The sequence below is a fragment of the Labilithrix sp. genome (assembly GCA_019637155.1).
GTDB lineage: Bacteria > Myxococcota_A > Polyangia > Polyangiales > Polyangiaceae > Labilithrix.
The window spans coordinates 173,015-230,685 of the sequence record JAHBWE010000013.1 but is presented as its reverse complement, the minus strand read 5'-3'; the positions used below and the strand labels follow the sequence as shown (position 1 = coordinate 230,685).

General features: G+C 71.1%; 51 protein-coding genes (2 of these 51 running past the window's edge). 19 read left to right on the top strand and 32 right to left on the bottom strand.

All coding sequences use genetic code 11. The annotated features are described in order from the left end of the window. From KF837_27295 to KF837_27275, 5 genes are all read right to left on the bottom strand, one after another. Positions 1-496 carry the 5' portion of a PilZ domain-containing protein gene (locus tag KF837_27295; protein MBX3231057.1) on the bottom strand. The gene continues 92 nt to the left of window position 1, outside the view, so the window shows 496 of its 588 coding nt (coding positions 1-496); its start codon is at positions 494-496; the stop codon falls past the left edge of the window. Next, positions 493-852, bottom strand: coding sequence for a PilZ domain-containing protein (locus KF837_27290; GenBank protein ID MBX3231056.1), 360 nt, complete (start codon positions 850-852; stop codon positions 493-495). The genes KF837_27295 and KF837_27290 overlap by 4 nt, the downstream gene beginning before the upstream one ends. A 192-nt stretch (positions 853-1,044) precedes the next feature. Further along, positions 1,045-1,503 (bottom strand): hypothetical protein, encoded by a 459-nt coding sequence (locus KF837_27285; protein ID MBX3231055.1) that lies wholly within the window; start codon positions 1,501-1,503, stop codon positions 1,045-1,047. Positions 1,504-1,664: 161 nt separating this feature from the next. After that, positions 1,665-2,000: a hypothetical protein gene (locus KF837_27280; GenBank protein MBX3231054.1), complete on the bottom strand. Its 336-nt coding sequence runs from the start codon at positions 1,998-2,000 to the stop codon at positions 1,665-1,667. Between the two features lie 110 nt (positions 2,001-2,110). After that, complete coding sequence (locus tag KF837_27275) at positions 2,111-3,001, bottom strand: SUMF1/EgtB/PvdO family nonheme iron enzyme (protein MBX3231053.1); 891 nt, start codon at positions 2,999-3,001, stop codon at positions 2,111-2,113. A gap of 433 nt (positions 3,002-3,434) precedes the next feature. On the opposite strand from KF837_27275, the gene KF837_27270 reads away from it, so the two are divergent. Then, a complete protein-coding gene (locus tag KF837_27270; GenBank protein ID MBX3231052.1) occupies positions 3,435-4,133 on the top strand; it encodes a hypothetical protein in 699 nt (232 codons plus the stop codon). Positions 4,134-4,384: 251 nt separating this feature from the next. Then, positions 4,385-4,894 carry a hypothetical protein gene (locus tag KF837_27265; GenBank protein ID MBX3231051.1) on the top strand — a complete coding sequence of 170 codons (510 nt, stop codon included), beginning with the start codon at positions 4,385-4,387 and terminating at the stop codon, positions 4,892-4,894. Here KF837_27265 and KF837_27260 read toward each other — a convergent pair. Together KF837_27260 and KF837_27255 are read right to left on the bottom strand one after the other, a co-directional pair. Next, positions 4,891-5,376 (bottom strand): hypothetical protein, encoded by a 486-nt coding sequence (locus tag KF837_27260; protein ID MBX3231050.1) that lies wholly within the window; start codon positions 5,374-5,376, stop codon positions 4,891-4,893. The two genes, KF837_27265 and KF837_27260, sit on opposite strands and share 4 nt — an antisense overlap. A gap of 170 nt (positions 5,377-5,546) precedes the next feature. After that, complete coding sequence (locus KF837_27255; protein ID MBX3231049.1) at positions 5,547-9,089, bottom strand: protein kinase; 3,543 nt, start codon at positions 9,087-9,089, stop codon at positions 5,547-5,549. 247 nt (positions 9,090-9,336) lie between these two features. Here KF837_27255 and KF837_27250 point away from each other — a divergent pair, with 247 nt between their 5' ends. Then, positions 9,337-9,531 carry a hypothetical protein gene (locus KF837_27250; protein ID MBX3231048.1) on the top strand — a complete coding sequence of 65 codons (195 nt, stop codon included), beginning with the start codon at positions 9,337-9,339 and terminating at the stop codon, positions 9,529-9,531. A 201-nt stretch (positions 9,532-9,732) separates the two neighbouring features. Here KF837_27250 and KF837_27245 read toward each other — a convergent pair whose 3' ends face one another. Beyond that, positions 9,733-10,341: a sterol desaturase family protein gene (locus tag KF837_27245; protein MBX3231047.1), complete on the bottom strand. Its 609-nt coding sequence runs from the start codon at positions 10,339-10,341 to the stop codon at positions 9,733-9,735. 398 nt (positions 10,342-10,739) lie between these two features. On the opposite strand from KF837_27245, the gene KF837_27240 reads away from it, so the two are divergent. Continuing rightward, positions 10,740-11,075, top strand: coding sequence for a MarR family transcriptional regulator (locus KF837_27240; protein MBX3231046.1), 336 nt, complete (start codon positions 10,740-10,742; stop codon positions 11,073-11,075). A gap of 23 nt (positions 11,076-11,098) precedes the next feature. Here the strand turns inward: KF837_27240 and KF837_27235 are convergent, their stop codons facing one another. The 5 genes from KF837_27235 to KF837_27215 all read right to left on the bottom strand — a co-directional run bounded on the left by KF837_27235 (position 11,099) and on the right by KF837_27215 (position 17,227). Then, on the bottom strand, positions 11,099-15,454 hold the full coding sequence (locus KF837_27235) for a FecR domain-containing protein (protein ID MBX3231045.1): 4,356 nt from the start codon (positions 15,452-15,454) through the stop codon (positions 11,099-11,101). Further along, a complete protein-coding gene (locus KF837_27230) occupies positions 15,451-15,855 on the bottom strand; it encodes a hypothetical protein (GenBank protein ID MBX3231044.1) in 405 nt (134 codons plus the stop codon). The genes KF837_27235 and KF837_27230 overlap by 4 nt, the downstream gene beginning before the upstream one ends. A 138-nt stretch (positions 15,856-15,993) precedes the next feature. Then, positions 15,994-16,323 carry a DUF433 domain-containing protein gene (locus tag KF837_27225; GenBank protein ID MBX3231043.1) on the bottom strand — a complete coding sequence of 110 codons (330 nt, stop codon included), beginning with the start codon at positions 16,321-16,323 and terminating at the stop codon, positions 15,994-15,996. Between the two features lie 117 nt (positions 16,324-16,440). Further along, positions 16,441-16,662 (bottom strand): hypothetical protein, encoded by a 222-nt coding sequence (locus tag KF837_27220; GenBank protein MBX3231042.1) that lies wholly within the window; start codon positions 16,660-16,662, stop codon positions 16,441-16,443. A 298-nt stretch (positions 16,663-16,960) separates the two neighbouring features. Then, complete coding sequence (locus KF837_27215) at positions 16,961-17,227, bottom strand: hypothetical protein (protein ID MBX3231041.1); 267 nt, start codon at positions 17,225-17,227, stop codon at positions 16,961-16,963. Between the two features lie 189 nt (positions 17,228-17,416). On the opposite strand from KF837_27215, the gene gnd reads away from it, so the two are divergent. Genes gnd through pgl form a run of 4 tightly spaced genes read left to right on the top strand, consistent with a single transcriptional unit; the run spans position 17,417 to position 21,743 of the window. Beyond that, positions 17,417-18,313, top strand: a complete 897-nt coding sequence (gnd, locus tag KF837_27210) for a decarboxylating 6-phosphogluconate dehydrogenase (GenBank protein MBX3231040.1) — start codon at positions 17,417-17,419, stop codon at positions 18,311-18,313. Between the two features lie 9 nt (positions 18,314-18,322). Further along, on the top strand, positions 18,323-19,867 hold the full coding sequence (zwf, locus tag KF837_27205; protein MBX3231039.1) for a glucose-6-phosphate dehydrogenase: 1,545 nt from the start codon (positions 18,323-18,325) through the stop codon (positions 19,865-19,867). Further along, positions 19,864-21,000, top strand: coding sequence for a glucose-6-phosphate dehydrogenase assembly protein OpcA (locus tag KF837_27200; GenBank protein ID MBX3231038.1), 1,137 nt, complete (start codon positions 19,864-19,866; stop codon positions 20,998-21,000). Before zwf ends, KF837_27200 begins: the two co-directional genes overlap by 4 nt. Continuing rightward, entirely contained in the window at positions 21,000-21,743 is a 744-nt protein-coding gene (gene pgl / locus KF837_27195) for a 6-phosphogluconolactonase (protein ID MBX3231037.1), read from the top strand. The genes KF837_27200 and pgl overlap by 1 nt, the downstream gene beginning before the upstream one ends. A 6-nt stretch (positions 21,744-21,749) precedes the next feature. Here the strand turns inward: pgl and KF837_27190 are convergent, their stop codons facing one another. From KF837_27190 to ruvX, 12 genes are all read right to left on the bottom strand, one after another. Further along, positions 21,750-23,318 carry a hypothetical protein gene (locus KF837_27190; GenBank protein MBX3231036.1) on the bottom strand — a complete coding sequence of 523 codons (1,569 nt, stop codon included), beginning with the start codon at positions 23,316-23,318 and terminating at the stop codon, positions 21,750-21,752. Positions 23,319-23,355: 37 nt separating this feature from the next. Next, positions 23,356-24,579 (bottom strand): hypothetical protein, encoded by a 1,224-nt coding sequence (locus KF837_27185; protein MBX3231035.1) that lies wholly within the window; start codon positions 24,577-24,579, stop codon positions 23,356-23,358. Between the two features lie 7 nt (positions 24,580-24,586). Beyond that, positions 24,587-25,090: a hypothetical protein gene (locus KF837_27180; protein MBX3231034.1), complete on the bottom strand. Its 504-nt coding sequence runs from the start codon at positions 25,088-25,090 to the stop codon at positions 24,587-24,589. Continuing rightward, on the bottom strand, positions 25,087-25,578 hold the full coding sequence (locus KF837_27175; GenBank protein ID MBX3231033.1) for a hypothetical protein: 492 nt from the start codon (positions 25,576-25,578) through the stop codon (positions 25,087-25,089). The genes KF837_27180 and KF837_27175 overlap by 4 nt, the downstream gene beginning before the upstream one ends. A 168-nt stretch (positions 25,579-25,746) precedes the next feature. Next, a complete protein-coding gene (locus KF837_27170; GenBank protein MBX3231032.1) occupies positions 25,747-27,153 on the bottom strand; it encodes a hypothetical protein in 1,407 nt (468 codons plus the stop codon). Continuing rightward, positions 27,150-27,866 carry a hypothetical protein gene (locus KF837_27165; protein ID MBX3231031.1) on the bottom strand — a complete coding sequence of 239 codons (717 nt, stop codon included), beginning with the start codon at positions 27,864-27,866 and terminating at the stop codon, positions 27,150-27,152. The genes KF837_27170 and KF837_27165 overlap by 4 nt, the downstream gene beginning before the upstream one ends. Continuing rightward, complete coding sequence (tkt, locus tag KF837_27160; protein ID MBX3231030.1) at positions 27,863-29,860, bottom strand: transketolase; 1,998 nt, start codon at positions 29,858-29,860, stop codon at positions 27,863-27,865. Before tkt ends, KF837_27165 begins: the two co-directional genes overlap by 4 nt. Positions 29,861-29,943: 83 nt before the next feature. Then, positions 29,944-31,002 carry a glucokinase gene (gene glk, locus KF837_27155; GenBank protein ID MBX3231029.1) on the bottom strand — a complete coding sequence of 353 codons (1,059 nt, stop codon included), beginning with the start codon at positions 31,000-31,002 and terminating at the stop codon, positions 29,944-29,946. Continuing rightward, positions 30,999-31,388 (bottom strand): hypothetical protein, encoded by a 390-nt coding sequence (locus KF837_27150; GenBank protein MBX3231028.1) that lies wholly within the window; start codon positions 31,386-31,388, stop codon positions 30,999-31,001. The genes glk and KF837_27150 overlap by 4 nt, the downstream gene beginning before the upstream one ends. Before the next feature lie 45 nt (positions 31,389-31,433). Next, entirely contained in the window at positions 31,434-31,973 is a 540-nt protein-coding gene (locus KF837_27145; protein MBX3231027.1) for a chalcone isomerase family protein, read from the bottom strand. Positions 31,974-32,016: 43 nt separating this feature from the next. Continuing rightward, positions 32,017-33,225 (bottom strand): endolytic transglycosylase MltG, encoded by a 1,209-nt coding sequence (gene mltG / locus KF837_27140; protein ID MBX3231026.1) that lies wholly within the window; start codon positions 33,223-33,225, stop codon positions 32,017-32,019. Beyond that, positions 33,180-33,608 carry a Holliday junction resolvase RuvX gene (gene ruvX, locus KF837_27135; GenBank protein ID MBX3231025.1) on the bottom strand — a complete coding sequence of 143 codons (429 nt, stop codon included), beginning with the start codon at positions 33,606-33,608 and terminating at the stop codon, positions 33,180-33,182. The genes mltG and ruvX overlap by 46 nt, the downstream gene beginning before the upstream one ends. 159 nt (positions 33,609-33,767) lie before the next feature. On the opposite strand from ruvX, the gene hisS reads away from it, so the two are divergent. From hisS to KF837_27120, 3 genes are all read left to right on the top strand, one after another. Further along, positions 33,768-35,006, top strand: coding sequence for a histidine--tRNA ligase (gene hisS, locus KF837_27130; protein MBX3231024.1), 1,239 nt, complete (start codon positions 33,768-33,770; stop codon positions 35,004-35,006). A gap of 2 nt (positions 35,007-35,008) precedes the next feature. Beyond that, complete coding sequence (locus tag KF837_27125; protein MBX3231023.1) at positions 35,009-36,760, top strand: hypothetical protein; 1,752 nt, start codon at positions 35,009-35,011, stop codon at positions 36,758-36,760. A 317-nt stretch (positions 36,761-37,077) separates the two neighbouring features. After that, positions 37,078-37,530 carry a hypothetical protein gene (locus tag KF837_27120; GenBank protein MBX3231022.1) on the top strand — a complete coding sequence of 151 codons (453 nt, stop codon included), beginning with the start codon at positions 37,078-37,080 and terminating at the stop codon, positions 37,528-37,530. 233 nt (positions 37,531-37,763) lie between these two features. Here KF837_27120 and KF837_27115 read toward each other — a convergent pair whose 3' ends face one another. Then, entirely contained in the window at positions 37,764-38,861 is a 1,098-nt protein-coding gene (locus tag KF837_27115) for a cysteine desulfurase (protein ID MBX3231021.1), read from the bottom strand. Positions 38,862-38,868: 7 nt separating this feature from the next. After that, positions 38,869-40,095: a hybrid sensor histidine kinase/response regulator gene (locus tag KF837_27110; GenBank protein MBX3231020.1), complete on the bottom strand. Its 1,227-nt coding sequence runs from the start codon at positions 40,093-40,095 to the stop codon at positions 38,869-38,871. A 39-nt stretch (positions 40,096-40,134) separates the two neighbouring features. Here KF837_27110 and KF837_27105 point away from each other — a divergent pair, with 39 nt between their 5' ends. From KF837_27105 to KF837_27085, 5 genes are all read left to right on the top strand, one after another. After that, positions 40,135-40,674, top strand: a complete 540-nt coding sequence (locus tag KF837_27105) for an FKBP-type peptidyl-prolyl cis-trans isomerase (protein MBX3231019.1) — start codon at positions 40,135-40,137, stop codon at positions 40,672-40,674. 14 nt (positions 40,675-40,688) lie between these two features. Next, positions 40,689-41,330, top strand: coding sequence for a peptidyl-prolyl cis-trans isomerase (locus KF837_27100; GenBank protein ID MBX3231018.1), 642 nt, complete (start codon positions 40,689-40,691; stop codon positions 41,328-41,330). Positions 41,331-41,390: 60 nt separating this feature from the next. Continuing rightward, positions 41,391-43,151, top strand: coding sequence for an apolipoprotein N-acyltransferase (gene lnt / locus KF837_27095; GenBank protein ID MBX3231017.1), 1,761 nt, complete (start codon positions 41,391-41,393; stop codon positions 43,149-43,151). Positions 43,152-43,455: 304 nt separating this feature from the next. Then, positions 43,456-44,166 (top strand): hypothetical protein, encoded by a 711-nt coding sequence (locus tag KF837_27090; protein ID MBX3231016.1) that lies wholly within the window; start codon positions 43,456-43,458, stop codon positions 44,164-44,166. Positions 44,167-44,213: 47 nt separating this feature from the next. After that, positions 44,214-44,732, top strand: coding sequence for a hypothetical protein (locus KF837_27085; GenBank protein MBX3231015.1), 519 nt, complete (start codon positions 44,214-44,216; stop codon positions 44,730-44,732). 76 nt (positions 44,733-44,808) lie between these two features. Here KF837_27085 and KF837_27080 read toward each other — a convergent pair whose 3' ends face one another. Then, positions 44,809-45,480, bottom strand: coding sequence for a DUF72 domain-containing protein (locus KF837_27080; GenBank protein ID MBX3231014.1), 672 nt, complete (start codon positions 45,478-45,480; stop codon positions 44,809-44,811). Between the two features lie 81 nt (positions 45,481-45,561). On the opposite strand from KF837_27080, the gene KF837_27075 reads away from it, so the two are divergent. Genes KF837_27075 through KF837_27065 form a run of 3 tightly spaced genes read left to right on the top strand, consistent with a single transcriptional unit; the run spans position 45,562 to position 52,204 of the window. Beyond that, positions 45,562-50,253: a hypothetical protein gene (locus KF837_27075; protein MBX3231013.1), complete on the top strand. Its 4,692-nt coding sequence runs from the start codon at positions 45,562-45,564 to the stop codon at positions 50,251-50,253. Beyond that, positions 50,235-51,377 carry a TIGR02996 domain-containing protein gene (locus KF837_27070; protein ID MBX3231012.1) on the top strand — a complete coding sequence of 381 codons (1,143 nt, stop codon included), beginning with the start codon at positions 50,235-50,237 and terminating at the stop codon, positions 51,375-51,377. Before KF837_27075 ends, KF837_27070 begins: the two co-directional genes overlap by 19 nt. Further along, positions 51,374-52,204, top strand: a complete 831-nt coding sequence (locus KF837_27065; GenBank protein ID MBX3231011.1) for a TIGR02996 domain-containing protein — start codon at positions 51,374-51,376, stop codon at positions 52,202-52,204. The genes KF837_27070 and KF837_27065 overlap by 4 nt, the downstream gene beginning before the upstream one ends. A 3-nt stretch (positions 52,205-52,207) precedes the next feature. On the opposite strand, the gene KF837_27060 is transcribed toward KF837_27065, so the two are convergent. The 4 genes from KF837_27060 to KF837_27045 form a co-directional block, all read right to left on the bottom strand. Next, positions 52,208-53,563 (bottom strand): ferritin-like domain-containing protein, encoded by a 1,356-nt coding sequence (locus KF837_27060; protein MBX3231010.1) that lies wholly within the window; start codon positions 53,561-53,563, stop codon positions 52,208-52,210. Positions 53,564-53,581: 18 nt separating this feature from the next. Beyond that, complete coding sequence (locus KF837_27055; protein MBX3231009.1) at positions 53,582-54,532, bottom strand: ferritin-like domain-containing protein; 951 nt, start codon at positions 54,530-54,532, stop codon at positions 53,582-53,584. 963 nt (positions 54,533-55,495) lie between these two features. Beyond that, the gene (locus KF837_27050) at positions 55,496-56,851 is read right to left on the bottom strand and encodes a hypothetical protein (GenBank protein ID MBX3231008.1); all 1,356 of its coding nucleotides are present in this window, start codon (positions 56,849-56,851) and stop codon (positions 55,496-55,498) included. Further along, positions 56,848-57,671 carry the 3' portion of an AAA family ATPase gene (locus KF837_27045; protein MBX3231007.1) on the bottom strand. The gene runs 190 nt beyond the window's last position, so only the last 824 of its 1,014 coding nucleotides appear in the window; its start codon lies beyond the right edge, outside the window — the gene reads right to left on this strand; the stop codon is at positions 56,848-56,850. The genes KF837_27050 and KF837_27045 overlap by 4 nt, the downstream gene beginning before the upstream one ends.

Sequence of the window (57,671 nt, the reverse complement as noted above, 5' to 3'; positions counted from 1 at the left end):
CGTCGATGTCGTCGTCGGCGAGGACGTCGGCCTCGTCGGCGAGGACGTCGGCGGGCACGAGGAGCGGCGCGTTCATGATCGCTTCGTCGGCGAGGCGCGGCGCCTCGGCGCCTCGCCTCAGCGCCGCGCGCGGTCCGCGGCGCGGGAGCGGCTCGCGACGGCCGTGGAGATAGCCGGCGAGCGCAGAGCGCGCCGACGGGGAGAGCGGGTCGAAGACGAGGCCGGCTGCGATGCCGTCGTCGCCGGGGCGGCGGCCGTGGACGATGCGCGCGACGGTCGCCTCCGCGTCGATCCACATCCCGCCGATCGAGAACGACACGATGATCGGCTCGCCGGTCAGCACCTGCCGCCGAAGTGGGACGAGCATGCCGTCGGTCGAGAGGTCGAGCATCCGATCGGCGATGAGCTTAAAGTCGTGCTCGCGCACGGCCTGACAGGGCAGGAGGACCTCGCGCCGCGTGACGTTGCGGCGGGCGTAGTCGAAGAGCGCCTTCACGACTCGAGCCCGATCACGGTGGCGGACCAGTCGATGCGCTGGGTGCGGCGCGGCACCGGCGGCGGAACGCGTCGCAGGTGATTGCGAAGGATGAGCCGCTTCACCCGCGACATCGTCGAGAAGGTGATCCCGACTCCCCTTCCCTTGTCGCCCGGCCGCCGCCCACGGATCACGCGCGCGACCTTCGCTTCGCTGTCGAACCAGATCCCGAGCTCGGTCGCACGGAACGAGACGAACACGTTCTCGCCGGGCTCGAGGTCCATCTCGGTCGCGAGGAGCATCCCATCCGGCGAGACGTCGAGCGCCGTCTCGGCGACGAGCCGAAAATCCTTCTCCCGAACGATCTGACAGGGCATCGAAATCGAGCGCCGAACCTCACGCCGGTCATTCTTACGAACGAGATGAGCCATGTGCGCAACTGTAGGCAGCCCCCATCCGCATCGTCAAAAAAGCGGCGTGCTCAGAGCCGCACGAAGCCGGGAATGCACGTATGGAGGATGCGTTCCGGCCGACGGATGCCTCGCGCGGCGAGCTTGATGAGCACGTTTTCAATGATATCCATGTCTCCGCGAAGACGCGCGAGGTGTGTCCGAGCAGCGAGCGCGTACTCTCGTCGTCCCGTGCGCTTCGAGCGTCGTTGCCGCCGACTCCAGGCAAACGAGCGCGCGCGCGCGGCCGCCGGCGACGAGCGCCGCGCCCGCCTCCAGCGCATCCGCGAGCCCGCGGAAGCCGACGACTCCCGACTTCCGGATCACCTTCGCGCCCTCGAGCACGCGTCGACCGAGCTTCGTCCTCGTGGTCGCCTCCGCAGTCATGTCCGCCGCTCCGAGGGCGGCGAGCCCGCGTGACAGGTGAAGGAGACATCGGAAGAAGCCCGTGAGGTCCTGCGGCGCGGACGGATCGATCGAGCGCGCGCTCGGCGCGAGCCGGTCGGTCGCCTTCGCCGAGAGGATCGTGTGGAGCTCGTTCCCGAACGGGAGCCGCCCCGTCAGCGCTTCGAACAGCATCGTTCCCACCGCGTACCCACGCCCCGTGCGCGCGCAGCTGCTCCGACGCCATGTAGCCGGGCGTACCCGCGATGCCGTCGCGTGTCCGCTATGCCGGGAGCGCCGACTGGCCGAAATCGAATAGGGTATTACGATATTTAAGATTGTATCGATTAATACGTTTAATTGATCAGATCGAGGTGCATCTTGCCCGCGTCGTGGATCGCGCGGACGCCTCCACGAGCTGGGCGAACGCACGCCGAACGGTGTGCTCTCGCTCCGGCGACCACGGTCGGAGACACCGCTTCGTCCGCGAGCGCGTCGGGTGCGCCGCGAACGTGCGCGCTGAACGGCACGCCGTGGACGCGCGCCATCGTGAAGAACCAGCGCCCGTGCAAACGAACCAGCCGCGGGTGAACGAGATCGACGAGCGCGCGGAACTCCTTCTTGAGGTCGTAGACGGCGATCGTCTTCAGCGCGACGACCTCGCCACGCTGTTCGTCGCGGGCCTCGTACACGAGACGCCTTCGCCGAAGCCGCTCGACGACGAAGCGATCCGCGAGTCGACGGCCAGGCGCCCCCTGACCGTGCAGGGACGCGGAAGCGCGCAGCGCGAGGTTGGCTCGACTCAGCGCTTCTTCTTCTTGATCTTCTTCTTCGGCTTCGCGCGCGCGGGGGTGGGCTCGCTCTTCGGCGGGTCGGAGGCGGGGGAGACGGTGACGGAGGACTCGCCGCCGGGGAAGTCGGCGCAGCAGCGGAAGCCCGTCGAGTAGTCGTGATAGCTCTGGTTGTGCGCGGTCGTCTTGTAGCTGCAGCCCTCGCCGTGGCCCGTGCTCGCCACGTCCTGGTAGTAGCCGCCGTAGAAGCTGCCGTGCGGGTCCGCGACCCACTCGTGCAGGTTGCCGACCATGTCGTGGACGCCGTAGCCGTTCACGCAGCCCGGCTTCTCGCCCGTCTTCGAGAGCGTCCCATCCATCTGGTTGAGCTCGGGCTTGTTCATCGTCGTCGCGTCGTAGCGCGGGCCGTAATACGTCATCACGGGGTTCTTCCCGTTGTCGTTGCAGCGCCCGACCTCGCGGTTGTCGCCGTAGCCCCACTGCTTCTTCTCCGGGCCGCGACACGCCTTCTGCCACTCCGCGACATCGCAGAGACGCTTGCCCGACGCCATGCACGCCTTCTCGGCCTGGTTCCGGCTGATGTAGCCCTGCGGCACGACGTGCGCGAAGCTCACCGCCCGCACGTGCTGCGCGTCGCTCACGACCGCGTACGGCGAGAACGGCTTCTCCTCTCCGTTCACGATCTCGAGGAGCGCCGCCTCGTACTTGTCGATGCAGAACTTGTCGTCGATCGAGACCATGCCCGGACGGCACCTGCCCTGCGCCTCCTCCGCTGCGTGCGCGCCGAGCGCCGCCGCGACGAAGCCCACGCTCGACGCCGACTCGTCCGGCCTCATCTCCGAGCGCGCGTTCTTCGGCTCGGCCTTGCCCCGCATGTCGCCGAGCGCGCTCTTCGGCTGCAAGCTCCCGCCGTCCCGCGGTTCGGCGGAAGACGCACCACACCCCACGAGGACGCACGCCACAAGAAGCGCGCTCGTCGAGGCGATGCTGGGTGCACGCAAGGCGCCCTATTCCGTGCAACGTTCGAGCCCGGCTGGAAGCGCCTGGAGGGCCACAATTCGCCGCTAATTTCAGGGGTTGGCGCCGCGCGGCTGCCCTGCTGGAGCAACGACTGGTGGAAGGATTATCCATCACCCCATTGACGGCACGCTCGCCGACCGCGACGCTTTACGTCGACGATGCGGGCACCTGCCGATCGAGCACGAGCCGCGGCGCGAATGGCGCGTCGATTGCGTTCTTGGGGGGTCGATGTCCCGCCTCGTCCGTGAGGTGCGCGCGCCACGACCGCAAGCCGATGACGCGAAGTACGCGGCACCGGACGGCAGTGTCTTGAGCGTGCCCAAGGACTTTGCGTTCGCGGACACGGTCGTCGCCCTCGACGAAGAGATCCCCACGGCGCCGCTCTCACGACCGCCGCCGTCGCAACGGCCGCGCGAAGAGCGCCGGACCGGCCCGCCTCCGCCGCGCCTTCACAACCTCGCCGATCCGCCGACGCTCCCCGTCCCCGTTCATCCGAACGATCCGCACGCGATGGCGATGCAGGCCGACCCGCACGCGATGGCGATGCAGGCCGACCCGCACGCGATGCACGCGATGCCGATGGATGATCCGCACGCGATGCCGGTCGACGCGTACGGTCAACCGATCGATCCCTACGGCCAGCCCGTCGACGCGTACGGTCAGCCGATCGATCCCTACGGCCACGCGCTGCCGATGATCGCGGCGGCGCCGGACCCGATGCACGATCCCGGGCTCGTCACGCGCAGCCGCAGCGCGTTCGAGCGCGCGCGCAACAACGTCGCGACGGCGCGCCACGAGATGAAAGAGCTCTGGGGCGCCACCTACGACGAGACCCGCGACGCGCGTCTGGCCAACGAGGAAGACCCCTTCGTTCGCCTCGCGGGCAAGCTCCGCCGCCTCCGCAGCATGTGGGCGTTCTTCGAGTGGGACCAGGACGACAAGATGAAGGCGCTCGGCATCGGCATCGTCGTCTTCGCGATCGTCGCGCTCGCGTTCTTCCTCACGCGCCCCTGAGCGAAGCGCCCCGAGCGGCGCACCGGAGCGCCCCGAGCGGCGCACCGGAGCGCCCCGAGCGGCGCGCGCACACCTGCGCAGAGTTGGACAGTCAGCACCTGGGGGTGCGCAGCAACAATTGGCGCCACGAGGATCCACCCCGACGTCACGGATCGCCGTCGCGAGATCCCGAAAAACCGCCTTGTTTTCCCGCATGTTGCACGCTCCACAACGACGGTGCGAATGGCGTGGAGCTTGCGAGTGAGACGGTCGTGGGACCCGTTGAAAAGTCGTCGACCTTGCCGCTGAACGCTCCGATCGCACCCGTGCCGCCGCCGCCGGCGACCACATCGGTCGACCTCGTAGCGGCCGACGACGCGACGACCGAGGACCACGCGCCCTCGCGGCAGTCGCTCCTCATGCGCGCCGCCGAGCTCGGCCCGCAGCGCCTCACGCTCGACAACATCATGATGGCGCCGACGGACCCGATCCTCGCGCAGAAGATCCAGCCGCGCGTCGCCGAGCGCCGCGCGCGCTTCCGCACCGTCGTGAAGGTCGCGCTCGGCGTGTGCGCCGGCCTCTGCCTCATCGGCACCGCCGCGACCGCGCTCTCCTCGAGCGGCCCCGCGCCCGCGACCAAGTCGGTCTCGACCCACAGCGTCGTCCCCGCCGCCGCGATCGTCCCGAAGGAGCCGCTCGAGCTCCCGACCGTCACGAAGGCCGCCAAGATCGAGAAGCCGGCCGCGGTCGCCCCCGCGCCGCGCCGCCGCGCGAGGCGCTAGACCATCTCGTAGAAGCGCGAGTGGATCGCGACCGCGGACAATAGGCCGACCTGGAAAGGCACGTCCTCGCTCGTCTTCACCGAGAACGTGTCGCGGATCGAGAGTTCCTTCGCGATCTCGAGCACGACGTCGCCGCTCTTCGTCTTGCACTGGAAGACGCCGCGGAAGACGCCGCCGTCCGCCTCGTAGGTGTCGTCACCGACCGTGAGCGAGAGCGTCTTCTTGAACGCGACCGCAGGGAACGTCAGCGACGCGACCGTCTTCGACTCGTCCGCGATGTCGTATTTCGTCTTGATGAAGTTGCCGGTGAGGGTGCCGACCTCTTTGCCCTCGTCGCCCTCGACGAGCCGGAACTTCGGGGTCGCGCTCATGAGCACGCCGCGCACGGTGTACAGCACCGCCTCTTCACGCGGCTTTCGCACGTGATAAACGGTGCCGACGCTGAGCAGCGCCTGCGTGAGCTCGTACGCGACCATCGCCATGGACGTGCCGAGGGTAGATTACTTCTTCTCGGTCTTCGACTTCTCGCCTGAGCCCGACGCGGCCTTCTTCTCGCGCCACTCGAGGAGCTGCTTGGTACGACGGGCCTTCTGCTTGCGGCGCTTCGGAGAATCCTGCGGAGTCGACATGTTGGTCGCGCCACCCTAGTGGGTCAGCCCGGGCGAGACAAGCGCGGCGAGGTCGGCCAGCGCGACGACACCGACTCGTCCGGGTTCGCGTTCTCCACCACCTCGAGCCATTGCTCGATCTTCCCGGCGGACGGCCCGAGCCAGTCCATCTTCGCGAAGCGCTTCAATAGCTGAGGGGTGTGGTCGCCGCAGCGCGCCTTGTCCCCGAACGCCGCGCGCGCGCGGTCGATCTCGTCGGACGCGTCCTGCCAGCGCTGCTCGAGCTGCGCGAGCCACGCGAGGGTGAGGTGCCGGTGCTGGCGCGGCTCGGCCTCGTCGAGGACGATGCGCTCGCACTCGGCGACGAGCTCCTTCGCCTCCGCGTCCCCCTTCGCGAGCGCGACCTGCGCGAGGAGGAGCCGCGCCTCGAGGTCGCCCCACGGGTCCTGGAGGCGCTCGAAGATCTTCGCCGCCACGGAGGCGTGCGCGCCGCCGGCGGCGAAGTCGTCGGTGTCGATCGCGATGAGCGCGAGGAGCCGCTCGCACGCCGCCTCGCCGCGCGGGTTCAGGAGCTCGCGGAACGCCGCCCGCGCCGAGAGCGCGCGCGCCCGCGACGCGTCCATCTCGTTCGCGCGGTGATCGGCGTGCCCGAGCACGACGTCGCACTGCGCGATGCCGAGCCGGTAGCCGATCGCGTCGAACGCCGCGCGCGCGTGGACGAGGAGATCGCGCGCGCGACGGAAGCCGCCGACCGCGGTCTCGATCATCGCGAGGAGGATGAAGCACTGTGCGCCGCCGAGCATGTCGCCGACCGCGTCGCAGCGCTGCGACGCCTCGAGGAGGACCTCGCGCGCGCGCGCGTGCTCGCCGAGGAGGTAGTCGATCTCGCCGAGCACCACGAGCGCCGCCGCGAGGCCGCGGTCGTCCTTGAGCTCCTCGAAGCGCGTGATCGCGAGCGCGACCTGGAGGCGGCCCTGCGCCGGCGCGCCGGTGTCGCTCGCGAGGTGGCCGAGCAACCGCAGCGCGTGCGCCTCGCGCGACTTGTCGCCGGCCTGCTCGAACGCGCGCCGCGCGGTCTCCGCCTGCTCGCGCGCCTCCTCGAGCTTGCCGATGTGCCGGAGCGCCTCCGCGCGCCAGTAGGCGTACTCCGCCGCCGCCGCGCCCGAGACGCGCCCTTCGAGGAGCGCGAGGTCCTTGAGCGTCGCGGCCGTGTCGCGGCCGCGCGCCCAGGCGCCCTCGATGAACGAGAACATCAGCGACGCCGCGACGTCGTCGTCGCCCGCGCGGAGCAGGTTCCGCACGCGGTGCTTCATGATGCGGCGCGACCCGACCTCGGGGTGCTTCGCGAGCGCGTTGGCCGCGAGCCGGAAGATCGCGGGCGCGTCGTTGCGCTCGTGGAGGCGGCCGAGCAAATGCTCCTGCAACAGCGCGTGCGGCCAGCGGAACTGATCGTTGCCGGAGGCGAGGAGGATCTGCGCGCGCGTGAGCGCCACGAGCGCGTCGCGCGAGTCCATGCCGAGCGCGGCGACGAGGGCCTTCAGGACGACGCCGCGGACGTCGTCGCCGAGCGCCGCCGCCGCGTACGCCGCGAGCCGCAGGTCGGTCGGGACCGCGCGGAGCCGCTCGTCCCAGAGGTCCGCGGTCGTGATCGCGCGGCCGTGGAGCGCCTCCTCGGGGACCTTGTACTTTCCACCTTCCAGGGTGAGGTAGCCGCCGCCCGCCCAGGCGTGCAGGAGCTGCAGCGCGAAGAGCGGGTTGCCGCGGCTCTGCTGCACCGCCGCCGTGATCGCCTGCGAGGTGAGCGGCAAGGTCGCGCGGAGGAGCACCTCGGTCTCTTCCTGTCCGAGCGGAGAGAGGTCGAGGACGCGGCCGTTCCAGTCCGCGCGCAGCGCCTCCATCCGCACCGCCGCGTCGAGATCGGTCTCGAGCGACTCGCTCCGCGCGGTCGCGAGGATGAACATGCGCAGCTTCGTCGCGTCGCGATGCAGGCGCGCGAGGGTCTCGAACGTGTTCGCGCTCGTGAGGTGGAGATCGTCGAACCAGATGAAGACGGGACGATCGTGGCCGATGCGCTCGAGGATGCGGCGCGCGACGGCGAAGCGGAGCTCCGGCGTGTCGAGCACGAAGCGCTTGCCGGTGGGACCGACTGGCGCGACCACGCCGGGCGGCGTCGGGCGGAGCCACTCCGCCGCGGCCGCGACCCACGCGAGCTCCTCGTTGTCGGTCTTGTCGACCTCCCACCGATCGAGGAGCGTCTGCTCCACCGTCTCGCGGTCGGCGCCTTGAAGCCCGTAGAACGAGTTCACCGCGCCGGTGAGGCCGTCGAGCGGCGAGGGCGTGCGGCCGTAGCGCGCGCGGAGCGGCCACATCAACCCGCGCTCGTGGACCTGCTCGCAGAGCCACTCCGCGAGGCGGCTCTTGCCGACTCCGGCCTCGCCGATCAGGGCGACCATGCGGTGGCTCGGCGGCTGGCCCTGCGCGACGGACATGACGAGGTCCATCAGCTCCTGGCGCTCCGCTTCGCGCGCGACCATCGGCGACGGCCGCAGCGAGAGCAGGCCGGGCGCGAGCGATCGCGCGGCGGCGACGGCGCGGCCCATGTCGGGCGAGCTCGAGGGCTCCGGCGGCGGCGCAGGCGCGCTCGCGACCGTCTCCTCGAGCGTGGGCGCGTGGCGCGGACGGAACTGCGCCCAGACGCGACGCGCGTCGGCGGCGAGCTCGAAGCGATGCCACGGCTTCTTCGCGAGGAGGCGCTGCACGAAGAGCCCGACCTGATGCGGGATCCCCTCCGGCAGCACGGGCGCGGGGACGGGCGTGCGCTTGTGCGCGCGGAGCACCTCCTGCGCGGTGCCCTCGAAGACCTCCTTGCCCGTGAGGACGCGGTACATGATGCAACCGAGCGCATAGAGATCCGTCGCCGGGCCGACGAGCGTGGCTTGCTTCCGGATCTGCTCGGGCGCGACCCAGCCCACCGTGCCCGCGCCGGCGTGCACCGCGAGCTCGGGCTCGGGCGCGCCGTCGAGACGCGAGTCGTGGCGCGACTCGCGGAGCCACGCGAGACCGAGGTCGAGCACGTACGCGCGCGGTCCCCTCCCCGCCCCCGCGAGATCGAGCATCACGTTCGAGGGCTTGAGGTCGCCGTGGATGATGTGCCGCGCGTGCGCGTGCGCCATCCCGGCGAGGACCTGATCGACGAGCGCCCAGATGACCGACCACGGCATCGTGGTCGTGTGCATCCACTCGTGCACGCTGCGCCCCGGCAGCGCGTCCATGACGAGGTACGGCGAGGCGTCGTGGAGCGTGCCGAAGTCGCGCGCTCGCACGATCGCGGGGTGCTCGAGCGACGCGACCGCGCGCGCCTCCTGCTGGAACCACCAGCTCTCCTCCGCGCGCGTGGCCTTCGCCTCCTCCGGCGGACGCAGTCGCTTCAACGCGACGCGCTCGTGCGAGACGATGTCCTTGCACAGGTAGACGACACCCATGCCGCCGCGTCCGAGCTCGCGAAGCACCTCGTATCGGTTGGCGAGCACGGTCCCGATCTCGGACTTCTTCGCCTCGTCGCCGCTCTTGGGCGTCTTTTGGGTCATCGCGTGTCTCTGAAGTTAGACCAAGAATCCCGAAGGTTCAGCCAACTGCGTCACCCTAGCATTCCGGTATGCGAAAGCACGATGCTGTGCGCGCGTCTCCTACCCGTCCCACCGAATTAGGGTCGAGCTCGATCTTCAACGATGCAGGACGGAGGAGGGTCGCTAAGCTGACTCCTGCGCGCGGTCTCAGCAGTACCCTCCGCCGTTTCTTCTTCGCTTTTCATCGACGGCATCGCTGGGAGGTCTCATGGGAAGCAGCAAGGTGGCATCGAAGTCCGCGGTCCTCGGCATCGCCGTCGTGGGCACGGTGCTCGCGTTCGTGATCGGTGCGCAGGCCGGGGCGCTGCTCAACGGGCGGGTCATGAACCAGTCCGTCGGCGCCGTGCCGATGCCGGTCATGGGGAGTGCGGGCTCCTCGCCCGTGCATACGCACGTTCGTTGACGTCGGGGGCTTCGCCCCCGACACCCCCACCCCAGACACGGCCCTCGCGCTGCGCGCGAGGGTTGCTTCGCAACCGCTGGAGCGGCCGCTTCTGGGGCCCCGTTTTGCCCTCAAACCTCGCCGAGCCCAAGCGGGCTGCCGAGCCCACGCCCCGCCGAGCCCTTCCTCTCCATGCCCGAGCCGGCTGCGCCGCCGGGGCGGTTAGGTGGGTTTGCGGGTGGTGGCTAGTTTTTTTACTTGGGGCATCGTGCCGAAGACGAGGTCCCAGAGGGGGGAGGAGACGCCGAAGCCGCCGGAGTGATCGGCGTGGTGGTGCAGCATGTGGTGCCGCTTGATCCACTTGCCGAGGCGGGTGGTCTGCTTGAAGTGGTGGACGGCGTAGTGCGTGCCGTCGTAGGCGAGGTAGCCGAGGCCGAAGCCGATGAAGAACGGCTCGGCGAGGCGCGGACCGCCGAAGACGAGGTTGAACAGCGTGTAGAAGATGACCGCGAGGGGCACGCTCGTGAGGAGCGGCATCACGAGGCGATCGCTGTCGTTCGGGAACTCGTGGTGGACGCCGTGCGCGAGGAAGTGGAAGCGGCGGCCGAACGCGGTGTCGTTGGTCCAGTGGAAGATCGACCGGTGGAGGCCGTACTCCGCGAGCGTCCACGAGAACAGGCCTGCGACGACCATGCCCACCGCGGGCAGGAGGGCGATGTCGTGGCGCGCCCAGGAGCGGTACCCGGCCGTCGCGAGGATCGGCAGGTACACGACGAAGGGCGTGATCGGATGGATCCGCGAGAACTTCTCGAGGAGCTCGTTCTCGAACATCCGGCACGTCGTGGGGCGGGCCGATGTCGCGGGCTTGGGAGCTACGTCGTTCACGTCGATGGCTTCCGGTTCGGGGGTTAGCACGCACCGCGCCGAGGGGCGAGCTTTCTTATGATGCCGAGATCACGAAAGACGATGCACGCCAGCGCGGCTCCGCGCGCGCCGCGCGGCGCGAACGGTCCTGCGCGGCGAACGATCGTGCACGTCAGAAAATGACGCCCCTTTGTTCGGCAGATCCGGGCTCTTGTCCGGTCGAGGCAACTCGACCCTTGACGCGAGACGAAGACTTGTAGAGTACAGGGTCCTCCATGGCCGACCAGGACAGGTTTGCACGTGCCCTCCTTGCCATTGCTCGTGGTCTCGGACGCATCGCGCGGGAGCGGGCGCGCAGTGGGGACGTGACTCCGCAGCAGGCGGAGACGCTGCAGCTCATCGCCGAGCGTGGCGCCCTCTCGACGTCGACGCTCGCGACGCTGCTCGGCATCGACCCTTCGACCGCGAGCCGCAACCTCTCGGGGCTCGAGCGCGCCGGCCTCATCGCGCGCCAGAAGGGCTCCGACGACGGCCGTCAGACCGACGTGCGCCTGACGCCCCGCGGCCGCCGCTCCGCCCAGACCGTGAGCAGCGGCGCCGGCGCCGCGTTCGGCGCGCTCCTCGACAAGGTCCCGCGCGGCGAACGCGCCCGCGTCCTCGACGCCCTCGAGAGCCTGGTCAAGATCCTCGAAGCCAGCTGAGAACCCGGGGCGCGAGCCCCTCGTCACTGAAGCGAGAAGCTCTTGCCGACGCGGACGGGGGCGCCGGTGAAGGCGGGGACGCGGGCGTTGAAGAACGACGTCTGAACGCAGCGGCCGGCCGGGGTGCCGCTGAAGGTCGGATCGTCGACGACGACCTGCGAGACGCCGCCGGTCGGCGAGAACGTGATCGTCGCGTGGCCGGTGCCGACCTGCCCGCTCGCGCTGCAGTGACGCAGCGAGACCGCGCTGAGCGACGCGTTGGCGGCGGCGCGATCGAACTGCGCCCCGCCGACCTGCACGTTCGCGTTCGCGATCTCGTCCGGGTTCGTGACGGGCACGAGCTCCTGCTCCCACCGCACGTCGACGCGGCCGACCTGCGCCCGCGCGCCGGTGAGCGTGAACGGCACCGTGCGCGTCTGCCCGAAGGCCTTGATCGTCACGTTGCCGCTGACCGGCGTCGTCTCTGCCGCGTTCGCGCGGACGACCTCGACCGCGAACGAGCCGCCGTCGCTCGACGTCATCGCGAGCGTCTCGCGATCGCGCGCGGTCGCGCCTTCGACGCGCGCGCCCTTCAGCCGCGTGACCGCCGCGCAGCGACGACCCGACGGATCGACGATCGCGAGATCGAGATCGACGCCGCCGCTCCAGGTCGCGTTCACGACGATGTCGCCGCGCGCGCTCTCGGTCCGCTTCTGCTCGAGCGTGGCGAGCATGTTCGTGACCGCGGTGCGCTGCGCGTCCTTGAGCCCGACGAGCCAGCGCTCGGCCGAGGCCGAACGGCCCTCCGCGCGCTCGCAGCTGATCGCCCACCCGAGCGCCTCGGGATCGGCCGGCTTCATCTCCGCCGCCGCGATGTGGAAGGCGCAGCCCTCCGGTCGTCCCATCCGCTCGAACGAGCGCGCCACCGTCTGCGCCATCGTGTACGCGTCCGCGTTCGAGAGCGCGTTCGCCGCGAGCGCGCCGCCCATGATGCGGAGCGCGGTGTCGCGGTTGCCGCGGCGCGCGGCGATCTCCGCGCGGCCGACGATGACGTCGAAGTCGAGCGGGTCGCGCTCGGACCACTTCGCGAGGGTCTCCTCCAGCTCGTCGAGCTGACCCGAGAGCGCGAGCAGCTTCGCGAGGTCCTTGTGCTTCGATCGCTCGTCCGGCGCGGCGGCGACGGCCGCGCGCGCGGCGGCGACCTTCTCCGCGGAGACCGCCGGCGTCGCGTCGGCGGTGAGCGTCGCGCGGCGCACGAACACCTTCTTCATGAACTGCCCGCCGCGATCGCCGCGCCAGCGCCGCGACGCGGTCGCGTCGCTGAACGGATCCACCAGGTCGGCGGCCGGCCGCCGCTTCGCCGGCCCCGCCTTCTGCTCTTGCGAGAGCGTCGGAGCGGCGGCCGGCGCGGGCGCGGGCGGAGCTGCTTCCGCGCGACCGAAGCCGCCGCCTCCGCTCCCGGCGCCGAGGCTGCCGAGGCCGAGGCCCTTGTCGGCCTTCGACTTCTCCTCCCCGTCCTCGTCGGAGAACGCGCTCGCGAGCCCGTCCGAATCGTCGCCGCCCGCGATCGCGCGCGGGATCGCGGCGACGGTGGTGCCCTGCGCGACCGTCTCGCCCGTCCAGCGCGGGCCGTGCTCGGTGCGATCGATCCCGAACGCCTCGAACATCTTGTCGCTCTCGAGGACGATGAGCGAGGTCTGGCGCGCCGGCACCGCGAAGCGATGCGAGAGCGCGACGATCTCGGCCTGGTTCGCGCCCGGCGTGCGCTCGCGATCGGCGATCCGCGCCGCCGCGAAGAGACGCGGCACGAACGCGTTGCCCGCGTCGTCGCTCGCGCGGACCTCGATCGGGTACTTCGCCTCGAACGGATCGCCGCCGACCTTGCCGCGGAGGACGATGTCGCCCTTCACCGCGTCGCCGCTCATACGCGCGGTGACGATCGTCTCCGAGCCCGCGCGCATCGGCGCGACCGTCGCCGGCGCCATCTCGCGGAGCCCGTCCGGGAGCACGACCTCGACGTCGCGGAGCGTGGTGCCGTAGGTCGCGTTGAGGACCTCGAGCGCCGACGCCTCGAGCCTCTGGCCGGGCTGGTACGGCACGACCACGCCGCCGCCGCCGCGCGCGAGATCGCCGAGGAGCCCGGTGTCGGCGTCGGCGCCGATCGGCACCGTGACGACGAGCGCGCGCGGATCGCCGAGCGCGTCGCCGACCTCGCTCGCGACCCGCGCCGGCGAGCGATAACCCGCCGTCGCGACGCCGTCGGAGAGCAACGCGACGCGGAGATCGCGCGCGGAGTCGCGCCCGCCCAGCTTCGCGGCGGCCCGCACCGCGCCGACGAGATCGCTCGCGCCGTCGGGCGTCACGCTCGTCAGGAACGCGTCGACGTCGTGCGCGCTCGGCGCGCCCGGCGCGACGAAGCCGCCCGGCAGCGCCCTGCAGCCGACGTCGCACGCGATGACGGTGACGCGATCGCGGCGGTCCATCTCCTGCGTCATCTGCACCGCGAGCCGCTTCGCGCGCGCGAAGCGCTCGCCGTACATCGTGCGGCCGGCGTCGACGACGATGACCTGATCGCGCGGCTTGCTCTCGGACCACTTCGGGAGCTTGGGCCGCAGCGCGATCGCGACGAACGGATCGGACCCGATCGGATCCGGCTTCTTCGGATCCGGCGGCGGCGCGTCGGCGCGGTAGCCCCACGCCGTGACGTCGGTCGCCTTGTCGTTCATCGCGTATTCGATCGCGAGATCGCCCGACGGGACGAAGCCCTGCATCGACGTCGCGAGGCGATCGATCCCGCCCTCGCTCTTCTTCTCGAGCTCGTAGCCGCGCGCGCGCACCGGCGTCGCCGCGTCGTGGCCGACGACCTGCGCGTCGACGCTGAAGTCGTCGATCGTGATCTTGCTCGAGGCGCCCTGCGGCAGCGGATAGACGTAGCGGCGGACGCCCGAGACCGGCTCGATCGTCTCCGTGTACGCGATGACGACGCGCCGCGCGCCCTTCTTCGGGATCGGGAAGATGCGGAGCTCGAAGCGGCCGCCGCGCTGCCACTCGAGGAGCGCGGGGTCGTGCCACGGGCCGGGGACCCAGATGATCTGCTCCTTCGGCTTCGGGGCCTTCGGCGCCGCGTTCTGGATCGCGCCGCGCCAGATCGCGGCGCTCTTCGCCTTGTCGACGAACTCGCCGTCGATGAGCTTCCCGTCGACCTCGAGCGCGAGCCGCTCGATGAGCGCGCCCGGCGGGAGCGGGAAGCGGTAGATGCCCTCGAGCACGGCGTCGGTGTCGTTCGCGAACGTCTCGTCGATCTCCGTGCGCGCGACGTTGCCCGCGATGCGGACCTTCACCGCGTGCCGCGCGAGCCGGACGGCGTGGTCCTTCTCGTCGTTCTTGCCGGGCTGCTTCGCGCGGAGCTCGCCGAGGCCGCTCGCCGGCGCCTCGGTGTCCTCGTTGTGCGTCGCGATGAGCTGCTCGCCGAACGCCGCGCGCTGCGCGAGGTCGTTCGCCGGCGCGACGTCGACCTTCCCGTCCTTGCCGACGACGCCCTCCTGCCCCGCCGCCACCCGCTTCGCCTCGCCGCCGGCCGCGACCTCGACCTCGCCGCGGAGCACCTCGACGTTGGTCCGCTCCGGCGTCGCGGTGAGCGAGAGCTTCGTCCCGAGGACGCGGACCTCGCCGTTCGGCGTCTGGACCCTCGCCGGCGCCGCGCCCGCGATGTGGGCGACGTCGGCGAGGAGCGCGCCGTCGTGCAAGGTCAGCGTGCGCGGCTCGCTCCCGACCGTCACGTCGGTCGCGCGATCGAGCACCACCGTCGTCCCGTCCTCGAGCCAGATGCGCGCGCGCGTCTTGCCGTCGGTCGCGACGTGCATGCCGGCCTTCACCTCGGCGCCTTCGAGGAGCGGCCTCTTGTCCTTGCCGTCGACGACGAAGATGCCCGGCTCGGCCGCCGCGTCCGCGCCGGCGCGCGCGATCTTCGCGACCTTGCCGTGCCACGCGCGCGTCGCCGCCATCGCGGGCGAGCGCTGGCGATCGGCGAGCGAGAAGCCGATCACCGCGCTCGCGGAGACGCTCAAGCACGCCGCGACGAGGAGCCAGATCGAGCGGCGGCTCGGGCGGCTCTTCGCGCTCGCGGCCGGCGCGCTCTTCGGCGTGACCGGCACCTCCGTGCGCACGCGCGTGACGCTCACGCGCTCGGCCTCGGCCGCGATCTCGGCGAGGCGATCGGCGAGCACGTCGCTCACGACGAAGTCGTCGCCCGCGGGGGCGACCTTCGCCGTGACCTGCTCGATCGTGTGGACCGCGTCGCGACAGTCGTCGCACTGCGCGACGTGATCGCGGAGCGCCTCGTCGCCCTCGAGGATCCCGACGATGTCCGCCCGCGCCCGACCACAAACCGCAGCGCTCATCGTGCGCCTCCTTCCGTCAGTTGCTGGAGCCCGCGCTCGAGGCGCGTCTTCGCCGTCGCGACGTCGATGCTGCACGCGGTCGCGATCTCCTCGACCCCGAGCCCGCCCACGATCGACAGCACCACCGCCTCGCGCTCGGTCGGCCGCAGCGCCGCGAGCGCGCTCCGCGCCGACGCCGCCGCCCCGCCGACGCGCTCCGTCGTCGGCGCCGACTCGAACCCGCGCGTCTTGAGCGGCAGCCTCGACTGCTGCTTCGCGCAGGCGGCGCGCACGAGACCGAGCAGCCACGCCTTCGCGGCCTTCGGCGGCGCGTCGCTGCGCGCGGCTTCGCGCGCGACCTCCTCGAGCACGTCGGCGACCCTCGCGGCGTCGCCGACGAGCGCCATCGCCACCTTGCCCATCAGGGCCACGTGCTCTCTCGACAGCGCGGACGCGCCCCCATCGTTCTCGGTCATTGCGCGCTCGGCGGCTCCCATGATCGGACATGGGACGCCTTCGGCGGCGAAAAGTTCTACGCGTGCCTGCTCGCGCCGCGTGTCCTACTTCTTCGCACCACCGAACGGGAGGGTCGTCTGGTCCATGCGGCCGGGGACTTTTTCGGGCTCGGACTCGAGGAGCGCGCGCTCGCGGTCGAGGTCGGCTTCGACCAGCTCTTCGTTGTCGTACGCGAACGCGAGGCCGCCGAGGACCTTGGCCCAGCCGAGCGACGGGTAGCGCTTCACCAGCGTCTCGACCGAGACGCCCTTCCGGTGCCACGCCCACAAACGGCGGACCGGGACGCGCGTACCGCGGACGACGGGGCTCCCCCCCAACAGGTCGTCCCGCACCTCGACGTGCGGATGTGGAACGCGGACGGGCGGAAGGCTCACGCGCGTTCGTTCTGCGCCCTCTTCGAGCAAAGGTCAACGATCGGCGAGGCCCGGGTGGACCTCGCCGACCGTCGTCGGAACGAGGAGAGCTCGGTGCTGCGGTGCGGCCTGTGGCCGTCACGCAGACTTCGCCTCCTCCTTCGCGCCGGCGGGCGCGGGCGTCGCGGTCGGGACCGTCGCCGACTGGCGCGGGCCACGACCACGGCGGACGTGCGGAGCGACTCCGCCCTTCTTGCCGGCCGCGCGAGCTTCCTCGCTCGTGAACTGGTGCGCGGTGCCCGCGGCGTGCGCGGCCTTGCCGCCCTTGCTCGCGATCTCGCTCACCTTCGAACGGTCCATCGCCGCGAAGCCTCGCGGACGGCGGACCTTCACCGGGGCGGCCTCGGTCGCCTTGGTCTCCTCGGTCTTGGTTTCGGTCGGGGGGTTGTTCGTCTCGTTGGGCTCGAAATTCATGACTGACTGCTCTCCTCGATGTGGGACCGCGCACACGTCCCCCCGGCGAGCGGAGAAGAGTCTCCACTCAGCGACGAGACGTCCGAGCTGTCCGGTTTGTTCCGATGCGACGAGCTCGATGCGCGTCGCTGACGCAATGATTCTGTGTGAGCTGAGGGGGTTAACGGCTCAGCCCGACCGAAGTTCAGTTGAGGTACTTCCTCGAGAGGTGGCGGACGGCCTCGGCGGTCCCGGCCTCGATTTGAGCCTGGACCTGCGCGGCGGTGGCGGCGTCGTCGACGAGAATGCCGAGCTGATCGCCTTGGACGAAGAAACCTCCCGCGGCGCGCTGGCCGTCGGAGTCGAACGGCACCGACTGCACGGCGAGATCGCAGACGTGGCCGCCGACGACCACGCGCACGATGCCGAGCAGACGGCCAGAGACCTCTGTGCTGTGGGCGTCGTTTTGCATGACGGAGAACCTAAGCACCTGACTCTTCAGCGCAAGGCCTCGTAAAGTCCGCGAAATTCTGTGCACACGTGTCGTGATCCCGACACGCATGACACCGCGGTCACGGTCCGGGTTGGGATCGTTTCGAATGGCAACACCGTCTCCTCTCTAGTACGCGGCGACACGACTCGGGTTTATCCTCGCCGCGCCATGCAGATCGCGATCGTCGGGCTCGGCAAGATGGGGGGCAACATGGTGCGGCGCCTCGTCAAAGGTGGACACGAGGTCGTCGGCTACGACCGCGACCCGGCCGTCGTCGCCGCGCTCGCGAAGGAAGGGATGGTCGCGGCGGGGTCGCTCGCCGAGGTCGTCGCGAAGCTCAGCGGTCCGCGCGCGGTGTGGATCATGGTCCCCGCCGGCGCGCCGACCGAGGACACCATCGTCGAGCTCTCGCAGCTCCTCGCGCCGAACGACATCCTCATCGACGGCGGCAACTCGAACTTCAAGGACTCGGTCCGCCGCGCGAAGGAGCTCGCCGACAAGCAGATCCGTTTCCTCGACGCGGGGACGAGCGGCGGGGTGTGGGGGCTCGCGAACGGGTACTGCCTCATGATCGGCGGCGACGAGAGCGCGTACGAGGCGGTGCTCCCGGCGCTGACGACGCTCGCGCCGAAGGACGGGCTCGCCTACTTCGGCTCCGCCGGCGCGGGACACTACGTGAAGATGGTCCACAACGGGATCGAGTACGCGATGATGCAGGCGTACGCGGAGGGCTTCGAGCTCCTCAAGGAGTGCGACTACAAATTCGACCTCCGCAAGGTCACGCGGGTGTGGAACCGCGGGAGCGTGGTGCGCTCGTGGTTGTGCGAGCTCGCCGAGAACGCGTTCAACGAGGACCCGGAGCTCTCGAAGCTCAAGGCCTACGTCAACGACTCGGGCGAGGGACGCTGGACGGTCGACGAGGCGGTGCGCCTCGGCGTCGCGCTCCCCACGATCGCGCTCAGCCTCTTCGCCCGCTTCGACTCGCGCAAGGACAACCCCTTCGGGCTCCGTGTCCTTGCCGCGCTCCGCAACCAGTTCGGCGGCCACGCCGTCACGAAGGCTTGAGGACCCACCATGACCGCTCCCGCCAATCCGCTTCGTAAGGGCCTCGTGGAAGACCGCACCGGCGACGCGTGCGCGCTCGTCATCTTCGGCGCCTCCGGCGACCTCACGCGACGCAAGCTGATGCCTGCGATCTACAACCTCGGCCTCTCGCGCTCGCTCCCGAGCGGCTTCGCCACCGTCGGCGTCGCGCGGCGCGAGAAGTCGAACGAGCAGTTCCGCGCCGAGATGAAGGAGGGCGTCTCGCAGTTCTCGCGCCGGAAGCCGATCGACGCGGCGGTCTGGGAGGACTTCGAGCGCGGCATCTCCTACGTGCGCGGCTCCTTCGACCAGGCCCAGACCTACGTCGACCTCAAGAAGCACCTCGAGGAGCTCGACGCAGAGCGCGGCACGCGCGGCAACCGCCTCTACTACCTCGCCGTCCCGCCCGCCGAGTTCGAGACGATCGTGAAGCACCTGAAGGACGGCGGCCTCGTCAACGACGCCGCCGCCGAGCGCACCGGCGGCGCGTGGACGCGCGTCATCATCGAGAAGCCGTTCGGCGACGACCTCGAGAGCTCGATCGAGCTGAACGACGTCATCGCGCACGCTTTCGCGGAGTCGCAGGTGTTCCGCATCGATCACTACCTCGGCAAGGAGACGGTCCAGAACCTCCTCGTCTTCCGCTTCGCGAACTCCCTCTTCGAGCCGATCTGGAGCCGCGAGCACGTCGACCACGTGCAGATCACGGTCGCGGAGGAGATCGGGGTCGAGGGGCGCGGCAAGTTCTACGAGCAGACCGGCGTCACGAAGGACATCGTCGAGAACCACCTGATGCAGCTCCTCTGCCTCACCGCGATGGAGCCGCCGATCTCGCTCTCGGCCGACGCGGTGCGCGACGAGAAGGTGAAGGTCCTCAAGTCGCTCCGCCGGATGGAGCGCACGATGGTGCGCGAGGGCGTGGTGCGCGGCCAGTACGGGCGCGGCTTCGTGAAGGGCGACGAGGTGAAGGCCTACCGCGAGGAGCCGGACGTCGCGAAGGACTCCAAGATCGACACGTTCGTCGCGATGAAGCTCTTCGTCGACAACTGGCGCTGGGGCGGGGTCCCCTTCTACGTGCGCGCCGGCAAGCGCCTCGCGCGCCGCGTGACCGAGATCGCGATCCAGTTCAAGAAGGTGCCGCACTCGCTCTTCAACGCGCCCGACGGCGGCATCTCGCAGAACGTCCTCGCCGTGCGCGTCCAGCCCGACGAAGGCATCTCGCTCCGCTTCACGACGAAGGAGCCGGGGAACGCCACCATCCTCCGCGACGTCGCGATGGACTTCCGCTACGGGAGCGCGTTCGGATCGAACACGCCCGAGGCCTACGAGCGCCTCCTCCTCGACGCGATGCGCGGCGACGCCACGCTCTTCACCCGGCGCGACGAGGTCGAGGAGCAGTGGGCGTTCATGGATCCCGTCATCGACGCGTGGGCGGAGCAGTCGACCGCGCCGCCGACGTACAGCTCGGGATCGTGGGGCCCCGAGCAGGCCGACGACCTCCTCGCGCGCGACGGGCGGCGCTGGAGGAAGCCGTGAGCACCACCTCCGCCGGCGTCATCGCGAAGCTCGACAAGGAGCTGCGCGCGCTCTGGACCGCGCCGGAGGACCCGGCCGACGTGCCGCTCTCGCGCGTCTGCACGATGAACATCGAGGTCGTCGCGCCGACGAGCGAGCTCCTCGATCGCTACACCCCCGTCGTCGACGAGGTGACCGCGAGCATCCCCGCGCGCGCGATCCTCGCGTCGATCGAGCCGGACGCGAGCGGCGACGAGCTCTCCGGCTCCGCGACCGCGGTCTGCTCGCTCGAGGGCGGCAAGAAGATCTGCTCCGAGCGCATCGTCCTCAAGTGCCGCGGCGACGGCGCCGCCCGCGCCGCGAGCGCGATGGAGGCGTTCCTCGTCCCCGAGATCCCGACCGCGCTCGTGTGGCTCGGGAAGGTGCACGTCGAGGATCCCGTCTTCGAGGACCTCGCCAACGACGCGCACCGCATCATCCTCGACAGCGAGTACACCTCCATCACGAGCGTCATCCAGGTCGCAGCGTGGGCGCGCAAGCAGCCGAACGCGCCGCGGATCATGGACCTCGCCTGGACGCGCGTCGCGGCGTGGCAGGAGCTCCTCGCGCGCTTCTTCGACGCGACCGAGCACCGCGAGCTCGCGCCGAAGATCAGCCGCGTGAAGCTGAAGCAGGCCGGCGATCACGGCGCGCGCATCGGACCGGAGGCCGCGCTCATGCTCGGGTGGCTGGGCACGCGGCTCGGGTGGAAGATCGCGCGCCTCGGCGGCGCGGTGCGGGTGAAGAACGCCGACGGCGGCAACGTCGCGATCGAGCTCGGCGCGGTCCCCCGCCCCGCCGGGACCGCGCCGCAGATCCTCGCCGCGCTCGAGGTCGAGGTCGCCGACGGCGACACGAAGCTCCTCGGCGCGATCGAGCGCGAGCTCGCGACCGGACCGTCGCACTCGTCCGCGACCACGGTCGACGCCGACGTGCTCGTCTGGCGCCTCACCCTCGGCGCGCACGCGCCGATCGAGCATCGCGTGCGCCTCGGCTCGAACAAGGCGGCGAAGTGGCTCGAGCGCACGCTCCACCGCCCCGCCCACGACGTCGCGTTCGACGAGTCGGTCGCGTTCGCGGAGGCCCTCGTCGAAGACGGGCTCACGGTGTCCTGATGGTGACCAAGGTCGTCCCCGGCGTCCTCATCGCGGCGCCGACGCTGGAGGAGGTCGCGCGCGAGGCCTCTGCGCGGATGACGCGCGCGATCCACGAGGCGATCAAGGAGCGCGCCGTCGCCACGATCGCGCTCTCGGGCGGCAGCTCCCCCGTCCTCGCGTACCAGCTCCTCGCGAAGCAGGCGATCGACTGGAACAAGGTCCACGTCTACTGGGTCGACGAGCGCTGCGTGCCGCCCGATCACGAGCGCAGCAACTACCTGCTCGCGAAGAAGGCGCTCCTCGACGCGATCGCGATCCCGCCCGCCAACGTGCATCGCATGCGCGGTGAAGACGATCCCGGCGCGGCGGCGGCGGCGTACGACGAGGAGCTGCGGAACACGGTCGCGAGCAAGGTCGCCGGTCTTCCCGCGCTCGATCTCCTCGTGATGGGCGTCGGCGACGACGGGCACACCGCCTCGCTCTTCCCCGGCGACGACGCGCACACGATCACCGATCGCCTCGTCGCCGCGATCCCGGAGGCGAAGGACAAGGGCCGCGAGGCGCGCCTCACCCTCACCGTGCCGGTCCTCGAGAACGCGAAGGCGACCGTGGTCATCGTCACCGGCAAGTCGAAGCACGAGCCGCTCGAGCGCATCTGGGCGACGAGCGGCGACGTCCGCCAGACACCGGGCCGCGTCATCCGCGACTTCCGCGGCTCGATCACGTGGGCGATCGACAAGGCCGCGGGCGGGATGACCTGAGGCGCGTCACTCCGGGCACGATCGATCGTGCACGATCGCGACGTCGTCGAGGTGGAGGCTCGCGCTGGTGCAGCCCGTGTCGCCCAAGAGCGAGAAGGAGAGCGAATACGGTCGGTCGGACGCCTTGGGATCGAGGCACGCCGTCGCGAGCGTCCACGTGCTCGCCGGCGCCATCTCGGCGGGTCCGGAGAACTTCACCGGGCCGCTCTGGAACGCCTTGTACCAGTAGCGGAGCTGAGGGCCGCCCATCCCGGGCGCCGGGTCGGGGATCGTGACCATCTGCGTCAGCGACGCGCTGCTGCAGTCGCTCTGGAGGACGCCGTATCCGGCGCCGGAGCGCGGATTGGATCGTTCGCGCACGAACGAGCCCATGCCGGAGAACGACGTCCGCCACGGAGAGAACGAGCTCGTGCGCTCGAAGCCGCCGTCGTCGACGAGGTCCGCGCACGTGGGATCGGACACGACCTCGACGTCGTCGATGAGGAACTCGGCGTCGTTCGGCGCGTCGCACGCCGCTCCGTTCGCGCGGATCGGCGAGAAGCGGAGCGGGAGCGTGAGGCCGCGCGACCACTCCGGCAGGCACGCGTTCAAGGTCTCGAAGACGTTCTTCCCCGTCGCGGCGCCGATCGACGTGCCGCCGACCTCGACCGCCATCCGATCCCCCGTCGTTCCTCGCAGCGTGAAGCGCAGCGCCGGGTTCGCCATGCTCGCGCCGGGCACCGAGAGCGTGGCCGCCAGCGTGGGAGCGTCGCAGGCCTTCGCGGGTCGAAGCCGCCCCGCGCGCCCGCCGCCCGTCCCGCCCGAGAGCGTCACCTCCGCGCCTTCGCCGCTCGCGACCCAGCCGCCGGTGCTCTCGAAGTCGCCGTTGACCACGACGCCGGGGAGCGGACAGTCGGGCGCGGGCTCGATCGCGACGTTGTCGAGCCCCATCATCGCTCCGGACGGGAACGCGACGCTCCCCGCCGACAGACGGAGGCGCAAGACCCCGCCGTACCCGCGATCGCCGAGGCACGTGCGGCTCGGCGCGGTGATCCGGCCGAGGGAGTGGCGGCGGCCGTCGAGGTGGACGGTGATCAGCGGGAAGTTGCAGCCCGAGTCGCAGAACGGAGAGACGACGAGCGCGAAGGGCTCGGCGTCCGCATACGCCGGCATCGCGAAGGACTGCTCCGCGCCGCCTTGTGGCGAGGAGAGGAGCGTCTGATTGAACCGCAGGATCCCGGGGTCGACGCGGCCGGCGATCGACGGATCGACCGTCGCGCCGTCGAACGTCGTCCACGCTCCGGCGGGATCGTTCTGGAAGCCCGGATCGCGCGGGCCGCCGGTCCACGCGCACGGCGCGCCCTCGTCCGCGCGCGTGTAGCCCGTCGCGCACGAGCAGACCGGCGCGCCGCTCGATTCGTCGCAGGTCTCGTGCGGGCCGCACCCGCACGGACGCGACGACGACGCCTCGAGGGTCGTGGACGCGTCCCCCTTCACCTCCGGCGCCGGCGCGATCCGATCGGAGTCCTCGCCGTAGACGCCGCAAGCGGCGACGACGACCACGACAACCCCGAACGCGGCACCTCTCCGCCCCATCGCTCTCGACGAGGCTAACTCCCGCCGAAACGTGGCGCTACTGGCGGCGCGCGTCGAGGACCTTTTCGTTCATGTACGCGACGACCGCAGCGGTCTCGTTGACGGTGCGCTGGTGGACGCCGGCGTCGGTGCCCTTGTAGCTGAACATGTGGACGTTGATGCCGGGCGCGCCGGCGCTCGTGAGCGCGGTCTCGGCGGCGGGGACGAAGAGATCGTCGGCGACGAAGGCCGCGTCGCGGCTGGCGGTGAGCTTCAGCTTCTTCTCGCCGACGAGGCGCCGCGCCGGCTCCGCGGCGTGGCAGCTCGCGCAGTCGACCGTGTCGGGCGAGTGCAGGGTCGGGTTCTCGATCCGCACCGCGGCGTCGATCGCGCGCTGGCGGTCCTCGGCCTTCACCGAAGCGCGCGACGCCCACGTGCCGTTGCCGAGGAGCTGCATGTTGTCCTCCGCCTTCGCGTCCTTGACCGCCGGCGTGAACGGGGGCTCGCCCGAGAGCTCGCCGGGGCGAAAGCCGGCGAAGAAGGCGACCATCTCCGCGCCGGGGATGTTCGGGATCGGCATCCGCGTCGCCGCGCCGTCCGCGAGATCGAAGCCGGTGAAGTTCCAGGCCGTGCCGAGGCCGCTCGTCGTGAACACCGTCATCCGCGTGAGGCGCTCGGGCGTCGCGGCCTCCTCGAGGATCGCGCGGAGCGCCTTGCTCGTCTTGCCGAGGAGGCCTTCCTTCTTCATGAGCGGGTGCGGGCCGAGCGCGCCGAGCCGCGCGTCGCCGGCGTTCGCGCGGCGGACCGCGATGACGCTCTCTACGGTGTCCTTCAGCTCGTCGCGCGACATCGGGTAGAACGCGTGGATCGCGGTGTCGTCCGCACCGCCGCTCACCTTCACCGGCTGGAGGACGAGGCGGACCTGGCTCTCGCACGCGTCGCCGAAGCAGGGATCGAAGCGCGCCGCGACGACCTTGAGGCTCGCGTGGGGCGGCGCGGCGGGCGTGCCGCCGACGAGGAGGGTGCCCGGCGCGCCGAAGGCCTTCTCGTACGACTCGGCCGCGATGACCTTGCTCGCCGGGATGAGGCCCGCGAGCTCGCCGTCGTCCTTCGCGAGCGGGAAGAGGATCGAGACGTCGTTCATCTGCGCGAGCTCGGGCCGCAGGTCCGGGGTGCGCTCCGTCTGCGCGGAGTCGCTCGAGGCCGCGTCGTCTTCGAGCGCGGGCGCGCACGCGGCGGCGGCGGCGGCGAGGAGGAGGGCGAGCAGACGAGAGGTCTTCATCGCTCGATCACTCGGGGAACGTGACGTCGACGGGCGACACCGCGACGGTGTAGGGGCCGTCGGTCTTCTGGCGCGCGCCGTTCACGAGGAGCGAGTTCTCCTGCGACGTGACGATGACGTCGTAGTACGTGCCCTTCGTCACCGGGACGATGACCTCGCAGAGGTTCGTCCGCTTGTTGCCGACGCTCGCCCAGATCTCGTTGTTGTTGGAGGGGTTCACGATGCGGAGGTACGACCAGAGGTTCGGGTGCCCCGCCGGCGCCTGCATCTGGAACGTGACGATGCCGTCCTCCTTCGCGGTGAAGTGATAGACGTGCCAGCCCTCGCCGGGGACGAGCTTGTTGTCGTGCCAGAGGCCCGGCTCGAGGTCGACCTTCGTGTCGGTCGGCCGGTCGAGCGAGTCCTGGCCGCGGACCGCCTCTTCGGTGCCGGCGACGTCCTCGTCCGACGGATCGGCGCAAGCGGCGAATACGGTGAAGGCGAGAAAGAGGGGAGCGAGCCGCGTTTTCATTGGGCCACCTCGGTCACGATCAGCTTGTAGTTCGCGACCGCGTCCGGCCGCTTCACGACGAAGTTCTGGGCCATGCTCGCGATGACGGTGAACTTCTCACCGGCCTTCACGCGGAGGACGAGCTGGGCGCGCCCCGTCGAGCGATCGTTCTGCTGGCCGTTCGTCGACCAGGCCTCGCCGTGGCGGTCCTCGTTCGAGTGGCTGATGACGCGGAGGTACGGGCGCCACGCCTTCCCGCCGTTGTCGCGCGGGTTCACGTTCGTCGTCTCCATCTGGATCCGCACGAAGCCGTCCGTCTTGGCCGTGTACACGTGGTAGGGGAACCCGACCGTCTTCGACGTCGCGCCGGTGGTCTCCGAGGTGCCGTCGAGCGGCTTGTCGCGCACGAGGGTCGGGCGGTCGATGTCGTCGGCGAAGGCGGGGGTGGCCCACGTCGCGGCGGCGACGAGGGCGCCGAAGGCGAGGTTCCGAGCGGTCGAGAAACGCATGAAAACCCATGGTTGCAACCGCGGTGCCGCTGTGCGCCAGTTGCGTACCCTTCCCCATATGCGAGGGATTTCAGAATCTTGCGGCGATCCACGGGCCGCCGTTCCCCCAGTGAGGACGGTGGTGTCGCGTCGAGGCTTCGGATCCGGTCCTAGCCGGGGTGATCGGGATCAGAAGACGACGGCCGAGCCGAGGTACGGCATCAGCTCGAAGTACGTGACGTCGGAGCGGTCGTCGCGCTGGGCGTTCGGATCGTCGAGGTCGATCGTCGCCGCGCGGGCCTGCCCGAAGCCGATCGAGGAGCGGAGCGAGAAGGTCGTGACGAGGACGAGCGCCTCGGGCGACGGGTCCTGCCGGAGCGAGAGCGGCGTCCGCTTGCTCACGCCCGCGGTCAGCCCGTAGTAGTCGACGCGGTCCCCGACGACGAGCTCGCCGAGGCGCGCCCTCGTCGCGAAATCGGTGAAGACGCCGCCGCCGACGATCCAGGCCGGCGAGAGCATGTATCTTACACCGACCCGGCCGTTGACCGCCGGCTGCCGCGCGTCGGCGAGCTCCGAGGCGGGGAGGCCGTGCGCGAAGTCGACGCCGAACTCGACCCAGCTCTGCGGCGGCCCGAGCGCGTACGCGACGCCGGCGAGGACGCGGGTGGGCGCGACGAAGGTGCCGGCCGCGTTGGCGCGCTGCGCCGGCTCGCGGACGAGGTCGGCGACGCCGGGATCAGTCGTGCTCACCGCGCCGGTGCCGATCACCGCCCCGCCCTCGACCGACTGCGAGAGCGCGACCTCGGGGAGGCGCACGGTGAGGCCGGCCGCGACCTTCGGCGTGACCTCGTACTGCGCGCCGAGCGACGCGGTGACGCCGATGGCGCTGCTCGTCTCGCGGCCCGCCGCGAGCACGAAGACGCGCTCGGTCGACGGCTCGGTCGTGTTCGTCGCGCCGAACGCGTACGACGCGCCCACGGCCGCCTTCGTGTACGTGCCGTAGAGCGCGGCGCCGAGGCGGAGCTGGGCGAGGAGCTGCGTCGCGAACGCCGCGCCGACGTGGTACTTCGCCGTGTCGGCCTGGATGTCGAGCCGCTGCGACGTGACGAGCGGCGCGCCGTCGAGCGAGCGGCCGGGCTGATCGGTCGTCGCGCCGAACGCGGAGCGGAGGTCGCGCTCGGTCATGAGGAGGCCGCCCGCGAGCGCGGACTTCTCGCCGATCTGCGTCGCGGCGACGACGGCGTTGGGCACGCTGATGATGTCGGCGGACGAGAGATCGATCCCCGAGTCTTGTCCGCCGACCCGCAGCCGCAGCGCGTTCGGCACCGTGCGGAGCCGGATCCCGAACGTCGACGCGCTCGCGCTGACGAGCCCGCGCTTCAGGCCGCCGAAGCCGGCGGGGTTGTACCAGAACGCGCCCGAGTCCCGCCCCGACGCGACGACCGCGCCGCTGCCGAGCGCCGCCTCGTCACCGAAGAAGAAGGGGTCCGCGTTCTGCGCCGACGCGCGACCGCCGGCGAGCAGCGTCACCGTCACGATCGCGCACGCAGCGAGGCGCGGAGTCGGCGAACGGTGCGGCGCTCCCGAACGGGTCATCGCGAGGGGCTCACGTCTCGGCGGAGGACGTCGTCCACCGCGGGGAGGAGCGCGTCGCAGCGGCGGCGCTCGGAGGGATCGAGGCTCGCGTTGGCGCAGACCTCGAGGACCCACCCCGTCGCGTCCGCGAGCGGCCGGCGCAGCCCGACGCGCGTCGCGTCGACGAAGCTCGGCTGGTCGCCGCGACGTCGCGCGATCGGCTCCGCCGCCGCGGCGGCCTGGAGCGCGGCGTGCGCGAACGCGGTCCACGCCTCCGCCGACCAGAGCTTCGCCGCGAACACCATCGACGCGCGCTCGGTCCCCCGCCCCGCCGCTTCGACGCGCTCGTCGCCCGCGCGGAGCCCTTCCTCGCGCCACGTGTACCACTCGCGGAAGCAGGTCCGGAGCCACGCGATACGCGCGCCCGTCGTCGTCACGTCCGCGCCGGGCTTCGGCTCCACCGCGAGCGACGCGTAGATGCGCTTCGCGGCCTGGACGTTCGCGTCGTAGGCGACGACCTTGCCCGCCGGCAGCCCGCTCGTCACGCGCGGCGGCAGCTTCGCGCACGTCACCGCGTCCTCGTCGGGCGCGGGCGCGGGCTCGGGCTCGGGAGGCGGCGGGGTCGCGGCTGCGGTCGCGACCGGAGCGGGCTCGACGACGCGCGCGCTCGCGGGCGCCGAGCGGATCGGCGCGCCGCAAGCGAGGAGGAGAACCGCCGCGACGGCGCGGCTCACCCGAGCCAGGTGGTGAGCTTCTCCGTGACCGCGTCGACGGTGAAGCCGAGCTTCTGCGCGATGATCTTGTCGGGCGCGCTCGCGCCGTAGCGATCGATGCCGATCGTGAGACCGCCGTCGCCGACCCACGCGCGCCACGGCAGCGTGATGCCCGCCTCGATCGACGCGCGCTTCGTCCCCGGCGGGAGGACCTTGTCGCGGTACGCCTTGTCCTGCTCCTCGAAGACGTCGAGGCAGGGCGCGCTCACGACGCGCACCTTCTTCCCCGCCTTCTCGAGCCGCTCGCGCGCCCCGACCGCGAGCTGCACCTCGCTCCCCGTCGCGATGAGGACGACGTCGGGCTTCCCGCCCGTCGCCTCCTGCGCGATGTACGCGCCCTTCAGCACGTCCTTCGGATCGAAGCCGTCGTCGCGCTTGAAGTGCGGGAGCTTCTGGCGCGTGAGAGAGAACGCGGTCGGCGCCTTCTTGCGTGAAAGCGCGAGCGCCCACGCCGCCGCGGTCTCGAGCGCGTCGGCGGGACGGACGACGGCGAGGTGCGGGATGTGGCGGAGCGCCCAGAGCTGCTCGACCGGCTGGTGGGTCGGACCGTCTTCGCCGAGGAAGACCGAGTCGTGGGTGAAGATCCACAAGACTTGCATGTCGCCGAGCGCGGAGAGGCGGATGCTCGGGCGCATGTAGTCGCTGAAGATGAGGAACGTCGCGCCGTAGGGGATGATGCCGCCCGAGAGCGCGAGCGCGTTGCAGACCGCGCCCATGCCGTGCTCGCGGATGCCGAAGTGGAGGTTCCGTCCTTCGAACGAGCTCTTCGCGATGCTGCCGCTCTTCTTGATGAGCGTCTTCGTCGACGGGGCGAGGTCGGCGGAGCCGCCGATGAGCGAGGGCACCTTCTCCGCGACGATCTGCTGGATCGCGTTCGAGATGTTGCGCGTCGCGTCCTCCTTCTCCGGCAGCGCTTTCAGGAGCTGCTCGTAGAGATCCTCCGGCACGTAGCGCGCCTCGAACTTGTCGAGCTGCGCCGCGAGCTCCGCGTTCGCCTTCTTCCACGCGTCGACGTCGGCCTGCCACGCCGCCTTGTCCTTCTGGTTGTCGGCCGCGCGGTCCTTGAAGAGCGCGTACACCTCGTCCGGGACGTGGAAGTGCTTGTTCTCGTCCCAGCCCATCCCCTTCTTCGTGAGGGCGATCTCCTCCTTGCCGAGCGGCGCGCCGTGCGCCTCCGCGGTGTCGTGCGCGTTCGGGGCGCCGTTCGCGATGTGCGTGCGCGCGACGATGAAGGAGGGCTTGTCCTTCTGCGCGAGGGCGGCGTCGATCGCCTTCCGGATCTGGACGTGGTCGTGGCCGTCGATGCGCTGCACGAACCAGCCGTACGACTCGTAGCGCTTGCCGACGTCCTCGCTGAACGCGAGATCGGTCTCGCCCTCGATCGTGATCTTGTTGTCGTCGTAGATCATGACGAGGTTCGCGAGGCCGAGGTGGCCGGCGAGGCTCGACGCCTCCGCCGCGACGCCTTCCATCACGTCGCCGTCGGAGCAGAGCGCGAAGACGCGCACCGCGTCGTAGGCCTTGCCGAAGCGCGCGGCCTTGAGGTGCGCGCCGAGCGCGAAGCCGACCGCGTTGCCGATCCCCTGCCCGAGCGGGCCCGTCGTCGTCTCCACCCCCGGCGTGTGGGTGTGCTCGGGGTGGCCCGGCGTCTTCGAGTCCCACTGCCGGAAGTTCTTCAGGTCGTCGAGCGACAGGTCGTACCCCGCGAGGTGCAGCATCGAGTAGACGAGCATCGACGCGTGGCCGCACGAGAGCACGAAGCGGTCGCGACCGATCCAACTCGGGTCTTTCGGGTCGTAGCGGAGGTAGCGCGAGAAGATCTCGAACGAGATGTCCGCGAGCCCCATCGGCGTCCCGGGGTGTCCGCTGTTCGCTTTCTCGACGCCGTCGATCGACAGCGTCTTGATCGCGTTGACGGCCAGCTCGACTTCTTTCGGAGAGTATTCGCGCGCCATGGGCCGCACGCTAAACTGCCACCCTCGTGTCGTCTACAGACGCAGACGGAGCTCGCCCCGCCGCTGTAGTCAACTGCAACACCTCAGCGTGAGCGTGTCTTCTTCTTCTTGTCCGCGAGCGCGGCGCTCGCGGCGTGGGTCGCGGCGCCGAGGAGGCCCGCCTTCTTCTCCATGCACACCGCGACCGGGATCGCCTCGACGACGGGGCGGAGGCGGCCCTTGTCGAGGAACGCCTCGATGAAGGGGCTCGCGCCCTTGCGCTTCTTGCGTGAAGGGAGGCCGCTCGCGAGCACGGAGGCGAGCGAGCCGGAGACGCCTCCGCAGAGGAACACGCCCGCGGTCGAGAGGGACTTGAGCGCGAGGTTGCCCGCCTCCGAGCCGTAGACGCTGCACCAGAGATCGAGCGCGCGCGTCGCCGCCTCGCTCTTTCCGCTCAGCGCGAGCTCGACGATCGCGACGTTCGGATCCTCCGCGTTCGCCACCTTCGCCGCCGCGTCCTTCGACTCCTTGACCCGCTGCTCCTGGACGAAGAAGCGATGGACGACGGAGATGGTGGACCCCGACGCGATGCGCTCGTAGCTGACGCGGCCGTACTCGGCGCGGAGGTACGCGAGGAGCTCGTCCTCGACCCCGTTCCGCGGCGCGAAGTCGGTGTGGCCGCCCTCCGTCGCGCACGCGATGTGCTCGTCGCCGTCCCAGATGAACATCGCCTCGCCGAGGCCGGTCCCTGCGGCGATGACGGCGAGGTTGCCGCCCTTCGTCTTCGGCCGCCCGTTGTAGACCGACACCACGTTCTTGGGCGGCGACGCGATCGCGCCGAGACCGGCCGCGACGAGATCGTTCAAGAGGGTGACCTTCTCGATCGCGAAGCGCTTCGTGAGCGACCGCGCGTCGATCGTCCACGGGAGGTTCGTCGTCTTCACGCGCTGGTCGACGACGGGACCGGCGATGCCCATGCTCGCCGCCGCGATCGAGAGGCGGCCGCGATCGAGGAAGTCCTTCAGGCACGCTTCGAACGTGCGGTAGGAGCGGCTCTCGAGCGTGTCCTGGTGAACGAGGCGCGGCATCGCTCCGCTGACCTCGAAGATCGCGAAGCGGGCGCGGGTGCCGCCGATGTCTCCGGCGAGGACGTGGATCGTCATGTGGGCTTCTCCGTCGACAGGATCACCATCGCGACGATCCCGAAGAGCACGCCCACGATACGACGAAGCGTGAGCGGCTCCTTGAAGAGAATGGGCGCGAGGAGGGCGCTGATCGCGACGCCGCCGCCGAGGACGATCGTGCCGGTCGCGGCGACCGGACCTCCGCGCCGGAGCGCGAAGAAGAGGAGGATGCTCCCGCCCGAGATGCCGAGCCCCGACAGCGCCGCGAGGACGACGCCGGTGCGCGTCGCCGGCGTCGCGTCCGGGCGCACGGAGAGCCAGTACACGAAGATGCCGAGCGCGGCGGTGCCCTCGAGGATCAACGCCCCGAGCGAGTCACCGACTCGACCCGCGGCGGCGCGGAGGAGCAGGTAGTGGAACGCGATGAGGCACGAGGCCCCGAGCGCGGCCTGCTGCCAGGGCTGCAACGATCAGCCGGGGAGCTTCGCGATCAGCTGATCGCCCATCGAAGGCTGGTCGATCTTGCCGAGCCAGATCCGCCAGACCGCCTTCATGAAGTCGGCGCCCGCGACCGTGGCCGAGGAGCCGTCCTTCACCGTGATCGTCACCGCCTTCGACGTCGCGTTGTAGCTGATGACGACGGTGGACTTCTCCTTGACCTCTTCCTTGCTGAACGCCCCGACGAACTGGCCGATCTTGCCGGCGTCGCCGTAGCCGTTCATCGCGAACGCGTCGCGGAGCGCCTTCTGGATCTTCGAGCTGTCGACGTCGCGGAGCATGACCCAGGTGAAGACCTTGTTCACGTCCGCGTCGATGACCGCCTGCTTCGTCTTCTGCGGCGGCGCCGACGCCATGTCGTGACGGATCGCGTAGACCTTCGCCGTGAACGGACCGACCGACTTCGTGCGGATCGCGTCGCCCGTGTGGATCATTCCCTGCGCCGAGGCGCCGAGCGTGAACGTGAGGAAGAGCCCCAGGACGACGGCGAAGAGGAAACGGAAGCGGGTCATGACGAGGGATCCTATCGCAAGGTCGCGCTCGTGTGCGACCGGGTTAGTGATCCTTCGACGTACGTTCGCGAAAGTCCTTCACTGCCGTGTTGTGCTCCTCGAGCGTCTCGCTGAAGGCGTGCCGCCGATCGCCGCGGACGACGAAGTAGAGGTACTTCGTGGTGGCGGGGGCGAGCACGGCCTGGAGCGACTTCGTCCCCGGGTTCGCGATCGGGCCCGGCGGCAGGCCCTCGTGCACGTAGGTCGAGTACGTGTTCGCGGGGTCGACGTTGATCGCGTGCGTGACCTTCCCGGTGTAGCCCGCGCACGCCGGGATCTTGTCGCGCAGCGCGAGGCAGCCGTAGCCCGACGTCGGATCGCACTGCAGCACCTTGCGCTTGAACGCCGGATCGCGGAGGCGGTTCAAGAACACGCTCGCGATGATGGGGCGCTCGTCGTCGACCGCGGCCTCCTTCTCGACCATCGACGCGAGGGTGAGGATCTCGCGCTTGTTCCAGCCGAGGCTCTGCTCGAGCTGCGCGCGACCGAGGCGGTGGTTCTGCTCGAGCTGCACCCACCGTCGATCGAGCTCCGCCACGAGCCGCCGCACGATCTCCTTCGGATCGCTGTCGTACGGGAGCTCGTACGTCGCGGGGAAGAGGTAGCCCTCCGCGCTGTCGCCGTCGATCCCCACCTCGCGCAACAGCTCCGCGCTCGACGACGCGTCGAGGAAGGCCTGGCTCCACGCGACGTGGAGCGCCTGGAGCCGCTTCGCGATGTCGAAGCGCGTGAAGCCCTCCGGGATCGTCACCTTCGCGCGCGCCGCGTGACCTTCGCGCTCGAGGCGCCGGACGAGCTCGTGCGGGCTCGCGTCGTCGGTGAGGAGGTGCTGGCCCGGCGCCGCGCGGAGACCGGTGATCTTCACGTACAGCGCGAAGACGCGCGGCGACGAGAGGAGGCCCGCGGCGGCGAGCTTCTCCGCGACCGCCGACGCGGGCTCGTCGCGATCGACGACGACCTCGACGTCCTTGCCGGTGCCCGGTCCGCCGCGCGACGGGAAGATCACGAAGAGGTACGTGAAGAAGACGGCGAGGAGCGCGCCGGCGAGGAGCCAGATCAGCCAGGTCTTTCGCGGCTTGCCGTCCGGCTTGCTCGACGTGCGGCGCCGGCCCTTGCGCTTGCGGCGCTCGCCCTTGCCCGAGAGCGGGACCTTCGCCTCCGACGTGCTCATCGCGCCTTCGCCGCCCGGCGCCGCGCGCGCGCGTCGAGCCACGCTTGCAGGATCGCGGTCGCGGCCGCCTCGTCGATCCGCGCGCGCGACTCCTTGCGGCTCAGGCCGCTGTCGGTCAACGCGCGCTGCGCCTCCACCGTGGTGAGCCGCTCGTCGAAGAGCTCCACGTCGCAGCCGGTCGCGTCCGCGATCGCCTGCGCGAGATCGCGGACGCGGCGCGCTGCCTCGCCCTCGGTGCCCTTCAGATCGAGCGGGAGACCGACCACGATCCGGCCGATGTTCTCGGCGCGGACCAGCGCGCCGAGGGCGTCGAGGAACGCGGGGCGCGGCCTCGCGGCGAGCGCGCCGCGAGGGTGGGCCATCAGGCCGAGCTCGTCGGAGACCGCCACCCCGATCCGGACCGCGCCGGGATCCAGCGCGCACACCGCCTTCCCGGGCTTTCGTTTCTTCGGCTCTTCTCCCACCAAATCGCCTTCTTACCCGGCTCGGCGCTGGGTGCCAACGTGCTTGACCCCTCCGCCCGCCAGGGCGATAAGCCGTGCGCCTTGGGCGCACCGAATCCGCTCGTGAAAGCCGTGAAGGGGATGAACGACGTCCTCCCCGGCGTCATCGGTCGCTGGCACGCGGTCGAGGAGGCCTTCGGCCGCGCCATGGAACGGCTCGGCTACCGCGAGGTCCGCACGCCGTACGTCGAGCACACGCCGCTCTTCGTCCGCGCGATCGGCGAAGCGACCGACGTCGTGGAGAAGGAGATGTACTCCTTCAAGCATCACGACGACGCGCTCACGCTGCGGCCGGAGGGCACCGCGAGCGCGGTCCGCGCGTTCGTCGAGCACGGCGTCCACAACACCGAGCCGGTGACGCGCTGGTACTACGTCGGCCCGATGTTCCGCGCGGAGAAGCCGCAGGCGGGCCGCTACCGCCAGTTCTACCAGGTCGGGGCGGAGTGCTTCGGCGACGCGGGCCCCGGCTGCGACGCGGAGATGATCGACGCGCTCGTCGAGCTGATGAAGGAGATCGGGATCGCGTCGCCGGACGTGTTCGTCAGCTCGATCGGCGGCCTCGAGACGCGTGCAAAGTACAGGGACCTCCTCGTCGCGCACCTCGAGCGGATGAAGGACAAGCTGTCGCCCGACTCGCAGCGGCGCCTCGCGCAGAACCCGCTCCGCGTCCTCGACTCGAAGCACCCGCTCGATCAGGAGGCGATCCAGACCGCGCCCGCGATCCTCGACCACCTCGTCGAGGCCGATCGCGCGCACTGGGACGGGCTCCGGCGCCAGCTCGACGCGCTCGGCACGAGCTACCAGGTCGACGCGAAGATCGTCCGCGGCCTCGACTACTACGCGCGCACGCTCTTCGAGATCAAAGGCGGGTACGACAAGCTCGGCGCCGGCAGCACGCTCGCGGGCGGCGGCCGCTACGACGGCATGGTGAAGGACCTCGGCGGCCCCGACATCCCCGCGATCGGGTTCGCGGCCGGGCTCGAGCGGCTCCTCATCGCGTCGGGCCTCGAGGTCTCGCCGAGCGTGGTCGACGTCTTCGTCGCGCCGGTCGGCGCGGACGCGCACGCGCAGGCGCTCGTGCTCGGGCGCGACGTGCGGCGCGCGGGCTGGCGCTGCGAGGTCGACACGCGCGGCGCGTCGATGAAGGCGCTCCTCCGCCGCTCGGACGCGCTCGGCGCGCGCGTCGGGCTCATCCTCGGCGAGCAGGAGCTCGCGGAGGGCGTCGTCGTCGTGAAGGACCTCGCCGCGCGCACGCAGGACAAGGTCCCGCGCGCGGACGTCGTCGCCCGCGTCTCCGCGATCCTCTCGAGCGGCAAGTAGTCGTGAAGCTCGACCTCCGCTCGATCGTCTCGCTCTCCGGCGCCGTCGCGATGACCTTGCTCGCACAGGACGCGTGGGCGCAGACGATCGGCGGCGGCGGCGGACCGAAGCAGGGGCCGACGCAGTCGCGACCGACGCGGAACAAACAGGTCGGCCCGCAGCGCGGCCCGGGCGACGACGACGATCCGGCGTCGCAAGGTCCTTCGCCCTCCGCGCGCCCCGGCGGCGAGCCCACCGTGATGGTCCCGACCGATCCGCTCGTCGTCCCCGAGGGGATCGAGAAGACGATCGGCACCGACGACTCCACCGCGCCGCCGGAGCCGGAGGGCGCGAGCCACCGCACGTGGTTCCCGTACTACGAGAACCGGAAGAGCGACTTTCGCTTCCGGATGGTGCCGCCGCTCTACCTCGAGCACACGCGCGGGCTCGATCCGCAGACCGGCGCGAAGACGGAGAAGACGGACATGGAGCGGCTCTCCGCGCTCCTCTTCTACCAGCGGCGCTCGCCGAAGGTGGACGCGGACATCTTGTTCCCGCTCGCGTGGCGTGTGCGCGATCGCGAGAACAAGGTGCTGGTGCTGGGGCCGTTCGCGCATCGCGAGGCGCCGGGCGAGCACGACAACTGGCTCGCGCCGCTCTACTTCCAGGGCAAGCGCAAGGACGGCGGCTACTTCCACTCGCCGCTCCTCCTCACGACCGCGCACTGGGGCGAGAAGAGCGCGTTCGCGCTCGTGGGCCCCTACTTCCGCGATCGCACGAACCGCGACGTCGACATGGGCGTCGCCCCGCTCTGGTTCCACGGCGACAACGGCGATCTCGACGGCGGCCGGAAGACGTACACGCTGATCCCGCCGCTCCTCTACTTCCATCGCGAGCGCGAGATCGACGAGAGCAAGCTCACGGTGGTGGGGCCGCTCATCTGGGAGGAGAACGCGAAGCGATCGATCTTCGACGTCGCGCCGTTCTTCTTCTCGATCCGCGGCAAGCCCGAAGACGGCGGCGTGAAGGAGTCGCACACGACGCTCTTTCCGTTCTTCCACTACGGCACGAGCCCGGAGAAGAACCTGCTCGTCCTGCCGGGCTACATCCGCCGCGTCACGACGACGGCGGACACGATGATCACGCCGTTCTTCTCGCGCGCGACGACGCGGAAGGGCGCGACGTCGCTGACGATGGCGGGGCCGATCCTGCCGGTCTACTACCGGAACAAGGACACCGACGTCGGCTTCGACTCGCTCGGCATCTTCCCGTTCTATTACGGCTCTTCCAGCCCGAAGGGGCGCACGTTCCTGACGCCGCTCTACGGGCAGTTCGAGAGCTTCAACGTCACGCGGACGCACTGGATCTTCCCGAACATCACGTACACGCGCGACGTGAACGGCTGGGAGACGGACTTCCACCCGCTCGTGTACCTCGGCCGCGACAAGGACAGCTCGCACACCGTCATCGCGCCGATCTTCTGGGACTTCGCGAGCGCGAAGGGCCGCACCACGGTGGGGTTCCCCCTCTACTGGCGCTTCGCCGACAGCACCGACGGCACGGTGACGCAGGTGGCCGGCAACACGCTCTACCGCGAGCGCCGGGTCTCGGGCGGGACCGACTGGCAGTTCCACCTCCTCCCGGTCTTCTCCTATGGCGAGAACCCGACCGGGTACTGGTGGAACATCCTCTTCGGCCTCGCCGGCTACGAAAAAGCGGCGGAGACCAAGACGATCAAGGCGCTCTGGCTCCCGATTCAGGTGGCCGGGCCGTGACCCACGGATCGTGTAGGTGTCTGTAGGCCCCACCCTCCGGATCGTTGCAGGGCCAGCTGAAACGGCGGCCATTTATGGAAGTGGATCCGCAGAGAATCAGCGCCTAGCGAGCCGCGTGCCTCGCACGAAAGCGCGTGATTCTCGGCGTTTCGGTGCCTTCGACGCGGCGAGACGTCCAAATTGCGTCTCCATTCGGCCGAGGCTGTGGGCCGTGGCAGATCCAGGCCTTCGACCAAGAATCCGGCATTTTTCCCGCGAAATTGGGTTGGCCCGACGGATGCACCTAGCTTCCTCCGACAAGGGACCGGAGGATCGCCATGAACCGCTTGCTCGTTGCTGCACTCGCCGCCTGCCTCGCCCAGCTCGCCCTCGGTTGCGCTGTGGACCGCACCGAAATCTACGAGCCTGCGGAGGAGGAGGAGACGGTGGCGGCGGAGAAGATCGACACGGCCCGCGTGTCGGACGACACGCCGATCGCGTACCCGGTCCCGACCGACGTGGCGGCGCCCGTCGATCGGAACCTCGCGATCGCGGTCGACGACCACCGCGACTGGCTCACGCCGGGCGTGAAGCTCAGCGAGGTGATGCCGCCCGCGTACGACATCGCCGCGAACAACCAGCTCCCGAACGTCGAGGGCGTCATCATCCCGACGATCGACATCGACCCGTACCAGCAGGTCTCGACGCCGAGCCTCGGCCTCAGCCCGCTCCTCGTGGTCGATCCGCCGCCGACGTACGCGCAGGCGGCGGCGGTTCCGCCTCCCTTCTGAGTCGGGGCTTCGCCCCGACACCCTACCCCAGACACGGCCCTCGCGCTTTGCGCGAGGGTCGCTTCGCGACCGCATCCGCGGCCGCTTCTGGGGCCCCTTTGGGGGACCCTGGGGTCCTTGAGCTGGGGTCCTTCGGGATGGTCCTTCGAGCCTTCGACGGACTATGGCTTTTGGGGGCCTTCGACCGACCTTTTCGACCCTGGCCGGGCTTTGCTCGGGCCGGGGTTTGTCGTTTATGGGCGGGCGGTGATGTGGGTGAAGGCGGCGAGGGTGAGGGTGATGTCTTTCTCGGTCGTCGTGTCGCCGAGGGAGAGGCGGAGGCCGCGTTTGGCGGTGTCGGGGTCGAACATCGCGAGGAGGACCGGGGAGGGCTCGACCGTTCCGGCGCTGCAGGCTGCGCCGCTCGAGACGCTGACGCCTTCGAGGTCGAGGGCGGCGACGAGCTCGGCGCCGGTCCACGCGGGCCATGTCGTGCTGACGACGTGAGGGGCGCGCGGCTTTCCGTGGCTGACGCTTCGGGCGCCGAGGCGGACGAGCTCGGCCTCTAGCCGATCGCGGAGCGGCGCGAGCGCGGCCCATCGCGCGGGGGACGTGCGCGCGATCTCGGCGGCGTGGCCGAAGCCGGCCGCGAGCGCTGCGTCGACGGTGCCGGGGCGCACGCCCTTCTCCTGCGATCCGCCGAGGAGGAGCGACGCGACCTTCACCCCTTCCCTGCACGCGAGCGCGCCGATCCCCTTCGGCCCGCGCATCTTGTGCGGCGCGATCGAGGCGGTGTCCCAGCCGGAGGGCACCTCGAGCTTGCCCCAGCCTTGCACCGCGTCGACGTGCACGCGCGCGTTCGCGGCGCGGGCGCGCGCGATCGTCTCCGCGACGGGCTGCACGATCCCGGTCTCGTGGTTGACGGCCTGGACCGTCACGAGCGTGGGCCCGCGGGGCTCGGCGAGCGCGCGATCGAGGTCCTCGAGATCGATCGCGCCGTCGCGAACCGCGAGCCAGCGCACGATCGCGCCGCCCTCGCGCTCGAGCGCCTCCGCCACGCGCGTGATCGACGGGTGCTCGAGGCGGCTCGTGACGAGGGTGCCTCCGTGCGCGAGCGACCGCAGCGCGAGGTTGTTCGCTTCGGTGCCGCCGGCGGTGAAGACCACGTCGCGCGCGTCGGTGCCGGTGAGCGCCGCGACCGCCGCGCGCGCGTCCTCGACGACCGCGCGCGCCGCGCGACCGTGCGCGTGCACGCTCGACGGGTTCGCCCACGCGCGCTCGCTCGCCGCGCGCATCGCCGCGAGCACGTCCGGATGAGGGGGCGTCGTCGCGTTCCAGTCGAGGTACGGCATCCGCGCGTCAGCCGGTGGCCGTATCGACGACGACGGTCGGCGCGCGCTTCGCGACGGTGAGGCTGAAGGCGGCGCCGCCGAGGAACATGCCCTCGATCGAGGCGCCCTCCTGGAGGATCTTCACGTCGCCGCCGAGGCCGCGCGCGACGCGACGCGCGATCGCGAGGCCGACGCCGGTGCCGCCGAACGAGCGCGTGGCGGAGCCGTCGACCTGGTAGAACGGATCGAACACCTTGTCCTGGCGCTCCTTCGGAATGCCGGCGCCGGTGTCCGCGACGACGAGCTCGTAGGCCGCCTCGCGCGGTCGGACCATGACGCCGACGATGCCGCCCTCGGGCGTGAACTTCGCCGCGTTGTCGAGGAGCTGGCTCATCGCGCGCCCGAGCCGATCGCTGTCGCCGTAGCCGGGGAGGCCGCCGCGCGGGAACTCCTCGAGCATCGTGATCTTCCGCTCGGCGAAGGCGTCGGCGTGCCAGGCGATGGCGCGGCGCACGGTGTCGAGGAAATCGTAGTCCTTGTGGAAGAACCGCATCTTGCCGGTCTCGAGGCCGGTCACGTCGATGAGGTTGTCCATGACGGAGCGGAGGCGACGGATGCAGTCGTCCATCGCGCGGAGCGCCTTCTGCTGCGGCTTCGAGAGGTCGCCGAGCTCCTCGTCGATGAGCATGCGGAGGTAGCCGACGATCGGCGTGAGCGGCGTCGCGAGCTCGTGCGAGATGTTGCGGTAGAACTCGGTGCGGAGCTTCTCGACCTCGCGCAGGCGCTCGTTCGCGGCGGAGAGCTCGGCGACCTTCTCCTCGAGGTGCGCGACGATGCGGCCCGACTGGATGCGGAGGCGCTCGCCCTGCACGTCGGGCGTCGACATCATGCGCTCGCGGCGACCGCCGATGTAGCTCGCGACCTGCTTCGCGAAGTTGCGCGCGTCGATGGGCTTCTGGAGGAAGCCGTCGCAGCCGACCGCGAAGCTCGTCTCGCGATCGCCCTCCGCCGTGATCGCGACGATGGGCACGCCGTTGAGCGACGCCTCGGTGCGGAGGCGGAGCGTGACCTCGAAGCCGTCGAGGCCGGGGATGTTCAGGTCGACGAGCACGATGTCGGGGCGCTGCGCGATCGCGAGGCGGACGCCTTCGAGACCGTCGGCGGCGTCGATCACCTCGTGGCCGTCGCCCGACAAAAGCTTGCGAACCAGGAGCCGGTTTCGCGGATCGTCCTCGATGTGCAGCACGCGCGCCAAGTCCCCCCCATGGTACCAGATGTAGTAAGGTCCCCGGCCATGCGTCTTGTCGTCCCTGTTCAGGTGAGCCTCGTCCTCGTCGCGCTCGGGACCTCCGCGTGCTCGAAGCTCACGGAGCCGGCGAAGGAAGAGCCCATCCAGGGCGAGCCGGTGACCAACGCCGCGGCGGCCGCGCCCGCGCCCGCGCCGCCTCCGGCTCCCGCGCCGGCCCCTGCCCCGCCGCCCGCGCCGCCGTCGGATCCGAACGCGAAGCTCGAGATCAAGGACGTCGTCGTCGGCAAGGGCGACGAGGCGAAGGCGGGCGACGTCGTGCGCGTGCACTACGTCGGCCAGCTCACGAACGGCACCGAGTTCGACGCGTCGAAGAAGCACGGCGACAAGCCGTTCGAGTTCCCGCTCGGCGCCGGCCGCGTCATCAAGGGTTGGGACCAGGGCGTCGCCGGCATGAAGGTCGGCGGCAAGCGCAAGCTCACGATCCCGCCCGAGCTCGGCTACGGCGCGCGCGGCGCGGGGTCGGCGATCCCGCCGAACGCCACGCTCGTGTTCGACGTGGAGCTGGTCGAGATCGTGAAGAAGTGATTTAGAAGACAGCCGTGATCCGCTCCGCTGTACCCGCCGTCACGCTCGCCTCGTTCCTCTTCGCTTGCGGCGCCAACCCCGGCGCGACCACGACCGTCACGGGGAACAGCGAGGCCAACGTGGCGGCCAGGGCGACCGAGCCGCGCACCACCGATCCGACCGGCGCAGCCCCGACGCGCGAGTCGCAGCCGAACCCGATCGGCGCGCTGGGCGGCGGCGGCGGCGCACCGTCGGGTCCGCCCGCTCCGGCGTTCCGCACGACCGGCGAGAGCAGCCCCGCCTCGGGCGCGCAGGATCCGGAGCCGGCGGCCGCGCCGACGCAGCCGCCGCCGAAGAGGATCGGCGCGCGGCACGTCCTCGTGCAGTGGATGGGCGCGCAGGGAGCGCCGACCTCGGTGGTGCGGTCGCGCGACCAGGCGCAGGCGGTCGCGGAGGAGGTGCTGCGCAAGGCCCGCGCGAAAGCGGACTTCGCGCGCCTCGTGGTCGACTACTCGGATGAGCCCAACGCCGGCGCCCGCGGCGGCTCGCTCGGCGTCTTCGGTCACGGCAAGATGGTCCCCGAGTTCGAAGAGGCGGCGTTCAAGCTTCAGGTCGGCCAGATCTCCGGCATCGTCGAGTCTCCCTTCGGCTTCCACATCATCCAGCGCACGGAATAGCGCCGCCGTCCCGGCTTTCGGCTTTGGCGGGTGCGGCGCTGCGAGTAGCCTCCCAGGCCAATGAGCGCGGACGGCGACGCAAAGAAGGACGCAGCAAAGGCATCCGCCGACGCAACGAAGGCGCCCGACGAGGCCCAGACCGGCGCGAACGCGAAGAAGGACGACGGCGCGGACGCGAAGAAGGGCGCGGCGGTGGAGGGGACGAAGGTGTCGCCGGGTGTGCAGCGGGAGGCGCGGGCGCTCGTGCGGGGGAAGCTCGCGTGGGCGGGGGCGGCGCTCTCGGGGTGTCTGTACTTCGTGTCGTTTGCTGGGTTCGATGTGTGGCCGCTGGCGTTCGTGGCGCTCGTGCCGCTCTACGTCGTGCTCATCGGGCAGACGCCGAAGCGCGCGGCGCTGCTCGGGCTCCTCTGCGGGTTCGCGATGAACATGGGCGGGTTCTACTGGCTCGCCAACATGCTCCGCACCTTCAGCGGGTTCGGGCTGTTCCTCTGCCTCTTCTTCACGTCCTTCATCTGCGTCTACCAGGGCGGGCGCCTCGCGCTGCTCGGCTGGCTCACCGGACGCGCCGCGCAGCGAGGTTGGCCCTTCCCGCTCGTCTTCGGCGCCGCGTTCGCCGCGAGCGAGCTCGTCTTTCCTCTCCTCTTCCCCTGGTACTTCGCGGGCGCGGTCCACAACGTGCCGGTGCTGATGCAGCTCGCCGACGTCGGCGGGCCGATCCTCGTGAGCACGATGCTCGTCGCGATCAACGTCGCGATCGCGGAGCCGCTCCGCGCGAAGCTCGCCGGCGCGGTGCGCGTGACGAAGAGCGGCGCGAACGAGGAGCGCGCGACCGGCGCGGGCGCGATCGACCGGCGCGTCGTCGGCGTGGGCGTGATCGCGCTCGTGGTCGGCGTGCTCTACGGCGCGATCCGCATCTCGATGACGAACAGCCGCGTCGCCGCGGCCGAGAGCGCGCGCGTCGGGTACGTGCAAGGCAACATGGGTCTCATGCAGAAGCGCGAGAACCCGGGCGAAGGGCTCCGCCGGCACCTCTCGCACACGAGCGACCTCAGAGCGAAGGGCGTCGACCTCGTGGTCTGGAGCGAGACGAGCGCGACGTTCCCCACGCGCGAAGACCTCGCGATGAAGCAGAACTTCTTCCGCGATCGCTTCACCTCGAAGCTCGGCGTGCCGACGATCTTCGGCGCCGTGCTTTATCGCACCGATCCCGATCGCGAGCGCTGGTTCAACACCGCGCTCGGCAGCGACGTGAGGGGCGAGATCAAGGGCCGCTACGACAAGCAGTTCCTCCTCGCGTTCGGCGAGTACCTCCCGCTCGGAGACACCTTCCCGATCCTCTACAAATGGTCGCCGCACAGCGGGCGCTTCTCCGCCGGCACGTCGCTCGAGCCGATCAAGCTCGAGGTGAAGGGCAAGGAGCGCGCGATCACCGTCCTCATTTGCTACGAGGACGTCCTCCCCGGCTTCACCAACCGCGCCGTCGCGCACGCGGACCCCGAGCTCCTCGTGAACATGACCAACGACGCGTGGTTCGGCGACACGACCGAGCCGTGGGAGCACCTCGCGCTCGCGAAGTTCCGCGCCGTCGAGCACCGCCGCTTCCTCGTCCGCAGCACCAACAGCGGCGTGTCCGCGATCATCGATCCGAACGGCAAGCTCGTCGAAGGCACCGTGTCGACGCCGTTCAAGGCCGAGTCGCACGACGCAGAGATCCGATGGCTCCGCGGGGTCACCGTGTACGAGATCCTCGGAGATATTCCGTGGTACCTCGTTACCTTCGGCATCGTGGTCGCGTCGTTCCGAAGGCGCCGTCCAGCCTAGGGTTCTCGCAACGTCGGGGGCTTCGCCCCCGACACCCCCACCCTGGGACACGGCGCTCGCGCGCGCTGGGGCGGCCGTTTCCCCGGGGGGCGTCTCGACAGTTGCTTTGCTGCGCGTGGGGCGGCGGGGCCAAATTGGTTGTGATTTCAGGTGGATGCGTGTCTTGCTCTGCGGGGGAAAGAACCGTATGGTCGCGGGTGAAGCGTGGGCGGGGGAGGTCCGTCCAACTTGTCGCTTCTCTTTTGTTTCCATGGGGTCCCGCTTCGTCACGCTTGCGCTTTTTGCCGCTGCCGGTTCCGGCGCGGTGGCGCTCGTTGCGGGAGCGAGCGCGGGCTGCACCGTGTTGACGAACGATGCGCTCCCGGACGACGCGGGGGTCTTCGAGGCGAGCGACGCGGCTGAGAGCGCGACCTGCGCGACGTGCCTGACGGCGGCGTGCACCGCTCCGCAGGCGCTGTGCCTCGCGAGCGCGACGTGCTTCGGCGTCATCGAGTGCGCCGCCGCGGCGGCGTGCGACGCGACGTGCAAGACGGCCTGCGCGTGCGACGCGACGGGCGCGGACGCGGGGCCGTCCGCGGAACGCTTGCATCATGCATACACCTCGTGCAACGACGCGCGCCTCGGCGCGTGCGCGGCGGACTGCGCGGGCGAGGAGCGCGCGCCGTCGACGCTCCCTGCGTGCGCGCCGGGTGACGACGCCGGCGTCGGCGACGCCGGGCAAGACGGAGACGGAGACGGAGACGCCGGACACGACGAAGACGCCGGCGGCGAAGGCGGCGCCCCCGTCGCGCCGGGGCCGGATGCGTGCAACGCGTGCGCGAGCTCTCGCTGCGCGGGGGCCCTCGCGGCGTGCGGCGCGGGGACCGAATGCGCCGCCTTCCTCGCCTGCTCGTCGGCATGCACGACGGGCTCGTGCGCGGAAGATTGCGCGCGCCTGCACACGACGGGTAAGGTCACGGCGACCGAGCTGGCGACGTGTACAGCCGCGAGCTGCCAAAACGACTGCGAGCTTTGAATGGTTGATGGAACGGGGCGTCTGCCCCTTGGTCGGAGGAATGAACGATGAACTCGAGCGCCAAAGTCTTTTTCTCTCTCCTCGCCATGTCGGCGCTCGGGGCGGTTGGATTCGCCTGCACCATCGGCAGCGGCGACACGAACAGTGACGTCGACGGCGGCGCGAGCTCCAGCTCGTCGTCGAGTAGCTCCGGCGTGAACACTTCCAGCTCCAGCTCGAGCTCGGGCGGCGCGTTGGAGTGCGCGGCCTACACGGGCCCGCGCGTGGACAGCACCGGCGGCCCGATCTTCGCGCCGCAGGAGTGCCAGTCCTGCCTCTTCACGAACTGCTGCGCGGAGACGCACGGCTGCTTCAACATCGAGAACGAGAAGACCGAGAACGGCAAGGCCGGCTGCTTCGACTACGTCAAGTGCGTCGTCACCTGCGAAGAGAACAACGAGGGCGACGACACGAAGATCGACGAGTGCATCAACGACTTCTGCAAGTCGACGACGTTCGCGGAGGTCCCGCCCGCGCACGACAACTTCCTCAAGTGCCGCGACGAGAAGTGCGCCATGTGCCCGTGACGTAACCGCGTCCGCACCCGAGAAGACGGCGGCCTCTCCTCGCGGAGAGCGCCGCCGTCGGCGTTTCAGGCGAGCTTCAGGCGAGCTTCAGCGCCTTCTTGAAGCGCTTCGCGTCGGCGAACATGTCGACGTTCGTGAACACGTAGGTCGCGTCCTTGTGCTTCGCGTCCTTCGCGATCGCGGCGAGCTTCTCGATCGCGGGGTCCTCGTAGCGGCTCTTGTGGCCGGCGGGGCCGGGCAGCCGGTAGTACGCCACCGGCGCGTCGAGCTTGCCGTGCGCGAGCGGATCGCGCGCGGGCACGACCTTCACGTCGATCGCGAGCGACGCGGCGTCGTCCGCGTCCCAGGTCGTCGGCGCCTCCCAGACCACGCGCTCGAACTTCTTCCGCACGTTCTGGAGGAACTCCTTCACCGCCGACTTGTTCGCGCGGTTCTGCACGAGCTCCGGCGGCGAAGAGAAGATCGCGATCTGCGAGTCGAGCTCCTTGCCCACGTCGAGCAACGTGCCGAGCGCGCTCTCGACCACCTTGCCCTCGCGGAAACCTTCCTGCCCGATCTCGCGCGGCGCGAGCATCGCGAAGGTGAAGCCGTCGGGGGCCTCGCGGCGCCAGCGCCGGATGGTGCCCATGCCCGGGAGCGCGTGGTGCGTCTCCTGGATCTCGACGAACATGAACTCCTTGAAATACCGCGTCGCCGGGACGGGGAAGCCGGCGCAGCCCACCGTCAATGTCGATTGGGAAGCGGCCATCGCGGCGGGACCCTAGCACGTGAACGTCCCGGCGGGAACTTCCGCCGCACCGGGGCGTCGTCCCCACTTAGGATGCGTTCCATGCGCCTGCGATCGCTCTCCACCGTGCCGCTCCTCCTCGTCGTCGCAACGACCGCGGGCGAAGCGGCGGCGAAGCCGGGCGACCCTGCCGATCGCGGGCTCGACCTCTTCGTGCACGCGCCGAAGCGGGTCTACGCCGGCGACAGCGCGACGCTCGACCTCCTCGCCTACGGGTTCGTCACCGTGACGGACGCGCGCCCGCTCGATCGCGCCGGCGTCATCGCGACGTGGGATCCCGAGAGCCTCGGCGAAGGCGTGACGACCGCGCCCGGCGAGATCAGCGCCACCACCGACGGGCAAGGCCGCGCCACGATCAAGGTCCCCGTCCCCGAGGGCGGCGCGCACAAGCTCACGCTCCTCGTCGCGCTCCGTCACGGCGAGCACGTCCGCACGCGCAAGGTGCAGATCGATCGACTCCCGCGTCACGCCGTCCGCGTGCAGGTGCCGGATCCGAGCGTCGTCCCCGGGAGCCGCGTCCCGGCGTGGGTCACGGTGACGGACACGCGGACCGGCGCGCCGACGAGAGGCGCGAGCGTCGACGTCGCGCTCCTCGAGAGCGATCTCGTCCGCGTGCTCGACCGCGTCACGACCGACGCGAGCGGCATCGCGCGCGCGACGCTCATGATCCCGAAGAGCGCGAAGGCCGGCGCGGGCTTCTCGATCCGCGGGCGGCTCGCGGTCGCGAACGGCGGGCACGTCGAGCAGAAGGTCGCGCTCTCGCTCCGCGAAGAGCGCCCCGCGACGCCGAGCCTCCGCGCGCGCTGGACCGAGCTGCAGCTGAAGCCGGGCGAGATCGGCCACGCGACGATCGACCTCCTCGACGCGACCGGCGAGCCGATCGCGAACCATCCCCTCCTCTACTGGGTCGGTCCGCGCGGGACGTCGCCGCCGAAGACCGACGAGGACTGGAAGTCGCTCGGCAAGCCCGCGACGACGAACGGCCTCGGCCACGTCGACGTCACCGCGCAGGCGCCGCGCGTCGTCACCGCGCTCGGATCGTCGCTCACCGTCGTCGTCCGCACCACGCTCGAGGACCAGAGCCGCGACGCGCACGACAGCGTGAACGTCGGGCTCCCCGTCGCGGAGGCGAGCCTCGAGGTCGAGAACGGCGAGCTCGTCCCCGGCGCGAAGCAGCGCGCGTTCCTCCACGTGAGCGACGGCGAGGACGGCGTCGCGGGGGAGTTCTCGCTCGAGGGCGACGGCCTCCGCGCGAAGGTGACGACCGACGCGCACGGCGACGCGGAGGTGACGTGGCCGGTACCCGAGGACGTGGGGGCGAAGCGGGACGTGGGGCCTTGCGCGGGCGGGGTCGCGGCCGCCGTGACGGTGCGGCAGACCACGCCGATCCCCGCGCTCGCGCGGCACCCGGAGCCGTTCCAGCTCTGCGTCGCGGTCGATCGCGAGAGGCACGCGGTGCTCCGCTCTTCGATGTATGTTGCACGTGTCGGCGACAAGCCGAAGCTCACCGTCGACGGCGGCAAGCGCGCGCCGCGCGGCGCGGGGAGCGTGACGGTCACGTCGCCGGCGGGCACCGGGACCGCGACGTGGAGCGGGAGCGAAGACGCGGTGCTCGACCTCTCCGGCGCGACGCCGGGGCTCCACGACGTCACGCTCGCGGTCCCGCGCGCCAACGCGCCGACCGACACGATGCACACGCGCGTGCTCGTCGTGCCGTCCGTGCTCCCGCGGACGACGGCGAAGATCGCGAGCGGCAAGCTCTTGCCCGGCGCCGACGTCGACGTCGACGTCACGCTCGACGACGGCCACGGCAAGCCGCTCGCGGGCGCGATCACCGCGGTCGTGATCGACAAGGAAGGCGGCGGCAGCATCCGCGGCCTCGAGGCGATCGACACGCGCTGGCGGCTGTGCGGCGACGCGAACGTCGCGCGCGAGCGATGCGACGAGTTCCTCGAAGGTGGGGCGACCGCGGAGACGCTCCGCCGCGCGGCGCTCGCGACGTCCTCGCCCAAGCCGCTCGCGCCCGAGCTCGATCCCGCCGCCCACGCGAAGGGGCAGCTGAAGGAGACGTTCAGCGAGGTGCTCCACTCGCTCGAGGGCGCGGTCTTCCAGGCGGAGACGCCCGAGAGCCAGCGCGACGTGCGGCGGAAGGAGAACGGGCGCTGGACCTTCAACCCGGAGCTCATGACGCTCGTCACCGCCGCGATGACGGAGGAGCCGACGACGCCGGGCGGCGATCCGTTCAAGCTCGGCGACCTCATCGCGGTCGACGCGCAGGTCTCGTTCGACGCGGTCGCGCGGCGCGTGACGCGGCTGAAGCTGTTCAACGTGCTCGTCGCGATCCGCAACTTCCTCAACCAGGAGAACCTCACCCCCGACGAGCCGATCTTGCGCGACCCGAACGGGATCATCCGGCGCCTCGTCCGCGAGGGGCAGCTCTCGAAGGAGATGCTGATCGATCCGTGGGGCGGGACGATCCAGCTCGTGAAGGGCGGCGGCGGGCTCCCGTTCCTCACCGTCGCGCGCGGCTGGGAGCTCCACTCGCCGGGGCCGGACGGCGTCCTCGGCTCCGGCGACGACGTGAAGGATCCGTTCGAGCGCGTCGTGCGGAGCGGCACGCCGTACGCGGAGGCGATGGGCGAGGACGAGATCGTCGACGCGCGCCTCGACATGCGCGTCGGCGAGGCGACGGTGTCGAGCTGGCAGGCGATGTTCGATCGCCTGACCGGCAAGCACATCGGCTCGATCGGCTCCGGCTCCGGCACCGGCCAGGGCTTCGGATCGGGGCACGGCCGCCTCGGCGGCTCGCACGTGGCGAAGGCGCCTCAGGTCCGGATGGGTCAGTCGATCGTGACGGAGACCGCGCGCTGGACCGAGCCGGTCCGCGTCGACGACAAGGGCCACGCGCGGGTGCGCGTGCGCCTCGGCGACTACGAGACGACGTGGCAGATCGCGCTCCTGGCGCGCACCGACGCGGGGCAGACCGCGGTCACGAGCGTCGACGCGCCCGCGTTCCTGCCGCTCTCCGCGCACGTCGACGTCGGCCGCCGCCTCCACCTGAAGGACGCGGTCGCCGGCCGTGTCGTCGTGCGCAACCGCACGCCGCAAGCGACGAAGGTCGCGCTCGATCTCGCGGCGGAGGGCGGGCTCGCGCTCGCGCCGGGGCAGGCCGCGTCGCTCTCGCTCGACGTCCCCGCCAACGCGGTGCGCTCCGCCTTCGTGCGCTACGTCGCGAAGGCCGAGGGCACCGGCCGCGCGAGCGTGGTCATGCGCGGCCCCGGCATCGCGGGCGATCGGAGCGTCACCGAGGTCCCGATCGAGCCGCAGGGCGAGTCGCTCGTGATCTCGAACGGGGTGGAGGTCCCGAAGCGCGGCCGCCTCCACGTGCCGCTCCCGCCGGGCTGGGAGCTGCGCGGCGACGCGCGCGTCGTGCTCGAATCCGGGCTCGAGGGCGCGCTGGTCTCCGCGCTCGAGTCCTTCGCGCCGGAGCCGTCCACCGCGCCCGACGCGCTCGCCGACGCGATCGAGGTCGCCGCCCGCGTCGAGAAGATCGCCGAGTCGCGGAGCAACAAGGCGCTCGTCCTTCGCGCCCGCGAGCGCGCCGCCCTCGCGCGGACGTACCTCTCGATCTCGAGCTCCGACGCGTCGCCGCGCATCCGCGCCGCGTTCGCGCGCTCCTCTCTCTATCCCCCGCCGCCCGATCCGTCGCGTCCCGCCGCGAGGAAGGACCGCGGCGCGGAGGCGGCGTGCCCGAAGCAGGCCGACGTCGACGCGCTCCCGGTCGCGCTCCTCCTCGAGACCGAGCCCGCGCCGACCGGCGACGGACCGCCGTCCTGCTTCACGCAGCTCACCGCGAAGACGACCTCGAAGGAGCCGCTCGACCTCGCGCGCGCCGCGCTCGCGCTCGCGGATCGCCCGCACCGCGCCGCGCTCGCGCAGAACCTCACGCGCGAGCTCGCGCGCGTCACGAGCGCGGACGACACGCGCGCCCCCATCTTCGACGGCACGCGCGCCGAACGCGCGATCGTCCTCGCCGCGCTCGCGCGCACGCCGAACGCGTGGGCGAAGGACGACGCGGCGGGCCGGCGCATCGCCGAGGCGCTGCTCACGCTCCGCGACGCGCGCGGCGGCTACGGCAGCGCGGAGGCGACGCGCGACGTGGTCCGCGCGTTCGTCGCGCTCGAGTCCGCGTTCCCCGCGCAGGCCTCGCAGGTGGCGCTCTGGGAGAAAGGAAAGCGCCGTCACAGCGTCGCGCTGCCGGCGCGCGGCGCCGCGACCGTCCCGTTCGACGCGCGTACGCAGACGGTCGAGATCGAGGTGACCGGGGCTCCCGTCATCGCCCGGCTCGAGCGGCCGGTGCTGCGAAGCTGGCTCGCGGCCACCGACAACGCCGTGACGCCGGTCGCGGTCGCGATCGAGTGGCCGGCCGACACGCGCGCGGGCTCGACCGGCGTCGTCCACGTCGCGTACACCGGAAGGGCCGGCCACGACATGAAGGTCGAGACGCGCCTCCCCCTCCCGCCCGGCGTCGAGCTCGCCGGCACCGTCGCGGGCGTCTCGCTGCGTCAAGGCGTCCTCTACATCAGCACGACCGTGCGCGGAAACGAGACGGTCGCGCTCCCGGTGCGCTTCACGCTCCCGGGCCTCATCCTCGTCCCCGAAGCGGAGACCCAGACGACGTCGGAGGAGCAGCCGCGTACTCTGTCTCCTGCGCGATGGTTGACCGTGCAGTAAACGCCGAGCTCGAGTCCGTCATCCTCGAGGACCCGCTCGATCCTGCGGGCTGGCTCGTCTACGGCGACTGGCTCGCGGAGCAGGGGGATCCGCGCGGCGAGCTCGTCGCGGTGCAGGCGCGGCTCGCGCGCGATCCCGGAAACCCCGAGCTGATGGAGGCGCAGCGCGCGTTCTTCCGCGCGCACGGCGATTGGCTGCTCGACGGGCTGCATCCTTACTTGACGCCGCGCACCCACGCCGACGGCGAGGTCCTTCCCTCGCTCCTCCGCCTCTCGTGGGAGTTCGGCTTCCTCTGGACCGCGAGCGTCTCGCCGCGCGGCCGCACGATGAGCGAGGTCGTCTTCGGCCTGCGCGCGCTGCTCCGACATCCGTCGTCGCGCTTCTTGCACGCGCTCTCGATCGCGACGCCGTCCGGCGACGGATGGGCGCCGGTGCTGGAGGAGCTGCTCGAAGACCGGCGCCCGCGTCCGCTGCGCATCCTCTACCTCGGCGACTCGGCCGTCACCGCGCAGGGCAACCCGCGCCCCGCCTTCGGTCCGATCGGCGACGTCGCCGCGCTCTGGTCGGTGTTCCCTCACCTCGAGGTCGTCGCGCTGCGCGGCGGACACGTGAGCGTCGGCGCGCTCGATCTCCCACGCCTCCGCGAGCTCACGATCGAGACGTCCGCGCTACAGCGCGAGACCCTCATCGCGCTCGGGGCGCGGCCGCGCCCGCACCTCGAGCGGCTCGAGCTCTGGTTCGGCGAGCGCCGCTGCACCGCTACCCTCGCCGATCTCGGGCCCGTCCTCGAGGCCGCCCACTTCCCGCGCCTGCGGCACCTCGGCTTGCGGAACTGCTCCTTCGTCGATCGCATCTGCCACGCGCTCGTCCACGCGCGGATCGCGAAGCAGCTCCACGTCCTCGATCTCTCGCTCGGCGCCCTCACCGACATGGGCGCCGCCGCCCTCGTCGACGCGCGCCACGCGCTCGCGAACCTTGCCGTGCTCGACCTCAGCTGGAACTACATCGATCGCGAGTGGCGCGCTCCGCTGTCGGAGCTCGCCGGCTTCGTCGATCTCTCGAACCACACGTACCTGTCAGATGGAGAGGTGACGCCCCGTCCTAGGGTGTGGCTCGACACATGAACGGAGTATGGCTCGAGATCGTGGCGGAGCGCTCGAAGGACAAACACGTCTTCGAGCTCGCGAAGGCGGCGTTCTCGATCGGGAGCGCCGCCGACGACGACGTCGTCCTGCCGCACGTCTCCGTCCGCCCGCACGCGGTGCGCATCGACGTCTCGCCGCGCGGCGCCACCGTGACGAAGCTCGTCCCGGCGATGATCGTCCTCAACGACGAGTCGATGGCGGCGGCCGCGGCGCTCCACGACGGCGACGTCCTCCTGCTCGGCGCTTACCACGTCACGTTCCTCACCGCGCCGCCGCCGACGGGACGCGAGGCCGAGCTCCTCTGCATGCTCGACGAGCGTCCCGGCGACGACGAGGTGCGCGTCGTGTACTCCGACTGGCTCGAGGAGCAGGGGCGCGCGGAGGAGGCGCAGTACCTCCGCTTGCAGCTCTCGCTCGCGCGGCGCGACCTCGACGCCGACGGCGAGGCGTTCCTCCTCCAGTCGACGCGCCTCCGCGGCCTCGGCAAGCGGCTGCCGCTCCGGTGGCGCCGCGCCGTCGCGCGACCCGCGATCGAGAACTGCGACCTCCGCTTCGAGCTGAAGTGCCCGAAGCGCTGGTCGGAGCTCCGCCCCACCGCGCACGCGGACCGCCGCCATTGCTCCGCGTGCGACCAAGAGGTCCGCTACGCGGCGACGGTGGGCGACGCGCGCAAGCTCGCGGCGATGGGCCACTGCGTCGCCGTCGACCTGAACCAGCCGCGGAGCGAGGGCGACCTCGAAGACGACGACGACGACATGATGCTCGGCGCGATCGTCGCGCACCCGCGCGACGACTCCATGCGCTGACCGTCACGCCGCGGCGGCGACGTCGCGGAGCGCCGCGAGGAGCGCGCACTGCTCGACGAGCGTCGGGTAGCCCGCGACGCGACGGACCTCCTCCGCCGGCTCGGCGAGCTCGGCGAGCTCGGCGGCGAGCGCGTCCCACGCGTCATCCATCGCGACCGCGACGGCGCGGCGGGCGGCGGCGTCGAGGCGCGCGGCGAGCCAGCCGTCGATCGCGAACGCGAGCTCGGCGTGGCGCGCTTCGTCCCGTGCGATGGAAGCGAACGCGGTACGGATGCGCGGGTCCGCCGCGTTCGCGGCCTGAAACGCGGACACCACCGCGCCGAACGCCTCGCGCACGCAGCCCTCGACCGCGTTCTCGATCGCGAACGCGAGCGCGTCGCCGGGTGCAGCGGCGTGCGCGACGACCGGCGTCTTGACCTCGCCGCCATGACGCGCGGCGAGCTCGCGCGCGAGCGCGGCGTGGCGGACCTCGTCACGCCGCGCCTCTTCCGCCCGCTCGATCAGCGCCCGCGGCGCGCCGAGCTCGCGGAGCCGCGCGGCGAGATCCGCGAACGCGTGGACCGCGGCCGCTTCCATGTACGCGATCTCGGCGAGGCACGGGCCCACCGCGGAGAGCCAGGGCGATCCGGTCGGTCGCAGGCCGGCGGGGCGGCGGCCCTCGATGCAGCCGTTGTCGGCCTCCTCGACGACGTTCTGTCCGGCGTCGCTGAGCATGCCTTCGCGCGAGACCTTCGTGAAGGACTCCGTGACGCGGCCGCTGCAATAGTGGACGGTGTGCTTGAACGTCCAGCCGTCGCTCTCGGAGCGCGCGTTGGCGTCGTTGCAGTCGACATTGCCGCCCTGGAGGATGAGGAGCGCGATCGCCTCGTCGAGCGTCTCCACGGGGGACACCGCGCGGCGCACGTCGTCGAGCGACGCGCGCCGCACGTCGTCGCCGGAGGTGATGACCGCGACGTCGTTGGCCGACGCACTGCAAGCCAACGCCGCTCCGCGTGAGGCCCGGTCCCCACAGACCGCCCCGTTGACCGGCCATCCCTCCGCCTCCTCCGCTTCCTCCGTGACGAGCAGCGCGCTCGCGCGGGCCTCGCACGCGGTCCGATCGGTGGCCTTGCTGCAAGGCGCGCCGAGCGACGGCAGTCGCGTGCGCGCGGTCGTCGAGGGCGCGTCGTACGGCCGTGTCGCGAACGCGATGCCGTCGACGTTCGGCCCGAGGCTCAGCGCGGCGTAGCGGTCCGCCGAGCTCGGATCGATGCAGACTGCACGCTCCGGCATCTCGGTCACGCTCCCGCCGCACGCCGCGAGGACGACGGGGCTGGCGAGCAGGTGGGAGATCAACCGGCGAAAGCGCGCGACGTCCACCCGTGCATCGTAGCGCGCTCACGCGGCGGCGGCGACGTCGCGGAGCGCCGCGAGGAGCGCGCGCTGCTCGACGAGCGTCGGATACCCCGCGACGCGGCGGACCTCCTCCGCCGGCTCGCCGAGCTCGGCGGCGAGCGCGTCCCACGCGTCGTCCATCGCCGCCGCGACGGCGCGGCGGGCCGCAGCGTCGAGGCGCGCAGCGAGCCAGCCGTCGATCGCGAACGCGAGCTCGGCGTGGCGCGCCTCGTCTCGTGCGATGGTCGCGAACGCCGTACGGATGCGCGGGTCCGAAGCGTTCGCGGCCTGGAACGCGGCGACGACGGCGCCGAACGACTCGCGGACGCAGCCCTCGACCGCGTTCTCGATCGCGAAGGCGACCTCGTCCGATCGCGCGGCGACGGGATCGATCGCGGGCTCGCGCACGACGGCGCCGTAGCGCGTGGCGAGCTCGGACGCGACGGCCGCGTGCCGGACCTCCTCTTGCCGCGCCTCCTCCGCCCAGTCGATCAGCGCGCGCGGCGCTCCCAGATCGCGCAGGCGCGCGGCGAGGTCGGCGAACGCGCGCACGGAGGCCGCTTCCATGTACGCGATCTCGGCGAGGCATCCGCCGACGGACCGAAGCCACCGCGCGCCGGTCGGCACGAGCCCGGCGGGCCGCCGGCCGTCGGCGCAGCTCCCGTCGCCGTCGTCGAGGACGCGGGACCCGGCCATGGACTTGGTGCCGTCGCGCGCGATCTTCGTGAAGAGCTCGGTCTCGCCGCCGTCGCAGGAGAGGAAATTGTACTTGAACGTCCACCCGTCGGCGTCGGCGCGCGCATTCGCCTCGCCGCACTCGAGCGCTCCGTTCTGGAGCACGAGAAGGGCCGCCGCTTCGTCGACCGTCTCGATCGGCGATACCGCGCGCCGCACGTCGTCGAACGTCGCCAACCGCACGTCGTCCCCCGCCGTGATGACGGCGAAGTCCTCCACCACGATAAGAGGGCAGAGGGGACTGCAGATCGCCTGACGCACCTGCCATCCCGCCGTCTCAGGAGCGGCGAGGAGCGCGCTCGCGCGGGCCTCGCACGAGGCGCGATCGGACGCCTTGCTGCAGGAGCGCCGAGCGAGGGGAGCTGACTGGCCGGCATGCCACCCGAGTAGGGAGCGCGACTGGCGAACGCGATGCCGTCGATGCCGGGCGCGAGCGTCAACGCGGCGTAGCGATTTGGCGAGCTCGGATCGATGCAGGTCGCACGCTCCGGCATCTGCGTCCGCTCCACTGAGCCACACGCCACAACGACGCCCGGCATCGCGAGGACCAGCGCGATCAGCCGACGAAACCGCGCAACCTCCACGCCACGATGATAGCCCCGAATCGAAGCCCGCCCGCAACGAGAGCCCTCTCGCCGGGGGGCGGCGCAGCGCGTGCGGAGAGCCCCCCGGCGGGGAGAGCTCGAGAAGGGCAGCCCCGAGCACGAATCGAAGCCTGCCCGCAACGAGAGCCCTCTCGCGGGGGTCCGGGGGCGGCGGAGCGCGCGCGCAGCGCGTGCGGAGAGACCCCCGGCGGGGAGTGCTCGAGAGGGGCAGCGCCCCTCTCGAACAAGACAGCGCGTGCGGAGAGACCCCCGGCGGGGAGTGCTCGAGAGGGGCAACCCCGAGCACGAATCGAAGCCCGCCCGCAACGAGAGCCCTCTCGCGGGGGTCCGGGGGCGGCGCAGCGCGTGCGGAGAGACCCCCGGCGGGGAGTGCTCGAGAAGGGCAGCCCCGAGCACGAATCGAAGCCGCCTGGAACGAGCCCCTCTCGCGGCAGCCCCGAGCACGAATCGAAGCCCGCCCGCAACGAGAGCCCTCTCGCGGGGGTCCGGGGGCGGCGGAGCGCGCGCGCAGCGCGTGCGGAGAGACCCCCGGCGGGGAGAGCTCGAGAGGGGCAGCGCCCCTCTCGAACAAGAAAGCTCAGACAAGCCCGGAGAGGGCCTCTGTCGTCGCGCGGGACCAGTCGTCGAGTGTGCCGGCGGGGAGCGGGAAAGGGACGTCGACGATACGTGCGTCCAGCTCCGGTGCGCCGCCGCCGAGGCTTACGACCTCCACGAGCGCGCGGCGTGTCTCCGCGGCCGACGACGCGACCACCTTCGGCCAGGTCGAGGACGACACCTCGCAGATGCCGCGCTCGATCCACTCCCGGAGCAAGAGCTCCGTCAACACCCGCTCCTCCGCGAGCTCCTCGTCGAGGAACACCACCCGCAGCTCGAGCGCCTCCTCACCGAGGAGCTCCACGAGCTTCTTCACGACGACGAGCACCACCGCGAGGACGAGGACGATGCGCTGGAAAGGGACGTGCGCGTCCTTCACCCGCGCGCGCACGAGGGCGTGGTCGAGCGCGAGGAACACGACGCGGCGGCGGCGGACGAAGATCGCCTCGTCGCGTGTATAATACAACAATTCACCTTCTACCCAGCGCATGTCGAAGAGGTCGATCTCGCCGCTCCGCGCCTCCGCCGGCGGGGTCATGTAGATGAGCTCCGACGTCACGAGGTTCTCGATCGAGCCCGACGTCGACATGCTCGCGAAGCCGCCGGCGGGATAGGCGCTCTCGTCCTCGAGCTTCGCCGCGACGTCGCCCTCCTTCTTGCGGCGGCGGCGGACGCGGCGCGGGACGCCGCGCGCGATCGCCTCCTCCGCCCGCACCACGTCGGCCGCCGCGAGGCGCTGCGCGAGGCCGGCGAGGACGGTGAGGTTCTCGAGCGCGAAGATGTCCGCCTCCCCCACGAGCTCGCGCGCGCGCTGCGCCCGGCGCGCCGCGTCGGCGTACCAATCGGCGAGCGTCGCGCGGAGGGTGGGATCGTCGCGGAGGAGGGCGTGGCCCGCGGCCACCGTCTGCTCCGGGCTCCGCTCCGCGAGGCGGCGCACCACCGCCGGGCTCGCGGTGAAGCCGCCGGTGACGCCGATGCGCGCGAGGATGCCGGCGACGAGGATGCCGACCGCTTGCCCGTGCATCCGCGGCGGCAGGCGGAGCGCGGCGAAGCCCGCCGCGACGAGGCGGCGATCGCTCGCGAGGCGCCCGAGGAGCGCGTCCTCGTAGCGACGGATCGCGGCCGCGAGGGCGGGATCGTCCGCGGCGGGGCGCAGCCGATCGAGCGTGGCGCCGAAGAGGAGCGCGCCGACGTCGGCGACCACGCCGGCGGGAGGGAGCTCGACGCGCTCCGTCATCGTCGCGACGATCCACGGGCCCGCGACGCGGCCCGCCTCCTCCGGCGGCAGGAGCCGCGCGAGGCAGAGCGCGGCCGCGATCTCGTGCTCGGCGTCGCTCATTCCGCCGTCGCGAGACCCAGGAGCTGCGGGACCTTGGTCTCGAGCAGGTCGACCTCCTCCTTCGTCTCGCCGAGGTACGAGAGGAGGGAGAGGTCGTCGCGCTCGACCGTGCCGCCGTGGAGGAGCCACGCGCGCGTACGGAGGAGGCGGTACAGCTTGATGATCTTGCGGTCGCTGACGAACACGTTGTCCTCGCGCACGAGCGTCTTCAACACGCGCCGGAGCTCGCGCATCAGCTCGTCGGAGAAGAACGTCTGCCGCTCGTCCTCGCGCGCCATCATCAGCGTCAGCCAGCGGTGCGCCTTCATGAAGTCCTCGAGCGACGCGTGGCCCTCCGCCCAGGGCCGCTGGTTCGTGTCGCGGAACACTTGCATCCGGAGGCCCATGTCGACGAGCTCGACGAAGTGATCGTCCTGCACCGAGCGGCACGCCGCCTTGAGGCAGAAGCGGTCCTTCAACGCGCCCAGCTCGGCGTGCTCCGGGATCTCGTTCGTCGCCGCGAAGAGCACCTTCAGGCGCACCGGCTGCGGGACCCCGTCCTGGTAGAACTTCTTCTCGTTGATGATCGTGAGGAGCGAGTTGAGGATCGCGGAGTTGCTCTTGAAGATCTCGTCGAGGAAGATGAGGCGCGCGGTCGGGAGCTTGCCGCGCTCGCGCCGCACGTAGCGGCCCTCGCGCAGCAGGTTGATGTCGATCGGCCCGAGCACCTCGCTCGGCTCGGTGAAGCGCGTCAGCATGTACTCGAAATAGTCGTTCTCGCCGAGGCCGAGCGCGTCCTTGAACTTGATGACGAGGTCGCTCTTCGCGGTGCCGGGCGGCC

Coding starts and splice junctions, on each gene's coding strand:
- KF837_27290 (MBX3231056.1), bottom strand. CDS start 852: ATGCCCTGTCAGATCGTTCGGGAGAAGGATTTTCGGCTCGTCGCCGAG.
- KF837_27285 (MBX3231055.1), bottom strand. CDS start 1,503: ATGCTGTTCGAAGCGCTGACGGGGCGGCTCCCGTTCGGGAACGAGCTC.
- KF837_27260 (MBX3231050.1), bottom strand. CDS start 5,376: ATGGCGATGGTCGCGTACGAGCTCACGCAGGCGCTGCTCAGCGTCGGC.
- KF837_27255 (MBX3231049.1), bottom strand. CDS start 9,089: ATGACCCAAAAGACGCCCAAGAGCGGCGACGAGGCGAAGAAGTCCGAG.
- KF837_27250 (MBX3231048.1), top strand. CDS start 9,337: ATGGGAAGCAGCAAGGTGGCATCGAAGTCCGCGGTCCTCGGCATCGCC.
- KF837_27245 (MBX3231047.1), bottom strand. CDS start 10,341: ATGTTCGAGAACGAGCTCCTCGAGAAGTTCTCGCGGATCCATCCGATC.
- KF837_27235 (MBX3231045.1), bottom strand. CDS start 15,454: ATGAGCGCTGCGGTTTGTGGTCGGGCGCGGGCGGACATCGTCGGGATC.
- KF837_27230 (MBX3231044.1), bottom strand. CDS start 15,855: ATGGGCAAGGTGGCGATGGCGCTCGTCGGCGACGCCGCGAGGGTCGCC.
- KF837_27220 (MBX3231042.1), bottom strand. CDS start 16,662: ATGGACCGTTCGAAGGTGAGCGAGATCGCGAGCAAGGGCGGCAAGGCC.
- KF837_27215 (MBX3231041.1), bottom strand. CDS start 17,227: ATGCAAAACGACGCCCACAGCACAGAGGTCTCTGGCCGTCTGCTCGGC.
- gnd (MBX3231040.1), top strand. CDS start 17,417: ATGCAGATCGCGATCGTCGGGCTCGGCAAGATGGGGGGCAACATGGTG.
- zwf (MBX3231039.1), top strand. CDS start 18,323: ATGACCGCTCCCGCCAATCCGCTTCGTAAGGGCCTCGTGGAAGACCGC.
- pgl (MBX3231037.1), top strand. CDS start 21,000: ATGGTGACCAAGGTCGTCCCCGGCGTCCTCATCGCGGCGCCGACGCTG.
- KF837_27190 (MBX3231036.1), bottom strand. CDS start 23,318: ATGGGGCGGAGAGGTGCCGCGTTCGGGGTTGTCGTGGTCGTCGTCGCC.
- KF837_27185 (MBX3231035.1), bottom strand. CDS start 24,579: ATGAAGACCTCTCGTCTGCTCGCCCTCCTCCTCGCCGCCGCCGCCGCC.
- KF837_27180 (MBX3231034.1), bottom strand. CDS start 25,090: ATGAAAACGCGGCTCGCTCCCCTCTTTCTCGCCTTCACCGTATTCGCC.
- KF837_27175 (MBX3231033.1), bottom strand. CDS start 25,578: ATGCGTTTCTCGACCGCTCGGAACCTCGCCTTCGGCGCCCTCGTCGCC.
- KF837_27170 (MBX3231032.1), bottom strand. CDS start 27,153: ATGACCCGTTCGGGAGCGCCGCACCGTTCGCCGACTCCGCGCCTCGCT.
- tkt (MBX3231030.1), bottom strand. CDS start 29,860: ATGGCGCGCGAATACTCTCCGAAAGAAGTCGAGCTGGCCGTCAACGCG.
- glk (MBX3231029.1), bottom strand. CDS start 31,002: ATGACGATCCACGTCCTCGCCGGAGACATCGGCGGCACCCGCGCCCGC.
- KF837_27145 (MBX3231027.1), bottom strand. CDS start 31,973: ATGACCCGCTTCCGTTTCCTCTTCGCCGTCGTCCTGGGGCTCTTCCTC.
- hisS (MBX3231024.1), top strand. CDS start 33,768: ATGAACGACGTCCTCCCCGGCGTCATCGGTCGCTGGCACGCGGTCGAG.
- KF837_27120 (MBX3231022.1), top strand. CDS start 37,078: ATGAACCGCTTGCTCGTTGCTGCACTCGCCGCCTGCCTCGCCCAGCTC.
- KF837_27115 (MBX3231021.1), bottom strand. CDS start 38,861: ATGCCGTACCTCGACTGGAACGCGACGACGCCCCCTCATCCGGACGTG.
- KF837_27105 (MBX3231019.1), top strand. CDS start 40,135: ATGCGTCTTGTCGTCCCTGTTCAGGTGAGCCTCGTCCTCGTCGCGCTC.
- lnt (MBX3231017.1), top strand. CDS start 41,391: ATGAGCGCGGACGGCGACGCAAAGAAGGACGCAGCAAAGGCATCCGCC.
- KF837_27085 (MBX3231015.1), top strand. CDS start 44,214: ATGAACTCGAGCGCCAAAGTCTTTTTCTCTCTCCTCGCCATGTCGGCG.
- KF837_27080 (MBX3231014.1), bottom strand. CDS start 45,480: ATGGCCGCTTCCCAATCGACATTGACGGTGGGCTGCGCCGGCTTCCCC.
- KF837_27075 (MBX3231013.1), top strand. CDS start 45,562: ATGCGCCTGCGATCGCTCTCCACCGTGCCGCTCCTCCTCGTCGTCGCA.
- KF837_27070 (MBX3231012.1), top strand. CDS start 50,235: ATGGTTGACCGTGCAGTAAACGCCGAGCTCGAGTCCGTCATCCTCGAG.
- KF837_27065 (MBX3231011.1), top strand. CDS start 51,374: ATGAACGGAGTATGGCTCGAGATCGTGGCGGAGCGCTCGAAGGACAAA.
- KF837_27050 (MBX3231008.1), bottom strand. CDS start 56,851: ATGAGCGACGCCGAGCACGAGATCGCGGCCGCGCTCTGCCTCGCGCGG.